Below are 54,748 nucleotides of genomic sequence, written 5' to 3' on the forward strand. Positions count from 1 at the left end.
CCGGCCTGATCCTGGGCGGTTCGATCAGCCAAACCAACTTCCTCGGTACGGGTAACAAGGTTTCCATCGGTTTGACCCGCTCGGAATACCAGACCCGCTACAACTTCGGTTTCGTTGACCCCTACTTCACGGCTGACGGTGTGAGCCTGGGTTACAACGCGTTCTATCGCAGCACCGACTACGACGACCTCGACGTTGACGTGGCCAGCTATGCGGTCGACAGCCTGGGTGCCGGTGTGAGCCTGGGCTACCCGATCAGCGAAACCTCGCGCCTGACCTACGGCCTCAGCGTGCAGCAGGACAAGATCAAGACCGGTCGCTATACCGTTGACGAGATCTTCGACTTCCTCGAAGAAGAAGGCGACAGCTTCCTGAACTTCAAGGCGTCTATCGGCTGGTCCGAGTCGACCCTGAACAAAGGCGTGCTGGCGACCCGTGGTCACTCCCAGAGCCTGACCCTGGAATCGACCATTCCAGGCAGCGACCTGTCGTTCTACAAGCTTGATTACCGCGGCCAGCTGTTCAAGCCGATCAACAACGACTACACCCTGCGCCTGCACACCGAATTGGGCTATGGTGATGGTTTCGGTGGCACTTCGGGCCTGCCGTTCTACGAGAACTACTATGCGGGTGGCTTCAACTCCGTTCGCGGCTTCAAGGACAGCAGCCTGGGCCCACGCAGTACGCCGAGTAACGGTTCGAACCCCGGCACCATCGCAGACCCGGATCAAGACCCGCTGCCGTTCGGTGGCAACGTCCTGGTGCAGGGTGGCGTAGAGCTGCTGTTCCCGCTGCCGTTCGTGAAGGACCAGCGTTCGCTGCGCACCTCCGTGTTCTGGGATGTGGGTAACGTGTTCGACACCAATTGCGGTTCCAAGCCTGACTGCGCCAAGGTCGGTTTCTCGGACATGGCCAGCTCCGTTGGTTTGGGTGTGACCTGGATCACCGCACTGGGCCCGTTGAGCTTCAGCCTGGCGATGCCGGTCAAGAAGCCGGACGATGCCGATACCCAGGTGTTCCAATTCTCTCTGGGCCAGACCTTCTAAGGTCGGCCCTTGCTTAACGACAACGGTTTATCCAGGAGTGCATCGTGCGTAAGTTGACTCAACTGGCCATACTGGCCGCGGCGCTGGTCGCCACCCCGGCTTTCGCCGAAATGAAGGTTGCCGTGCTGAACTATCAGATGGCGTTGCTTGAATCCGATGCCGCCAAGAAGTACGCGGTGGATGCCGAGAAGAAGTTCGGCCCGCAGTTGACCAAGCTCAAGACCCTGGAAAGCAGTGCCAAAGGCATTCAGGACCGCTTGATCAAAGGCGGCGACAAGTTGGCCCAGCCAGAGCGCGAGCGCCTGGAGCTTGAGTTCAAGCAAAAGGCACGTGACTTCCAGTTCCAGTCCAAGGAGCTGAATGAAGCCAAAGCGGTCGCTGACCGCGACATGCTCAAGCAGCTCAAGCCCAAGCTCGACGGCGCTGTCGAAGAAGTGATCAAGAAAGGCGGTTACGACCTGGTCCTCGAGCGTGGCGCGGTCATTGATGTCAAGCCTCAGTACGACATCACCCGCCAAGTCATCGAGCGCATGAACCAAGCCCGTTGATATGACCGTGACCATGACGCTCGGCCAGTTGGCCGAGGCCCTCGGGGCCACTCTCAAAGGCTCCGAGGCGCTACAGATCACCGGGCTGGCCACCTTGCAGGAGGCCGGCCCCGGTCAGTTGAGCTTTCTCGCCAACAAGCAGTACCGCAAGTACCTGGATAACTGTCAGGCAGCAGCGGTATTGCTGCAGGCTGCAGATGCCGAAGGCTTCGCCGGCAATGCGCTGATCGTGGCGGACCCGTACCTGGCCTACGCGCGCATTTCCCACCTGTTCGATCCCAAACCCAAGGCTGTAGCGGGAATTCATCCCAGCGCCGTGGTCGCCGAGGATGCACAGGTGGATGCCAGTGCCAGCATCGGGCCGTTCGTGGTCATCGAGAGCGGCGCACGCATTGGCGCGAACGTCAGTATCGGTGCGCATTGCGTGATCGGTGCCCGTTGTGTGGTCGGTGAGGGTGGCTGGTTGGCACCTCGCGTCACGCTGTATCACGACGTGACCATTGGCAAGCGCGTGGTCATCCAGTCTGGTGCGGTGATTGGTGGTGAGGGCTTCGGCTTTGCCAACGAGAAGGGCGTATGGCGCAAGATCGCCCAGATCGGCGGTGTCACCCTGGGTGATGACGTCGAAATCGGCGTGAACACCGCGGTTGACAGGGGCGCATTGTCCGACACCCGGATCGCTGACGGCGTCAAGCTCGACAACCAGATCCAGATCGCCCACAACGTGCAGATCGGCGAGCACACGGCCATGGCTGCCTGCGTCGGGATTTCCGGCAGCACGCGCATTGGCAAGCACTGCACCATCGCTGGCGGCGTCGGCATGGTGGGGCACATCGATGTGTGCGACAACGTATTCGTTTCCGGGATGACCATGGTCACTCGTTCGATCACCGAACCGGGTGCCTATTCTTCCGGTACTGCCATGCAGCCACTGGCTGACTGGCGCAAGAGCGCTGCGCGTATCCGCCAACTGGATGACATGTCCAAACGTCTCCAGCAGCTGGAAAAACGTGTCGATACCGTGACCTCAGGTGGCCAGCCGACATCAGAAGGCTGATACCATTTCCTGAGCAAGAGTGAACAGTCGCTAGCTGGCTCCTCTTTGGATTGCAAAAGGAGCGTGTGGTCAGCACCTGCGCTCCCTATTCTTATTACAGGCTTCCCCCCGAAATGATGGACATCAACGAGATTCGCGAATACCTGCCTCACCGTTACCCGTTCCTGTTGGTGGATCGCGTAACGGATCTGGACTTCGAGGCCCAGAGCATTCGTGCCTACAAGAATGTCAGCATCAATGAGCCGTTCTTCAACGGGCATTTCCCGGAGCACCCGGTAATGCCAGGCGTGCTGATCATCGAAGCCATGGCACAGGCTGCAGGCATTCTCGGTTTCAAGATGCTCGATGCCAAGCCGGCCGACGGCACGCTCTATTACTTCGTTGGTTCCGACAAGCTGCGTTTCCGTCAGCCCGTCCTGCCGGGCGACCAGTTGGTGCTGGAGGCCAAGTTCATCGGCCGTAAGAAGACCATCTGGAAGTTCGAGTGCCGGGCACTGGTCGATGGCAAGCCAGTGTGCTCGGCTGAGATCACCTGTGCGGAACGTGAGCTATGAATTCGATTGATCCACGGGCGATCATCGATCCGTCGGCCAAACTGGCCGATGGCGTCGAGGTCGGCCCGTGGTCGATCGTTGGCCCTGATGTTGAAATCGGGGAGGGTACCGTCATTGGTCCTCACGTGGTGCTCAAAGGTCCGACCCGGATCGGCAAGCACAATCGCATCTACCAGTTTTCCTCGATCGGCGAAGACACCCCGGACCTGAAGTACAAAGGTGAACCGACGCGCCTGGTGATCGGTGATCACAACGTGATTCGCGAGGGTGTGACCATTCACCGTGGCACGGTTCAGGATCGCGCTGAAACCACGCTGGGTGACCACAACCTGATCATGGCCTACGCCCACATCGGCCATGACAGTGTGATCGGAAACCATTGCATCCTGGTCAACAACACTGCGTTGGCCGGGCATGTGCATGTGGGTGACTGGGCGATCCTCTCCGGGTTCACCCTGGTGCACCAGTACTGCCACATCGGCGCGCATGCCTTCTCCGGCATGGGCACGGCGATCGGCAAAGACGTTCCGGCATACGTCACGGTATTCGGCAGCCCCGCCGAAGCCCGCAGCATGAACTTCGAAGGCATGCGCCGCCGCGGTTTCAGCGACGAGGTCATCCATGCCCTGCGTCGTTCCTACAAGATCGTCTACCGCCAGGGCCTGACTGTTGAAGAAGCGGTCAAGGAGCTGGATGAGCTGGCAGGCAAACACCCAGAGGTCGACTTGTTCCGTCAGTCGATCGTGAACTCTGCTCGCGGCATTACCCGCTGACATGGCGCAACTTTGCGTAGCCCTGGTCGCGGGTGAGGCCAGCGGCGATATTCTGGGTTCCGGTCTGATGCGCGCCCTGAAGGCGCGTCATCCCCAGGTGCGTTTCATCGGCGTTGGCGGTCCGCTGATGGAAGCCGAGGGCATGCAGTCGTATTTCCCGATGGAGCGTCTGGCGGTCATGGGCCTGGTCGAGGTGCTGGGGCGCCTGCGCGAGCTGCTCAAGCGGCGCAAGGCACTGATCCAGACCCTCATCGCCGAAAAGCCCGATGTGTTCATTGGCATCGATGCACCTGATTTCACCCTCAATATCGAACTGAAGCTGCGCCAGGCGGGTATCAAGACCGTGCATTACGTCAGCCCTTCGGTCTGGGCATGGCGGCAGAAGCGCGTGCTGAAGATTCGTGAAGGTTGCGATCTGATGCTGACGCTGCTGCCCTTCGAAGCACGCTTCTATGAAGAGCAGGGCGTGCCGGTAAGGTTCGTCGGCCATCCCTTGGCCGATACCATACCGTTGGCTGCGGATCGGCAGGCTGCGCGCGGGGCGCTGGGGCTCGATGCAGGGCCGGTGGTTGCCCTGATGCCTGGTAGCCGTGGCGGGGAAGTCGGGCGCCTGGGGGCGTTGTTCCTGGATGCGGCGCAGCGCCTGCGCGAGCTGATACCCGGCGTGCAGTTTGTATTGCCGTGCGCCAATGGCGCGCGGCGCGCACAGCTCGAACAGATGCTGGAAGGTCGCGATTTGCCTTTGACGCTGCTCGATGGCCAGTCGCATCAGGCGCTCGCTGCCTGTGATGCGGTGCTGATCGCCTCGGGTACCGCCACCCTGGAGGCCATGCTGTACAAACGCCCCATGGTCGTTGCTTATCGCCTCGCGCCATTGACCTACTGGATTCTCAAGCGTCTGGTGAAAAGCCCCTACGTGTCTTTGCCCAACTTGCTCGCCCAGCGCGAGTTGGTGCCAGAGTTGCTGCAGGATGCCGCCACCAGCGAGGCCCTGGCGCAAACCCTGGCCCCCCTGGTGGCTGATGGCAGGCAGCAGACCGAGCGCTTCGACGAGATTCACCGCACCCTGCGCCGCGACGCCTCCAACCAGGCGGCCGACGCGGTGCTGGCTTTGCTCAAGGACCGCTGACATGCAGATAGGACTGGATTTCAACCTGGTCGAGGACCTGGTTGCCGGCGTCGACGAAGTCGGGCGCGGCCCGCTGTGCGGCGCCGTTGTCACAGCGGCGGTGATTCTTGACCCGGCGCGGCCGATCCTCGGCCTCAACGATTCGAAGAAACTCACCGAAGCCAAGCGCGAAGCGCTGTTCGACGAGATCTGTGCGAAAGCCCTGAGTTTTTGCATTGCCCGCGCCGAAGTGGAGGAAATCGACCGCCTCAATATTCTGCAAGCGACCATGCTGGCCATGCAGCGTGCGGTCGAAGGCCTGAGCGTTACTCCCAGGCTCGCTCTGATCGACGGTAACCGCTGCCCCAAACTGTCGGTGCCGGCTGCTCCGGTCATCAAGGGCGATAGCCAAGTGCCGGCCATCGCTGCAGCGTCGATCCTGGCCAAAGTGACCCGCGATCGCGAGATGAGCGCATTCGAGCTGATTTATCCGGGGTATGGTATTGGCGGGCACAAAGGCTACCCGACGCCGGTACATCTGCAAGCCCTGGCCCGCCTCGGGCCCACGCCCATTCATCGGCGTTCCTTTGCGCCGGTACGGGCCGCTTGGGAAGCCCGTGAAGGCATTACCGATTCTCTGATCTAGCCTGTTGGGGGCGCCTTGCGTCCTCAACCCCCCCTCGCTTTTACGCTACAATCCCGCCTTTGTCGTTCAGCACTGCTACAGGATCTTCCATGTCGGTTCCCTTCGTTCACCTGCGCGTCCACTCCGAATTCTCGCTGGTCGACGGCCTGGTGCGGATCAAACCGCTGGCCAAGGCGCTGGCCGGGATGAACATGCCCGCGGTGGCGATCACCGACCAGAGCAACATGTGTGCGCTGGTGAAGTTCTACAAGACCGCCATGGGGGCGGGCATCAAGCCGATCTGCGGTGCTGACCTGTGGCTGGCCGGTGCAGACCCTGAAGCGCCGCTGTCGCGTATCTGCTTCCTGGCGATGAACCCCAAGGGTTACCGCAACCTTACCGAGCTGATCTCCCGTGGCTGGACCGACGGCCAACGCAATGGCCTGGTGATTCTTCAGCGTGAATGGGTCGCCTCGGCCAGCGAAGGCCTGATTGCCCTGTCTGCTGGCAAAGAGGGCGATATCGGTATGGCCCTGATGGCCGGCCGTGCCACTGAGGCCGAGGCGCTGCTTCACGACTGGATGGGCATGTTCCCCGAGCGGTTTTACGTCGAGGTGCAGCGCACCAATCGTGCCGGTGACGAAGAGTACGTGCACGCTGCCGTGGCGCTGGCCGACAAGGTCGGCGCGCCGCTGGTGGCCACCAATGATGTGCGCTTTATCAAGCAATCGGACTTCGACGCCCACGAAAGCCGTGTGTGCATCGGTGAAGGCTGGACCCTGGACGACCCGCGTCGCCCGCGCATGTACAGTGACCAGCAATACCTGAAAAGCGCGTATGAAATGGCCGAGCTGTTCAGCGACCTGCCCGACGCCATCGCCAACACCGTCGAGATCGCCAAGCGCTGCAACATACAGGTACAGCTGGGCAAGTACTTCCTGCCGGATTTCCCCACGCCCAATGGCATGGGGATCGACGACTACTTGCGCCATGTCTCGCACGAAGGCCTGGAGGAGCGCCTGGCAGTGCTCTGGCCCAAGGAGACCACGCCCAATTACGAAGAGAAGCGCCAGGTCTATCTGGACCGCCTGAAATTCGAACTGGACATCATCATCCAGATGGGTTTCCCCGGTTACTTCCTGATCGTTATGGACTTCATCAAGTGGGCCAAGAACAACGGCGTGCCGGTAGGCCCTGGCCGTGGTTCGGGTGCCGGCTCGCTGGTGGCCTACGTACTTAAGATCACCGACCTCGATCCTCTGGCCTATGACCTGCTGTTCGAACGTTTCCTGAACCCTGAACGTGTTTCCATGCCCGACTTCGACGTCGACTTCTGCATGGATGGCCGGGACCGGGTGATCGACTACGTGGCCGACGCCTATGGGCGCAACGCGGTCAGCCAGATCATCACCTTCGGGACCATGGCCGCCAAGGCGGTGGTACGCGACGTGGCGCGGGTGCAGGGCAAGTCCTATGGCCTGGCTGACCGTCTGTCGAAGATGATCCCGTTCGAAGTGGGCATGACCCTGGAGAAGGCCTACGAGCAGGAAGAGATCCTGCGCGACTTCCTCAAGGGCGACGAAGACGCCCGCGAAATCTGGGAAATGGCGCTCAAGCTCGAAGGTGTCACCCGTGGTACCGGCAAGCACGCCGGTGGTGTGGTCATCGCCCCGACCAAGCTCACCGATTTTTCGCCGATCGCCTGTGACGAAGAGGGCGGCGGCCTGGTGACCCAGTTCGACAAGGACGATGTCGAGGCCGCCGGCCTGGTCAAGTTCGACTTCCTTGGCCTGCGTACCCTGACCATCATCAAGTGGGCCATGGAGACGATCAACCGCGAGCAGGCCAAGAACAACCTGCCCGACGTCAACATCGACTTCATCCCGCTGGACGATCGCAAGACCTACGAGTTGCTGCAGAAGGCCGAAACCACGGCGGTGTTCCAGCTCGAGTCGCGGGGCATGAAAGAGCTGATCAAAAAGCTCAAGCCTGACTGCCTGGAAGACCTTATTGCACTGGTGGCGTTGTTCCGCCCAGGCCCCCTGCAATCGGGCATGGTGGACGACTTCATCAACCGCAAGCACGGCCGCGCCGAACTCGCCTACCCACACTCGGACTACCAGTACGAAGGCCTCAAGCCTGTTCTTGCGCCGACCTACGGCATCATCCTGTATCAGGAGCAGGTGATGCAGATTGCGCAGGTCATGGCGGGGTACACCCTGGGCGGCGCCGACATGTTGCGCCGCGCCATGGGTAAGAAAAAGCCTGAAGAAATGGCCAAGCAGCGCGGCGGTTTCATCGAGGGTTGTGTGGCCAACAACATCGATGCAGACCTTGCCGGCAACATCTTCGACCTGGTGGAAAAGTTTGCCGGTTACGGCTTCAACAAGTCCCACTCGGCGGCCTACGGCCTGGTGTCTTACCAGACCGCCTGGCTCAAGACTCATTACCCGGCGCCGTTCATGGCCGCGGTGTTGTCAGCGGATATGCACAACACCGACAAAGTGGTGGTGCTGATCGAAGAAGTGCGCAGCATGAAGCTGCGCCTCGACGCCCCGGACGTGAATGCCTCGGAGTTCAAGTTCACGGTCAATGACGACGGCCGCATCATCTATGGCCTTGGCGCTATCAAAGGCGTGGGTGAAGGCCCGGTGGAGGCGATTGTCGAGGCACGCGCCCAGGGTGGCCCGTTCAAGGATCTGTTCGACTTCTGTGAGCGGGTCGACCTCAAGCGGGTGAACAAACGTACACTCGATGCGCTGATCCGCAGTGGCGCGCTGGATCGGCTGGGCCCGCACTTCCATGATGAGATCAAGGCGTACCACGCCAGTATCGACATCAATCGCGCGACCTTGCTGTCGGCCCTCGAGGAGGCGATCAAGGCTGCAGAGCAGACCGCACGCACCGCTGATAGCGGCCACGTGGACCTGTTCGGTGGGCTGTTCGTCGAGGCGGACTCCGATGTCTACGCCAACCACCGCAAGGTGCGTGAACTGACGCTCAAGGAGCGCCTGAAGGGCGAGAAGGATACCCTTGGCGTGTACCTCACCGGCCACCCGATCGATGAATATGAAGGGGAAATCCGCCGGTTCGCCCGCCAGCGCATCATCGACCTGAAACCCTCTCGCGAAACGCAGACTATCGCCGGGATGATAATTGCGATGCGGGTGATGAAGAACAAGAAGGGCGACAAGATGGGGTTTGTCACCCTCGATGACCGCTCCGGGCGCATCGAAGCCTCATTGTTCGCCGATGCCTTCATGGGGGCTCAGGCGTTGTTGCAGAACGATGCCATGGTCGTGGTCGAGGGTGAGGTCAGCAACGACGACTTCTCCGGTGGCCTGCGCCTGCGCGTCAAGCAGGTGATGACCATGGAAGATGCCCGTACCAAGCTTGCTGAGAGCCTGCGGCTGAAGATCACCCACGAAGCCCTCAAGGGCGATCGCCTGAACTGGCTGGGCGAGCTGATCACCCGCCATCGCGGTGGTTGCCCGATCACCCTCGAGTACACCGGCAGCGACGCCAAGGCGATGCTGCAGTTCGGCGACCAGTGGTCGATCGACCCGGCCGATGGCTTGATTCAGGCGCTGCGTGACCAGTTCGGGCGTGAGAACGTCTTCCTGCAATATCGTTGAACCGACGAAATTTAATCTCGACCTGAATGCGCCTGATCCCTTAAGGTAGGGCGCCAAACGGATCAACCGGCCGGCCGCCTGGCCGTAGACCCAAGACGGATGACTATGAACCCGAATTTTCTCGATTTCGAACAGCCGATTGCCGACCTGCAAGCCAAGATCGAAGGGCTGCGTTTGGTGGGTAACGACAACTCGCTGAACATCAGCGATGAAATTGCCCGTCTGCAAGACAAGAGCAACACTCTGACCGAAAGCATCTTCGGCAACCTGACCAGCTGGCAGATCGCCCGCCTGGCCCGTCACCCGCGTCGTCCGTACACACTGGACTACCTGGAGCACATCTTCACCGAGTTCGAAGAGCTGCACGGTGACCGTCACTTCTCCGACGATGCCGCCATCGTTGGTGGTACCGCGCGCCTGGATGGCCGGCCGGTCATGGTCATCGGCCACCAGAAGGGCCGTGAAGTGCGCGAAAAGGTTCGCCGCAACTTCGGCATGCCGCGCCCTGAAGGCTACCGCAAGGCTTGCCGCCTGATGGAAATGGCCGAGCGCTTCAAGATGCCGATCCTGACCTTCATCGACACCCCGGGTGCATACCCAGGCATCGACGCAGAAGAACGCAACCAGAGCGAAGCGATCGCCTGGAACCTGCGTGTCATGGCACGGCTGAAGACGCCGATCATCGCCACCGTCATCGGTGAAGGTGGTTCCGGCGGTGCACTGGCCATCGGTGTGTGCGACCAGCTGAACATGCTGCAGTACTCCACCTACTCGGTGATCTCGCCGGAGGGTTGCGCCTCGATCCTGTGGAAAACCGCCGACAAGGCCGCCGACGCTGCCGAGGCCATGGGCATCACCGCCGAGCGCCTGAAAAGCCTGAACATCGTCGACAAGGTCATCGAGGAACCGCTGGGCGGTGCCCACCGTGACCCGGCGCAGATGTCCGAAAGCATTCGCGCTGACCTGGTTCAGCAGCTGGACATGCTCGGCAAGCTCGATAATGACACGCTGCTGGCCCGTCGTTATGAGCGCCTGATGAGCTACGGCCTCTGATGCACCACTGGGGGCGCCAAGCGCCCCCACGCTTTCAAGCCGCGTGAGGCGCCAATGATCAACCTCACCCCTTGGCTCAATGCCCCTGCCTGGTACATCGCTTTCTCCGGTGGCCTCGACTCCACGGTCCTTCTGCACTGGCTGGCCGACTACGCCAGCATCCACGCAACGCCTCCGCTCCATGCCATCCACATCCACCACGGCCTGCAACCCGCCGCCGATGCCTGGCCAAGCCATTGCACCGCAGTGTGCGAAAGGCTCGGGATCGAACTCACCGTCATCCACGTTCAGGTCGCTGCCGAGGCGAGCCTGGAGCAGGCTGCGCGCGATGCTCGGTATGCGGCATTCGAGACCGTTCTCGGCGCGGGCGACGTTCTTTTCACGGGGCAGCACTGTGATGACCAGGCCGAAACCTTGCTGTTCCGGCTTCTGCGGGGGGCCGGCCTGCGTGGCCTGGCGGCGATGCCGCAACAGCGTCCGTTGGGGCGCGGCCACCTGGTCAGGCCGCTGCTCAACGTTTCTCGCGCGCAGTTGCACGCGTATGCACAAAGCCATGGGCTGATCTGGGCCGAAGACCCATCCAACGCAGACAGGGCCTTTGCCCGCAATTTCTTGCGCGCTGAAGTGTTCCCGCTACTGCAGCAGCGTTGGCCGCAGGCCAGCCAGGCCCTGGCTCGCACCGCCGGGCACCTGGGGGAGGCGCTCGGGCTGCTCGATGAACTGGCCCAGGCTGACCTGGCCCTGGCCCAGGAGGGCGCGCCGGCCATGTGGTCTGCGGTGGACTCCCTTGACCTAGCGAGCCTGGCGGCGCTGTCGCCGGCCCGTCAGCGCAACGCCCTGCAGTATTGGTTGAGCTTGCGCACCCGTTTGCCCGACACCCGGCATTGGGTCGGTTGGGCCGCTCTGCGTGATGCGGCAATCGATGCCCAACCTGCCTGGCAGCTGACCGATGGCAAACTCGAGCGCAGCCACGGACGTATCTGGTGGTTGTCTGGCGACTGGCTGCAGCCTGTGGGCGGAACGCTGCGTTGGGACAAGCCCGGTAGCCCGTTGCCATTGCCCGGGAACGGCAGCGTCAGCCTGCAGGGCGCCCCGGAAGGCGATTTGCGCATCGCCTATCGCCAGGGCGGGGAAGTGCTGGACATACCAGGCCGTGGCAAGCGCGACCTCAAGCGCCTGCTCAACGAATCGCACGTCCCGCACTTCGTGCGACCGCGCCTGCCATTGCTGTATCGTGGCGAGCGCTTGCTGGCAGTGGCCAATCTGCCGCGACTGGCGCAGGCCGATTGCCAGCTTCACTGGCAGCCTCCGACGAACGCGCAAGGTTTGAGCTGAAGGGTACATTCCGGTAGACTACCCTCCCTTCTTGATACAACTTCTGTGCGTTCCTCGGAAACACGGCGGTTGCCGATTACCACGCAGTTTTTTGCTGGGCTGATTCTGGAAATGACGAGCGAACTCCATGCCGGGGATGACCCTGGTCTGTACAGGCGCGGCAGTTTTTCGAGATGCACTGTGATTGACGCAGGTGATCGGGGGCTTCGGCCTTCCTTCGCTTTCTCCGGCGGCGCTGGCCGCCTTAACGCAGACTTCTAGGGTTTTTCATGACGCGCTACATATTCGTCACGGGCGGTGTTGTTTCTTCATTGGGGAAAGGCATTGCCTCGGCTTCCCTGGCGGCCATCCTGGAAGCGCGGGGGCTAAAGGTCACCATGCTCAAGCTGGATCCGTACATCAACGTCGATCCTGGCACCATGAGTCCGTTCCAGCACGGTGAAGTATTCGTCACCCACGACGGCGCCGAGACCGACCTCGACCTGGGCCACTACGAGCGGTTCATCCGCACGACCATGACCCAGAACAACAACTTCACCACCGGCCGCATCTACGAGCACGTGCTGCGCAAAGAGCGTCGTGGTGATTACCTTGGCGCGACCATCCAGGTCATCCCGCATATCACCGACGAGATCAAGCGCCGCATCATCAAGGGCGCCGGCGATGCCGATGTGGCCCTGGTGGAAATCGGTGGCACCGTGGGCGACATCGAGTCGCAACCGTTCCTCGAGGCGATCCGCCAGTTGCGTTTCGAAGTCGGCGCCAAGCGCGCGATGCTGATGCACCTGACGCTGGTGCCGTACATCGCCACCGCTGGTGAAACCAAGACCAAGCCGACTCAGCACTCGGTCAAGGAGCTGCGCTCCATCGGCCTGCAGCCTGATGTACTGGTCTGCCGCTCCGACCACCCGATCGACAGCTCGTCGCGCCGCAAGATCGCCCAGTTCACCAACGTTGAAGAGCGTGCGGTGATTGCCCTTGAAGACGCCGACACCATCTACAAGATCCCAGGCATTCTGCATGCCCAGGGCCTGGATGATTTCGTCGTCGAGCGCTTCGGCCTGCAGTGCAGCAGCGCCGACCTGTCCGAATGGGACAAGGTAGTCGACGCCAAGCTCAACCCTGAGCACGAAGTGACCATCGCCATGGTCGGCAAATACATGGAGCTGCTGGATGCGTACAAGTCGCTGATCGAAGCGATGAGCCACGCCGGCATCACCAACCGTACCAAGGTCAACCTGCGCTACATCGATTCCGAAGATATCGAGAACCAGGGCACCAGCCTGCTCGAAGGCGCAGACGCCATCCTGGTACCGGGCGGTTTCGGCCTGCGTGGCGTGGAAGGCAAGATCACCGCGGTGCAGTATGCCCGTGAGAACAAGGTGCCGTACCTGGGTATCTGCCTGGGCATGCAGGTTGCCGTGATCGAGTTCGCCCGTAACGTGATGGGCTGGCAAGACGCCAACTCCACCGAGTTCGATCGCAACAGCGGCCACCCGGTCGTTGGCTTGATCACCGAGTGGGCCGATGCCACCGGCGCCGTCGAGACCCGTACCGAAGCCTCCGACCTGGGTGGCACCATGCGCCTGGGCGCGCAGGATTGCCAACTGGCAGCCGGCTCCAAGGTACATGACTGCTATGGCAAGGACGTGATCACCGAGCGCCATCGCCACCGCTACGAAGTGAACAACAACCTGCTGCCGCAACTGGTCGATGCCGGCCTGGTGGTCTCGGGTCGTTCCGAAGACGGTGCGCTGGTTGAAGTGGTCGAGTCCAAGGACCACCCGTGGTTCGTCGCCTGCCAGTTCCACCCGGAGTTCACCTCGACTCCGCGTGATGGCCACCCGCTGTTCAGTGGCTTCGTCAAGGCTGCCCTGGCACAGAAGAACAAGGCCTGAGCCCAGGCTTGGTGAGTTTTCCGACGGTATAAACCGCGCAACGCTCATTTCTCGGGTAAAGTACCGTCCGTTCTGCCCCTGACCCACAGGTCAGGGGCTGCTTCTGCCAGGCCTGCCTGCTGCATTTACGCCTGGTGCAAGGCAAGAATTTCCTAAAGCTGCGTTGTTTTCGTCAATTCTGGAGTGCTTACAACAATGGCAAAAATCGTCGACATCAAAGGTCGTGAAGTTCTCGATTCGCGTGGCAACCCCACCGTGGAAGCCGATGTACTGCTCGACAACGGCATCATCGGCAGCGCTTGCGCGCCGTCCGGTGCTTCCACCGGCTCGCGCGAAGCGCTGGAGCTGCGTGATGGCGACAAGAGCCGTTACATGGGCAAGGGCGTGCTGAAAGCCGTTGGCAACATCAACGGCCCGATCCGTGACCTGCTGCTGGGCAAGGACCCTTCGGACCAGAAGGCCCTGGACCGCGCCATGATCGAACTGGACGGTACCGAGAACAAGGCCAAGCTGGGCGCCAACGCCATCCTGGCGGTTTCCCTGGCTGCCGCGAAAGCTGCTGCCCAGGACCAGGACCTGCCGCTGTACGCGCACATCGCCAACCTGAACGGCACCCCAGGTCAGTACTCGATGCCGGTTCCGATGATGAACATCATCAACGGTGGCGAGCACGCCGACAACAACGTCGACATCCAGGAGTTCATGGTGCAGCCGGTTGGCGCCAAGACCTTCTCCGATGGCCTGCGCATGGGCACCGAGATCTTCCATCACCTCAAGGCTGTGCTCAAGGCCCGTGGCCTGAACACTGCAGTGGGTGACGAAGGTGGCTTCGCGCCGAACCTGGCTTCCAACGAAGACGCCCTGGGCGCTATCGCTGAAGCCGTGGAAAAAGCCGGTTACAAGCTGGGTACCGACGTGACCCTGGCCCTCGACTGCGCGGCCTCCGAATTCTACGAAGACGGCAAGTACAACCTGTCTGGCGAAGGCAAGTCGTTCGACGCCGAAGGCTTTGCCGACTACCTGAAGGGCCTCACCGAGCGCTTCCCGATCATCTCGATCGAAGACGGCCTGGATGAGTCCGATTGGGCGGGCTGGAAGATTCTCACCGACAAGATCGGCGAGAAGGTACAACTTGTCGGTGACGACCTGTTCGTGACCAACACCAAGATCCTCAAGGAAGGCATCGAGAAGGGCATCGGTAACTCGATCCTGATCAAGTTCAACCAGATCGGTTCGCTGACCGAAACCCTGGAAGCCATCCAGATGGCCAAGGCCGCTGGCTACACCGCCGTGATCTCGCACCGCTCCGGTGAAACCGAAGACTCGACCATTGCCGACCTGGCTGTGGGTACCGCCGCTGGCCAGATCAAGACTGGCTCGCTGTGCCGTTCCGACCGCGTCTCCAAGTACAACCAGTTGCTGCGCATCGAAGAACAACTGGGCGCCAAAGCGGTTTACCGCGGTCGCGCCGAGTTTCGCGGCTAAGCAAGAGATGGTAAAAAGACAGCAACCGAAGCTGTCGGAACTTTCATACTGAAATTTCTGACACATGATGCGGGTTTCTGTCGACGAAGCCTGGCCTCGGCCAGGCTTCGTGCTATTTGAGGTCTGCCTTTTCGCGGCGGTCTTTTTAACCTGGATACCTTGATGCGCAGTCCCTATTGGTTGTTCCTTGTCCTGCTCCTGCTGCTTGGTGGCCTGCAGTACCGCCTGTGGGTGGGTAACGGCAGCCTGGCGCAAGTGGCTGAGCTCAAGCAGCAGATCGACGAGCAGCATGCCGAAAACGAGCGGCTGCTGGAGCGTAATCGCGTGCTCTATGCCGAGGTCCTGGAATTGAAAAAAGGTATGGAGACCGTTGAAGAACGGGCTCGTCACGAATTGGGGATGGTCAAAGAGGGTGAAACCCTCTTCCAGCTGCCGCAAAAATGATCGAAACCCTACCGGCCTTCTGGGCCGTGATTCCTGCTGCGGGTGTAGGTGCCCGCATGGCTGCCGACCGCCCGAAGCAGTATTTGCAATTGGGCGGGCAGACCGTTCTCGAGCATAGCCTCGACTGTTTTCTTGGCCATCCGACGCTCAAGGGCGTGGTGGTCAGCATTGCTGCAGATGATCCTTACTGGCCTGGCTTGCGCTGCGCCAGCGATCCTCGCATCCAGCGTGCGCCGGGTGGGCGTGAGCGTGCCGACTCGGTGCTCAACGCGTTGTTGCTGTTGCATGCCCAAGGTGCGCCGGACACTGACTGGGTGCTGGTGCACGATGCGGCGCGGCCAAACCTGGCACGTACCGATCTTGACCGTCTGTTGTCGCAGTTGGCGGATGACCCTGTAGGCGGGCTGCTGGCGGTGCCAGCGCGTGACACGCTCAAGCGCGCCGATGTCGATGGTCGGGTCAGTGCGACCGTGGATCGCAGTACCATCTGGCAGGCCTTCACGCCTCAGATGTTCCGCCTTGGTGCTTTGCACCGGGCGTTGGCCGAGTGCCTGGTGTCCGATGTGGTGGTCACCGATGAAGCTTCGGCCATCGAGTGGTCCGGCCAGGCGCCGCGGCTGGTCGAGGGGCGCAGCGACAACATCAAGGTGACCCGCCCGGAAGACCTGGAGTGGCTCCGCCAGCGGTGGGCAGGGCGGCGTTGAGGTTACCGGGGCCGAAAAGCGGCCCCGGCAAACTGTCAGACCGTTCGGTACTCCGGCATCCCCGCTAACCCTTCCTTGAGATAGTCCACCAGCCGCCGGACCTTGGGCGACAGGTGGCGCTGCTGCGGGTACAGCGCCCACACCGCCGTATTGGGCGGCTGATGCGCCTCCAGTAACGACACCAGCGCGCCGCTGTTGAGGTGTTCCAGTACGTAGTAATCCGGCAACTGGCACAGCCCCATCCCCAGCAAAGCGGCATCCAGCACCGCCTGGCCACTGTTGCACCGCCAGTTGCCCTGCACCCGCTGGCTGATCTCGCGCCCGTCCTGTTGCAGCGCCCACAAGTCCGAGCTGCCCACCAGGCAGTTGTGCCGGGCCAATTCCGAAAGGCTGTGCGGACGGCCGTAGCGTTCAAGGTAGGCGGGTGAAGCGCACAGATACATGCGCCGAGGCGCCAGGCGCGTCGCCACCAACCTTGAATCGGCAAGCCGCCCCAGACGAATCGCCAGGTCCATGCCTTCGTGCAGCAGGTCCAGCGTGCGGTTGCTCAACTCCACCTCGACCCGCAACTGTGGATACAGCGTCATGAAGCGGGTCACCAGCGGCACGATGAAGCGCTCGCCATAAGCCACCGCGCAGGTCATGCGCAGTAGCCCCTTGGGTTCGCTGGCCAGATCGCCTACGGCACGCAGCGCTTCTTCACGGCCATCCTGCAGGCGTTGGCAATGTTGCAGGAATGTCTGCCCGGCTTCACTCAGGGTCACGCGGCGCGTACTGCGATACAGCAGGCGCGTTTGCAGGCGCTCCTCCAGGCGGGCGATTTGCCGGCTTATATGCGACGACGATACGCCCATGCGTTCGGCTGCAGCCGTGAATTGGCCCAATTCGGCCACCGCTACGAATTCATCGATGCCCTCCCAGCGGCTGGTCATGGATTGTCCCTATACAGCAATAATGTTTTGTCTTGGCCACGATTATTCATCAAAACAAGCTGAATTACACTGCCTGCCTGAACTGACCCTTTGTCTGGAGAACGTTGATGATCAAGTCCCGTGCCGCTGTAGCCTTCGAGGCTAAAAAACCGCTGGAAATCGTCGAGGTGGACGTGGCCATGCCCAAGGCTGGCGAAGTGCTCCTGCGCGTGGTGGCCAGCGGCGTTTGCCACACCGATGCCTATACCCTGTCGGGTGCCGACCCGGAAGGTATCTTCCCGTCGATTCTGGGCCATGAAGGTGGCGCGATCGTCGAGGCGGTAGGTGAGGGCGTCACCTCCGTGGCGGTCGGCGATCACGTGATCCCGCTGTATACCCCTGAGTGTGGTCAGTGCAAATTCTGCCGCTCGGGCAAGACCAACCTGTGCCAGGCCATACGGGCCACCCAGGGCAAAGGACTGATGCCGGACGGCACCACCCGTTTCTCGTACAAGGGCCAGCAGCTGTTCCACTACATGGGCACCTCGACCTTCTCCGAGTACACCGTGCTGCCGGAAATTTCCGTCGCCAAGATCCAGAAGGAAGCGCCGCTGGAAAAGGTCTGCCTGCTAGGTTGCGGCGTCACCACCGGCATCGGTGCAGTGCTGAACACTGCCAAGGTCAAACCCGGTGACACCGTCGCCGTCTTCGGCCTGGGCGGCATCGGCCTGTCAGCGATCATCGGTGCGGTCAAGGCCAAGGCCTCGCGCATCATCGCCATCGACATCAACCCAGCCAAGTTCGAGATCGCTCGCCAGCTGGGTGCCACCGACTGCATCAACCCGAAAGAATACGATCGCCCGATCCAGGAAGTGATCGTCGACCTTACCGATGGTGGCGTGGACTTTTCGTTCGAATGTATCGGCAACGTGCAACTGATGCGCGCGGCCCTGGAATGCTGCCACAAGGGTTGGGGTGAGTCGGTGATCATCGGCGTTGCCGGCGCTGGCCAGGAAATCGCCACTCGCCCGTTCCAGTTGGTGACCGGTCGCGTCTGGCGCGGGTCTGCTTTCGGTGGCGTACGCGGCCGTACCGAACTGCCAAGCTACGTGGAAATGGCCGAGAAGGGCGAGATTCCGCTGGATACCTTCATCACCCATACCATGGGCCTGGAGGATATCAACAAGGCGTTCGACCTGATGCATGAAGGCAAGAGCATCCGCAGCGTGATCCACTTCTGAGGTGAGCCATGAGCCTGGATAACATCTCCTGCCAGAAAAGCTTCGGCGGCTGGCACAAGCGTTACCGGCATCACTCCAAGGTGCTGGGTTGCGACATGGTGTTTGCCGTTTACCTGCCGCCGCAGGCCGAACAGGGCGAAAAGCTGCCCGTGCTGTACTGGCTCAGCGGCCTGACGTGCACCGACGAGAACTTCATGCAGAAGGCCGGCGCCCAGCGCCTGGCCGCCGAGCTTGGCCTGATCATCGTCGCGCCCGATACCAGCCCGCGTGGCGAGCAGGTGCCAGGCGACCCTGACGGTGCCTGGGACTTCGGCCTGGGCGCCGGCTTTTACCTCAACGCCACCCAGCAGCCTTGGGCGCAGCACTACCGCATGCACGATTATGTGGTCAAGGAGCTGCCAGAGCTGATCGAAGCGCACTTCCCGGCCTCGGATCAGCGCAGCATCAGTGGCCACTCCATGGGTGGGCACGGCGCGCTGGTCTGCGCCCTGCGCAACCCGGGGCGCTATCGCTCGGTATCGGCGTTTTCTCCGATCAGCAATCCGATGGATTGCCCTTGGGGTGAAAAGGCGTTCAGCCGTTACCTGGGGGAAGACCGGGCGCGCTGGCGTGAGTGGGATGCCAGTGTGCTGCTTGCCGAGACGCCAGCGGGCCAATGCCCGCCATTGCTGGTCGATCAAGGCGATCGTGACGATTTCCTGGCCAAGCAGCTCAAGCCTGAAGCGTTGGAGCAGGCGGCCCGCAAAGGGGGGCATGCCCTGGACCTGCGGCTGCAACCTGGCTATGACCATAGCTATTACTTCATCGCCAGCTTCATCGATGAGCATCTGCGCCATCACGCCGTGGCACTTGGGCGGGGGTAGGGGGGCAAGCTTCAAGCTTCAAGCTGCAAGCTGCAAGCTGCAAGCTGCAAGGCAGTGCGGCCGGCGCAGCGCCTGCTTTTTGCTTGCGGCTCGTAGCTTGCAGCTTGCAGCTGCAAATGCAGGTAGAATCACGCCCTGACTCAATCAGGGCGTTTTTCTATGCGTATTGGCCACGGCTACGATGTGCACCGTTTTTGCGACGGTGATTTCATTACCCTGGGTGGGGTGCGTATCCCCCACAAATACGGCCTCCTGGCCCATTCCGACGGTGACGTGCTGCTGCATGCACTGAGCGATGCCTTGCTTGGCGCGGCGGGGCTGGGTGACATCGGCAAGCACTTCCCCGATACCGATCCCCAATTCAAGGGTGCCGACAGCCGTGCGCTGCTGCGCCATGTGGTCGGCATCGTCCAGGCCAAAGGCTGGAAGGTCGGTAATGTCGACGCCACCATCGTTGCCCAGGCGCCGAAAATGGCCCCGCATATCGAAACCATGCGGCAACGGATCGCCGAAGACCTGCAGGTCGAGCTCGACCAGGTCAACGTCAAGGCCACCACCACCGAAAAACTGGGCTTCACCGGCCGCGAGGAGGGTATTGCCGTGCACGCGGTCGCCCTGCTGCTGCCAGCATGACCGAAATGGAACTGCTGGGCCCGCGCGCATCGGGCCAACCCCTGGGCACTGCGATACTCAAGGCTGTAGCCGAAGATTTCCAGGTCGACGAGGTGCTGGACATCCCGCTCTCGGGCCAAGGTGAGCACCTATGGCTGTGGGTGGAGAAGCGTGACCTCAACACCGAAGAAGCTGCCCGCCGCCTGGCGCGAGCCGCAGGCGTGCCGGTGCGTTCGATCAGCTATGCCGGCCTCAAGGACCGCCAGGCCCTGACGCGCCAGTGGTTCAGCCTGCACCTGCCGGGCAAGGCAGACCCTGACCTGTCGCGTGCCGAAGATGCCACCCTGCGCGTGCTCAAACAGGTGCGCCACCAGCGCAAGCTGCAGCGCGGCGCCCATTCGGCCAATGGCTTCACCCTGCGCCTCAGGGCGCTGGCGGCTGATCATGCGGCCCTCGATGCCCGCCTGCAGACGCTTAAGCAGCAGGGTGTGCCGAATTACTTCGGCGGCCAGCGTTTCGGGCATGGCGGCGGCAACGTCCAGGATGCCCAGCACCGGGCGGCCCGCAAAGCCCTGCCCGAGCAGCGCAACGTGCGTTCGCGGTTGCTCTCGGCTGCCCGCAGCTACCTGTTCAACCAGGTCCTGGCCGCCCGTGTTGCTGACGGTAGCTGGCAGCAGGCCCAGGTCGGTGATCTGCTGGCATTCACCGATAGCCGTAGTTTTTTTTCGGCGGGTGAACTGGAATGTTCAGATCCCCGCTTGGCCATTCTGGACCTGCATCCTACCGGGCCAATGTGGGGCGAAGGCCCGTCTCCTGCGGCCGGCGCGGCCTTGGCACTGGAGACGGCGATAGGCGAGCAGCATGCAGCGCTGTGCCAATGGCTGGCCAATGCAGGCATGAGTCACGAACGGCGCATCCTGCGGCTCCCTATTGGCGGCCTTACGTGGCATTATCCGGAGCCTGATAACCTGCAACTGGAATTCGTCCTTCCGGCCGGATGCTTCGCCACCGTGGTGGTGCGCGAACTCGTCGATCTGGTGCCGGCAGGGCAGACGGACAGCCCATGCGTATTCTGATTTCGAATGACGACGGTGTTACGGCACCTGGCCTCGCCGCGCTACACGGTGCGCTGGTGGATTATGCCGAGTGCGTGGTGATCGCCCCGGACCAAGACAAGAGCGGCGCCGGCAGTTCGCTGACGCTGGACAGGCCGTTGCACCCGCAAACCCTGGCCAACGGCTTCATCAGCCTCAATGGCACGCCTACCGATTGCGTGCACCTGGGGCTCAATGGCCTGTTGCCGGAAACACCGGACATGGTGGTATCGGGGATCAACCTCGGTGCCAATCTGGGTGACGACGTGATCTATTCCGGCACGGTTGCGGCCGCGCTGGAGGGGCGCTTCCTCGGCGGTACCTCGTTGGCATTTTCATTACTGTCGCGTCTGCCCGACAATCTGCCGAGCGCCGCGTTCATCGCCCGCCGCCTGGTCGAGGCGCAGTCACGCCTGGAACTGCCGCCGCGTACGGTCCTCAATGTCAATATTCCCAACCTGCCGCTGGAACACATCCGTGGCATACAGGTTACCCGTCTCGGTCACCGGGCGCGGGCGGCGGCACCGACCAAGGTGGTCAACCCGCGTGGCAAGGAAGGTTACTGGATTGCCGTGGCCGGTGATGCCGAAGACGGTGGGCCGGGTACCGACTTCCACGCGGTGATGCAAGGTTATGTGTCGATCACCCCGCTGCAACTGGACCGCACCTTCAACGATGCTTTCGAGCAGCTTCATGGTTGGCTGGAGGGCGTGCTCTGATGCGCGAACAGGACGATCTGCAGCGCCGGGGTATCGGTATGACTTCCCAGCGTACCCGCGAGCGGCTGATCCAGCGCCTGTGCGAAGAGGGCGTATCGAACCCCAAGGTGCTCGATGCCATCCGCCGTACGCCGCGCCATCTGTTCGTCGATGAGGCCCTGGCCCATCGTGCCTACGAAGATACTGCGCTGCCGATCGGGCACAATCAGACCATCTCCCAGCCTTTCATGGTTGCACACATGAGCGAGCTGCTACTGGAGGCCGGGCCGCTGGACAAGGTGCTGGAGATCGGAACCGGGTCCGGTTACCAGACGGCCATCCTTGCCCAATTGGTGGAGCGGGTATTTTCGGTAGAGCGCATCAAGGTCCTGCAGGACCGGGCCAAAGAACGCCTGGTCGAACTGAACCTGCGCAACGTGGTGTTCCGTTGGGGGGATGGGTGCGACGGCTGGCAGGCGCTGGCCCCCTACAACGGCATCATCGTTACCGCCGTGGCGCCTGAAGTGCCACAGGCACTGCTCGACCAGCTGGCTCCCGGGGGGCGAATGGTCATCCCGGTAGGCCCTGCTGGCGACGTCCAGCAGCTGATGCTGATCGTGCGTGAGGAGCAAGGCTTCTCCCGCCGCGTACTGGGCGCCGTGCGCTTCGTACCGTTGCTCAATGGCCCGGTGGCCTGAGCTGCAGGGAATATTTGTGCTGGCGACGAATTCTTGCCGCATTGCCCTGTCTATCTGGCGGGGCATCCCGGCTCTTCACCGAGCCTGTGGCCGAGCCTGCCAATACAGTCGCGCTCGGTTATAATTGCAACATTATTGCATTTCTTTGCGTATTTTCGATTTTCGGCACCATGAGGGGAGCGCGGGTGGGGCACACAGTCATTCGGCAGCGCAGGGATTGGTTGAGTTTCAAGCTTCTGGTGATTGCACTGGCCATGGGCGCCCTGCTGACTGGTTGCTCAAGCACTGGCTCGGGCGGCGCACGCGTGGTCGATCGCAGCAATGCGGCGCCCAAGCGGCCGACGGTGACCTCGGGGCAGTATGTGGTCAAGCCTGGCGATACGTTGTTCTCCATTGCCTTTCGCTACGGCTGGGACTACAAGGAGCTCGCAGCCCGCAATGGCATCTCTGCGCCTTACACCATCCGGCCAGGTCAGGCGATCCGCTTCAGCAGCGGCGCTACCGGCAGCACCACAGTGGTGTCCAGCCCCTCTTCTTCGAGCAAGACGACGGTCATTCGTCGGCCTGTTGGAAAACCTATTACGACCCCCGCCAGCGGCGGGAAAACGACGCCAACAACGCGAACCACGCCTACTCCGGTGGTTACCACGGTGCCCGCCGCAGAGCGCGCGGTGGGCGGTTGGACCTGGCCTGCAAATGGCGTGCTGATTGGAAAATTCGCTTCAAACGGTAGTTTGAATAAAGGCATTGATATCGCCGGTGATTTGGGACAGCCTGTTTTTGCTGCGTCTGATGGTGCGGTGGTCTACGCCGGGAGTGGCTTGCGGGGCTACGGCGAACTGATCATCATCAAGCACAGCGATACCTACGTCAGTGCCTACGGTCACAACCGCAGGCTGTTGGTTCGGGAGGGGCAGCAGGTCAAGGCAGGGCAGTCGATTGCTGAAATGGGGTCCACGGGCACTGATCGGGTGAAGCTGCATTTCGAGATTCGCCGCCAGGGCAAACCCGTCGATCCACTCCAGTTCCTGCCACGTCGTTGATTGTTGTTCCCGGCCTGTTCCTCTGAGGTAGAGGGGAGAGGCTCCAGCGATGCCAGGGATGCAGGCGCCGCTCGAGTCTGAGTTCGAACTCAGCAAAGGACTATAACAATGGCTCTCAATAAAGAAGCGCCGGAGTTTGACATCGACGATGACGTGCTCCTGATGGAGACGGGCATCGTTTTGGAAACGGATGTGGTGTCAGACGAACCTGCTGTACCGTCGGTTCGGACCAAGGCTAAATCAGGCTCTACGCTCAAGCAGCATAAATATATCGATTACAGCCGGGCGCTCGATGCCACCCAGTTGTATCTCAACGAGATTGGTTTCTCGCCTCTGCTTTCGCCGGAAGAGGAAGTGCACTTCGCGCGCTTGTCGCAGAAGGGCGATCCAGCCGGGCGCAAGCGCATGATCGAAAGCAACCTGCGCCTGGTCGTGAAAATTGCCCGCCGTTACGTGAATCGCGGCCTGTCCTTGCTTGACCTGATCGAGGAGGGCAACCTGGGGTTGATTCGAGCAGTCGAGAAGTTCGACCCAGAGCGCGGTTTCCGTTTCTCGACCTACGCGACGTGGTGGATCCGCCAGACCATCGAGCGGGCGATCATGAACCAGACCCGCACCATTCGCCTGCCGATCCATGTCGTCAAGGAGCTCAACGTCTACCTGCGTGCGGCGCGGGAGTTGACCCAAAAGCTCGACCACGAGCCTTCCCCCGAAGAGATTGCCACCCTGCTGGAAAAGCCCGTTGCCGAGGTCAAGCGCATGCTTGGTCTGAACGAGCGGGTGTCGTCGGTGGATGTTTCGCTCGGGCCGGATTCGGACAAGACCCTGCTCGATACACTCACCGACGATCGGCCGACCGACCCGTGCGAACTGCTGCAGGATGACGACCTGTCTCAGAGCATTGATCAGTGGCTGGGCGAGCTCACCGACAAGCAGCGCGAGGTGGTGGTACGCCGTTTTGGTCTGCGGGGGCATGAGAGCAGCACCCTGGAAGATGTAGGCCTTGAAATCGGCCTTACCCGTGAGCGGGTGCGGCAGATCCAGGTAGAGGGCCTCAAGCGCCTGCGTGAGATCCTGGAGAAGAATGGCTTGTCCAGTGAGTCGCTGTTCCAGTAAGCATTCAATGCCAGTATGCAAAACGCCCCGATGACCTCGGGGCGTTTTCGTTTGGTGCGCAGGCCATGGCGGCCGGCCGTTATCTGGGTACGAGGAATATGTAACTTGCTACCCCTGATGCACTGCGTGTAAGCCTTTGCTTACTTGTTGTGTAAGCCATACACGTAACAACCAGTAAATCATTGTCGTTTCCAGATCCGCTTTTTTCTCAAACCGCTGAAATAATTGAACTTTTTGGATATGTGGAAATGTGTCCACGGCAATGTCTTGTGAGGGTTCGCGGTTGCCTGGCCTACAGAAGTCGTTAGTATTCGAACTGTGCACACGGACATGCACAGGCGTTCAGGAAGAGCGCCAAGGACATCGCAAGACGCGATTCATCAGGACGATGTTCAGGACAAGCAGGGACTACGGAAAAAAATGTGGGCGGGTCAAACCGCCCCTTTTTTTCGCCCGCAGAAAATGAAAAAAGGCCCGTTGCGGGCCTTTTTCGTATCCGGGCGATTAACGCTCCAAATCGGCGATCTTGCCGGGCTTGCCATCCCACTCTTCGGCGTCAGGCAGGGCATCCTTACGCTCAGTGATGTTCGGCCAGATCTCCGCCAGCTCGGCATTGAGCTCAAGGAAGTTCTCCATGCCCGCAGGCACTTCGTCTTCCGAGAAGATGGCCTGGGCCGGGCATTCAGGCTCGCACAGTGCACAGTCGATGCACTCGTCCGGGTGAATGACCAGGAAGTTCGGGCCTTCGTAGAAGCAGTCCACCGGACAGACTTCCACGCAGTCGGTGTATTTGCATTTGATGCAGTTGTCGGTGACGACGAAGGTCATTTCTAGTTCTCTCCTCAGGCAACGGCGGCGGCCCTTCCTCTCAGGGCCGCGCGGTTTACGGGCATGTGGCTGCAGGCCAGGCTAATAACCTGCAGCACCAGCAAACCGCGGCGGATTCTACCAGCTTGTAGTGGACGCCGTTATAACAGGTTCTTTAGTTGATATAGCATTTCGATAGCTTGACGCGGGGTCATGTCGTCCAGGTCCAGCTTGCCCAGCTTCTCGATGGCCGGGTGTGGCAGGCTGGCGAACAGGTCGCTCTGGTGCGGTGCTTGTGGCTCGCCCTTGGCTTTTTTCGACACGGGTTGTTCGTGGGGCAGGCTGCTGGTCTCCAGCCGGCCAAGGTGTTCGCGCGCACGCTGGATGACCGGCGACGGCACGCCCGCCAGTTGCGCCACGGCCAGGCCGTAGCTCTGGCTGGCGGGTCCAGGCAGCACGTGGTGCAGGAACACGATGCGCTCGTTGTGTTCGGTAGCGTTCAGGTGGACGTTGGCCACCAGCGGTTCGCTTTCCGGCAGGACGGTCAACTCGAAGTAGTGCGTGGCGAACAGCGTGTACGCACGCAGCTGCGCCAGGCGCTCGGCAGCCGCCCAAGCCAGCGACAAGCCGTCGAAGGTGCTGGTGCCACGGCCGACCTCATCCATCAGTACCAGGCTGCGGTCAGTGGCGTTGTGCAGAATGTTGGCGGTTTCGCTCATCTCGACCATGAACGTCGAGCGGCCTCCTGCCAGGTCGTCGCTGGAGCCGATACGGGTGAAGATGCGATCGACCAGCGACAGTTCGCAGCTGGCCGCCGGAACGAAACTACCGATGTGCGCCATCAGCACGATCAGTGCGGTCTGGCGCATGTAGGTAGATTTACCACCCATGTTCGGGCCGGTGATGATCAGCATCCGGGTGCTGTTGTCCAGGCCCAGGTCGTTGGCTACGAACGGCGTGGTCAGTACCTGTTCGACCACTGGGTGGCGCCCCTGCTCGATGCGCAGGCAAGGTTCTTCGACGAAATGCGGGCAGTTCAGGTCCAGGTTCAGCGCCCGCTCGGCCAGGTTGCTCAGCACGTCCAGCTCGGCCAGCGCTGCCGCGCTGTCCTGCAGCGGTGCAAGGTGGCTGATGAGTGTCTCGAGCAACGCGTCATACAGCATCTTCTCGCGGGCCAGGGCACGGCTCTTGGCTGACAGCGCCTTGTCCTCGAACGCTTTGAGCTCCGGCGTGATGAAGCGCTCGGCCCCTTTGAGGGTCTGGCGACGAATGTAGTCGCCCGGGGCCTGTTCGGCTTGCTTGGTCGGCAATTCGATGAAGTAGCCGTGCACCCGGTTGTAGCCGACTTTCAGGTTGGCAAGCCCGGTGCGGGCTTTCTCGCGGGCTTCGAGGTCTATCAGGAACTGGCCGGCGTTTTCGCTGATCGCCAGCAGATCGTCCAGCTCGTTGTCGTAGCCGGCCTTGAGTACGCCGCCGTCGCGGATAACCGCTGGCGGGTTGTCGATGATTGCCCGCTCCAGCAGGCTGGCCAGTTCCGGGTAAGTGCCGGTGATGGCCGCCAGGCGCGCCAGGTGTGGGGCTTCCAGCTCGGCCATGGCGTTCTGCAGTTCGGGCAGGGCGCCGAGGGCATCACGCAAGCGTGCCAGATCCCGCGGGCGGGCATTGCGCAGGCCGATACGGGCGAGGATCCGCTCGATATCGCCAATTTCCTTGAGCTGGGGCTGCAGTTTTTCGAAGCGATAGCCATCGAGCAGGCAGCGAATCGAATCCTGGCGCGCCTGCAAGACCTTGAGGTCGCGAAGCGGCCGGTTCAGCCAACGGGTCAGCAGGCGGCTGGCCATTGCGGTCTGGCAGCGGTCGATCACCGACTGCAAGGTATTGTCGCGGCCGCCTGCCAGGTTGATGTCCAGTTCCAGGTTGCGACGGCTGGCCCCGTCGAGGATCACGGTGTCGTCCAGGCGCTCATGGCGCAAGCTGCGCAGGTGGGGCAGGGCGGTGCGCTGGGTTTCCTTGGCGTAGGTCAGCAGGCAGCCGGCGGCGCCGATGGCCAGGGTCAGCTTGTCGCAACCAAAGCCCTTGAGGTCTTTGGTTGCGAACTGCTGGCACAGCGCCTTGCGTGCCGAGTCGCGGTCGAAGTCCCAAGGGGCACGTCGGCGTGCGCCTGGACGTTTCTCGGCCGGCAGGTCGCGGGGCCAGTCGTCGGGGATCAGCAGCTCGACAGGGTTGATGCGTTCAAGCTCGGCCAGCAGGTTTTCCCAGCCTTTGATCTCTTGCACGCTGAAGTTGCCGCTGGTGATATCCAGCACCGCCAGGCCAAACAGGCGCTCGTCCCCCAGCAGTGCGGCAATCAGGTTGTCGCGGCGCTCGTCGAGCAACGCTTCGTCGCTGACCGTGCCTGGGGTGATGATGCGCACCACCTGACGCTCCACCGGGCCCTTGCTGGTGGCGGGGTCACCGATCTGCTCGCAGATCACCACCGACTCGCCGAGCTTGACCAGCTTGGCCAGGTAACCTTCCAGCGAGTGGAACGGAATTCCGCACATGGGGATCGACTGGCCGGCAGACTGACCGCGCGCGGTCAGGGTGATATCCAGCAGTTTTGCGGCTTTTTTCGCATCTTCATAGAAGATTTCGTAAAAGTCGCCCATGCGGTAGAACATCAGCTGGTCCGGGTGCTGGTTTTTCAGCTTCCAGTACTGCTGCATCATCGGGGTGTGTGCGGTGAAGTCCGAAATTGCTTTATTCATCAATGGCTTGGCGAGTTTTTCGGTCAATGGTGGGGCAAAAATGGGGCATTGTACCATTGGTTCCTGCCCCGAGAGTGCCAGCATTTTGGCTATCATTGGACTCGTCATAGCCCAAGGGTGCGGCTATGATGCCCGAATTTTCACTCCTCCGCTTGCAGCAGCCAGTGGGATGGCGTTCGCGATGTGCTCAAAGGGACCCGCATGACCGATTCAGAAAAAAAACTCATTAGCCGGACGCTACAGCTGAAGCCTGTGAAGTTTTCAGAGCTTAAGGACGGTAACGATAATACACTCCCTGTGCTCATGAAGTTGCTGGCTGATACATTTACTACGGTAGGTGAACGGATGGATGAGACGGGTACCCGAATAGACGACGAATTCATTCCCGATCTCTGTACATTTTTCAATAACTATCAAGAGTTGGACGATAAAACTTGCATTTTTGAAGTTTGGTCCTACGAGCCAGGTGTGATTCCCCAGACCTTGACGCCTGATCCGAACAAGGAAAATGCGGTTGTAGATATGGCTGGGCACGTTGATCATGATGGCGAGAAGCGGGAATTTATTCATATCGCTCATGTGCTTGCCTATGGACATTCAGCCATTGTTGAAAGTACACGGAGTACTGGCGGGGTTTATAATATCCAGCGCTATCTAAATAAAATGGCGCGCAAGGCTGGGTTGGGACGAAAGGGCACTTTCTTTATGACAGATGCGGTTACAAAGCAACTATCGAAAGAGATTGACCGCGCGGGTGGCGCTGTGGGCTTCACTGTGGGCGTGACTCAGGTGGATCCAAATAGCCAAAGCGCATTGATAGGCCTACTTTCTAATGTTCGTGGCTATATGCCATCGTCTGGATTGATGACAGTAGACTGGCGGTCAAAGGACAAACTGCCTACGAAGAAGGTAATCGAAGCTTACGACGAGGCGCAGAAGCAGGATGAGGTTGAGAGTGTTATCATCCACCTCAGCGATGGGTCCTCAATCAGAGGACTGTCCAAATTTAAAATCAAGCAAACGGTTCATGTCGAAGACGTAGGGGGGCGTAACCCCAGTCAAGCTGAACTAAAGCGTAAAATGGTGCTCTACTTGGAAGAGCTTTGCACGCCCGGAGCAGATGGGAAAAGGATTTTGGACGAATCTGGAGCGCTGGCAGACAATGAAATATTTATACCTAATTCCCGAAGAAGTAAGAAACGCGAAGCTGGTGAGGGATGAACTCGCAGATGTGGCTAAGTCCGGGGCGGGTAATGGCATCTATCTTGCTTGGAACTTTGCGGTTCTAGTCATTGGTGGAGTGCTGGGCTATTTTGGTTCAGGCTTTGTTGATGACAATCTCCTGAATGCTGTTATTGCATTTGACGGCGTGATCATGGGGTTTGTCATTACGGCGATGTTGTTCTCTGGTCGGAGTCAGTTCATTAGTAAAATGTCTTATGAGCAAACTGCACTGTATGCCCATAAGACGCGATATATGCTTATGTCGCAAATGAATACCTTGTTTGCGTTCTTGATGTGCCTGCTTTTTTGCGTTTTAACAATGGTTGCTAGTAAGGCAAAGGCTCAAGGCATTCCGGAAGTAGTCGTAACAGTGTTGGTGGTTATGTCTTCTGCTTTTTTCGCCCTGGGATGCTACAGAGTGCTGCTTCTGCCTTTCCAGATATATGATGTGCACTCGTTCGCCCTGAGCAATCTCGTTGCCGATGCGAAAGAAGAAATATCTAAAGATATTAAATCACGGACTGAAGATCGTCTGCGGCTACTCAAGTAGCCGCTATGTTTCTCCCCTTAATTCCTTCCCAGATCCGGCTAAGTTCTTCGTCGGATTCAGAGTCCATCCATTTCGCATAAACTTCCACAAGCATAGTGAAGTCTTTGTGCCCCATCTGTTTAGCAATGAATGCCAGATTGCCTCGCGCTGTTAGGCACCAGCATGCGTAGGTGTGGCGGGTCTGATAGGGACGACGTGGTCTGATGCCCGCTCTGCGCTGGATTGACGCCCACTTCGTATTCCAGGCTGTGGACACGAACCACTCATTGATCCCCCGCTTCCTCGCCTGTGTCACTGGCGACAGTAGAGGGGTAACTGACTCCTCTCGCCATTCGTGACGGTTCTGATACACGCGTATATTTCGCTTTGGATGGCCAGCAACAATTCCCATCAGAACCCGACATGCTTCGATGGCTGGCTCCATCAGCAGCACGGTACGCGGTTTGCCTGTCTTGGGAATTTTAAAGGTGCCGTTCGCGGTGATCGCCCTTGTCACTTCGATCTCTCTCGCCTGTAAATTGATGTCTTCTACGGCTAGTGCGCAGAGCTCACCGGGTCGGAGGCCGGTGTACACCGCTAGGGTGATCGCTGCGGCGTCTTGGGAGTGCAGACAGCCTTTCGAGATCAGAAGGTCAAACTCATCATGGGTGAGCGGGTCTGGTTCCTTATCGCTCATCGCAAAGCGTGTGCAAGCAGCAGAGAGGCCCGCGATGCAGTATTTGTTGCTCTCGCACCAAGTGAGAAATCCTGCGAACGTCGCGAGGTAGTGGTTTGCGGTAGATGGCGCCCGTGTCTCAATCAGTCGGGCTCGAAGGACATGAATGTCTTCAGGTAGCAGGATACCGGCGAGTCGATCCCCGCCCACCAGATCAACGCAAATGTCGATGGCGTAAGCGTACTTTTCCTCCGTCATGGGCGTGAGATCGATAGCTTTCAGCGGCTTGTAACGCTCTGCCAAAGCTTGCAGACGTTCGTCCTTCGCATTGCAGTAGTTTGCTGCGTGCTTCGAATTCGGGAAGTGCCGGCCGTATTCAAAAGTGCCGGTTTTGATTTCGTGAAGAATTGCCGCCCTGAGTAGGGCAGCGTGTTTGATGTTGGCTTTGGTTACCGGTAAACCGAGAGACTCGCGGCAGCGAATCCGGCGCCACATGAAGACAATCCGCAAATTGCCACCGTGAATCTCAATACCGGTGTGCTTAGCCAGTTCGGCCTCTAGGCCACTTGGGATGCGCTCTCGGCCCACTTGTCATACTCTGCGATGTTTATGGTGATACGGCCGTCTGGAGCCTTCCGCCAGATGCGGCCTTGTGCCCAGGTACCATTCTTCACTTTGTGGCGAATGGCATCCTCGGAGTAGCCGGTCAGCTCGGCAGCGCGATTGATCAGTACCCAGCGTGGTGTGCTCATGCTCTGTTCCTCCGGCTGATGATGAAGCCGGCCGCTTGGCGGGTCTTGGAGCATTGGTCGTGATTGCCCTTCACGCGAGCCTTACCGCATATGTCGCAGATGAACGACATAGCGGGTCGAAGCATTGGCTGCATGCCCTTGGGCGTGCGAGTGTTAGGGATGTAGATCGATGTGTCGATCACAGCGAATACCTCTTATGGACTGTGTGAGCGTGAGGGCTCAGCGCCAGGTGCTCAAGGTTCGTGGCTCTGTTTACAGTCGATAACGTGCCTGTATCGGTGGGGTGGACGGCGCTGCTGCGATACAGCTTGACCAAGGTGGCGAGCAGCGCCACCGCGAGCGCAAGGCTGATCAACTGCCAGGTGCGTGTTGGATTAGGCATGTGGGCGGCCCTCACGGAGCTGCCTGAGAAGCTGTTTGCTGGCCAGCTCGAACAGTTCGTTGATTGATACCGCCGTGATGGACTGCTCGCAGTTGCGCACTGCGTCAAATCGACTGCGGTACAGCCCGGCCTGGCCGAGCCAAGCGGGGGGACTGGCTGCGCGGCAGTTCCACAAGTCCGGGAGGTCCGCTTTCTCCCCGAAAACGACGCGAGAAGAGGCGTAGCAGCGGCTACACCTAATCACGTCGCCGCCATGGTTGGGATCGCGGTCATCCTCAATAGTGAATCGAGTGGGTGGGCTGCCGCAGAACGGGCATGGGAGAAAATGCTGGCCACAATCTATCTTGGTCATCACAGGGCGCTCCCTGATTTGTCCGATAGCTGCTGGGTCGCTCGTCCGCCGGACGCCAATGCAATGCTAATCTCGGTACGGGCTCCGGAGAGCATTCCAGCGATTTGCGCGTCAAGATCTAGTTCCCTGTCTGGCTGTTTGCGAGCCTTGCCAATCTGTTGATTGGCCAGAAACTGTTGAATGAGCATCTGGTCATGGGCGTTTGTGGTGACAAGATCCTGCCCGTCACTCTTATTCTGCAGTGGGGGCTCATCCTCGCCTTGGGGAACCAGTGCGCGGAGTCTGCTTTGCACGCCCCAGACCCAGGCAACAGCGAAATGATCGGCTGCAGTTTCCGCTGTGTATGGGCTGCGAAACCTGCCGGAGCGGACGCCGGATGCGTACTCTTTACGGGCTGCAGTTACCTTGGCGAGCAGAACCTCGTACGCGTACACGGCAATGTGCTGAGCCGGAGTGATGCCTACGAAAGTTGCTCGCTCTACTAGTCGGCCTCTAGTCCAATCGTAATGCCGATAGCGGAGTGATTGGCAGCCGAAAACGTCGGCAACGTAGCTCGCGAGATCTCTGTCCCATACAGGGCGCCGGACATAGCGGGATACTGTGGACTCGACTTCGCCGACGTCGCTGAGTCGAACATCCATCTCTGTAAGTCGATGCTTGCGCATGAGGGCTTGGGCTTGCCGGAGCGCGGTAGCAGCTTCGTTCTCATTGGCGCTACGTGAGAGTGCCAGGCACCGCTTGATTTTACGCAGTACCTGCTCGAGCTTCTCGCTTGTCTGGCTCATGCTGCAGCTCCTGTGCTAGCAGCGCAGGTCGGGGTGCTGCGCAGTTGGGCGTGGATCCGCTTGGCCAGCTCGTCAATAAAGTCTGCCTGGGCGCCTGCTCGGGCTGCCTCCGCATCGGTTTTCAGGGCTTTGAACGTGCGTTGAGCCAGGCGCATCGTCGACGAGGCGCTGACCAGCCACTCGTAGTCTGCCTTGGTCACTGGCAAGCCGGTGTACGACATGATGCGGGCTTCCAGCTCGGCGATACTGGATTTGAGATTGGCGACAGCCAGGTGGTGCTTACGCTGGCCAGCCTCGGACTGGATCCGGGCCTCGTCCAGATCATCCTGCAGGCCTTTGATCTGCAGCTTGAGGTCCGCTCGTTGTTGCTGCCTGCCTGTGTCCAGGCCACGGGTGAAGGCGCGGTGGCGCATTCTTGGGATGATGATGGTCAGGGCGATGAGGCTGATAAGCCACACGATGGCCATGGCAAGTACTTGTTGATGCGGTTGCATGTGCTGTGCTCCGAGATGGCCCGCCACCGGGCAAGGTGAGAGTCGGTGGCGGGCTGGGTGCCCCTGCTGGCCGGGGCCGCCTGGTTCAAGCGGATCGGGGAGAGCGTTCTGCCTGCCGGTCGAGGTATTCAGCCAAGTTGTGCAGGTACACCACGTATGAGGCTTTCTTAGAGCAGTCGAGCTTGCTCACGCGAAGATCAATCCGTCCCTTACTAATCAGTTCTTTGAACCGCCGATCCGAGCCAATGTGGGAGAAGTAGCGCTCCCTCACAGCGGACAACGTCGGGCAGGGCGTGGAAAACTCGCTGCGCAGTTGTTCCAGGGTGCTCATGCACATTTCCCAAGATCGTCGGGGCCGGGCTGGAGCCTCGCGCGCACCGCGGCAGCGAGGTGCTCTTTGCTGGCACCGGTTACAGCGACACACACATCGCCCTGGTCGTTGGTCACAACGGCGCCGAGTGGGAGTTGGCGGTTGACGGTGGAGATGACGTAGGCGGTTTGACCGGTCTGTAGCACCTCTTCGACGCAGACCTGCGCTTCCATGAGTGCCAGCGCCTCTTCCGATTGGGCGCCGGTGTCAGCTCGGCCGTTGGCCAAATCCTGTACGAAGTCTCGCAAGGATTGGCACTTGGTGGAGAGCGCGCGTGGAAGGCTGAGGCTGCTGCAGAGCGGCCCCACGGTCACCTTTATGCAGTGGTGCGTGGTGTCGTTTTCGATTTCGATCTGTGCGTCGACGGTGGCTTCGGGGCGCTGCAGCTTGCAGGTCGCTGTGCCGCCGTTATCCAGGGTGCGCTGGAGCAGCATGATCTGGCGGAGGGAGATCTGGAACTCGCTCATGCTACACCCCCGTTGAAAGGTACGGCGTGAGCTTTGCCATCCAGCGTGACGACCAATTGCAAACCAGTGCTGCGTTGGAAGGCTTGGATTTTCGCCAGGCTGTTGCAGGTGGCTGGGTGGATAAGGATCGCTACCGATCCGTTGTGCTGTGCTGATTTCATTCTTCCGTGTCCTTGATGTGAGAGTGGGCACGGGGATGAAATTAGCAAAGGCTAATTAATTGAGCAATAGCAAATGCTAAATTAGCAGGGCGTCGTTGCTCCCAGAAGATCACCGGTAGGAGACAACGCGGGGGCCGTCAGAGCTTCTTGGCGTTCCAGGCCAGCAGGACGCGGGCTTGGATATGCATGCGCTCGATCATCGATTCGTCGATGGTAATCGGAGGGTAGATGGGATTGTCGGAGATCATTCGCAGCTGTCCTCCCATCAAGCGCTGCAGGCGTTTGATGTAGAGGTCTCCGTCGAGGGTGAAGACGTAAATGGCGTCGGTTTTCACCTCGGTGATCCCACGATCAACGAGCAGGGCGTCGCCGTCAGCGAATGTGCCAGACATGCTGTCGCCGTCGCCTGTGATGATGGCTAGGTTATCGACTTTCGAGAAGGTAAGGCCTTGCATTCTCAGCCAGTCGAGGTGAACCGTCATGTCGCGGATGACTTCAATGTGCATTTCCGGGGCTGCCTTGCCATGCCCCATCGACGCCGCGATATCGAGATGCGGGATCAGCACGAAGTTCTTGTCTTTTGCCGCCCTGGTGGGCAGACGAACCACGTTGGTTGGGGCTGCGGTTGAGGGTTCCTCCGTTGGAGGAGATGTCAGCATCCCTGCTACAAGCCCAATCTTGAGCTCGAGATTACGCGCAGCCTTTTCCCCCAACTTGCGGTGGCCGTTAAGCAGTTGTGACAGATACGACGCATCCAGGTCGTGAGCCTCGGCGAATTCCTTCTGGCTCAGGGTACCCATGATCGTGCGGAGGGAGGCGATACGCCTTTCGTTGATATCCATGCCGCGATGATTGCTTTCCGTTAGCAAACAGTAAATTACCAGTTGCTATTGCCTTCATAATTAGCAATTGCTAATCTGGTCGCCAATGGAGGTGTCTATGACGCTTAGCGAGTACTTAAAGACGATGGACAAGGAGGGGCTCGATGCCCTCGCACGCCGCTGCGGAACATCGGTTGGCCAGCTGAAACAGGTGGCCTACGGGAACCGTCGCGCCAGTGCGGGTTTGGCAGTCTGTTTGGATCGTGAAACAGGAGGGGAGATCGTCTGTGAATCGCTTCGACCGGACATTGACTGGGGATACTTACGGCAAGGAAAAAAGTAAGAACGCTGAGCCAGGACTCTCACCTCCCGGCCCAGCTATGAAGGCGTAAACGCCAACACTCTCGTCACCCGGTGCTCTCTCTCACAAGTTCAGCCGGATGACTGTTACCGCATGCAATGCCCGTACAGCACGTGAGGCACCGCACACAGGTCGTAGTTGTAGGATAGGTCCTACCTAACCCTATGGCTACACCGTAAACCGAGGATTTACGGTTATGAGTCGCATTGATCTACTGCCGGACGCTGGTCCGGTTCTCGCCTTGCGGCAGGCGCTCTACCGCGCCGGTCGCGACTACCACGGCGGTATCACCAAGCTGGCCTTCGATATGGTCATGGACGTTGATACCCTGCAGAAGAAACTCCACCCAACGGAAGAGCGGCGCTGGCCCAGCCCGGACGAGATCGAGGAGATCGTCCGCTGGACAAAAGATACGCGGCTGCTTGATGCCCTCGTCCGTCCGGCCGGTGTCGTCTGGTATCGGCCGGAACCCGTGCCGGCGACCAATGAAGCACTGCAGGCGGTTGCCAAGCTGCTGGAAGAGTCCAGTGAATTCGTCGGTAGTCTGCACGATGGTGCCGCCGACAACGTCTGGACAGAGACTGAGGTGCTGGATCTCGAGTATCGCGGGATGGATGTAATCCGCCAGGTCCTGGCGATCATGGCGGGTGCCCGCCAGGCCATGGAGGACGAAGCTCATGGCTGATGCCGTCGATTTCGCGAATGACCACGCGGAGTACTTCCTGCAGCTCTCGTTGCAGCGCCTTGCGCGACTCCCTGAAAAGCCAAGCGCCCAGTTCTGTGAGGACTGCGACGAGGCGATTCCACTGGCCCGTCAGCAGTCGGTCGCGGGTTGTGAGACCTGTATCGATTGCCAAAGCCTACGGGAGCGCCGGCGATGAGCGAGCGCCCAACTCGCGCTACAGCTGATTGGGCGCGGCGTTACATTGAAACCTTCGATCTCGCCCTGGTTCCTATTGAGCCAGGCGAGAAGGGGCCGAAGGGAGCCGGTTGGAACAAGCCCGGCGGCTATTTCACTGAGGCCTCGAAAGCTGAAGCATTCTGGTCTGCGAACCCGAGCCACAACCTCGGTGTTGTGCTCGGGCCGAGTGGTGTCTGCTCGCTTGACGTTGACGATGTTGAGCTGACAAGGCTGGTCCTGCGGCAAACGCTGGGGCTCGATGTAGACGCTTTGGCAGACGCGTTCCCGACCTCTGTAGGCAATCCTGAGCGATTTCGTGTGATGTTCCGCGTCCCCAAGGGCGTGGAGTTGAGCCGTCACGCGTTGGTGTGGCCGAATAAGAATGACCCCGACGGTACCATCTACAAAGGCCTCATGGCGCAAGTGAAAGCTGCCATGGAAGAGGGCGACTCCACCCGCGAGGCGGCTTTCCGGATGGCGGCTGACCCCTTCAAGAAAGTGACTGTCTTTGAGCTGCGCGGCGGCCTGGTGCAGGACGTCTTGCCGCCATCTATTCATCCTGGCACTCGAAAACCCTACACATGGCGAACCCCTCCGGCTGCAGAAGGCTTGCCTGAGTTGCCGGCCGATTTGTTGGCCATCTGGCAGGACTGGGATGCGTTCAAGCCCAAGGGCGAGGCCGTTTGCCCGTGGAGGCCGAAGGCGGCAACACCAGCTCCGGCAGCTCGTCCGGCCGCCAGGCCTTCTCCAGTTTCAGCGCGAACCGGTGACCGGCTACCCGACGTCATCCCTGAGTTCAACCGCATCCATGACATCGCCACGATGATTGAGGCGCAGGGTTACAAGCGGATCGACGGTAAGTGGTTAAGCCCGCACAGCAGCTCAGGTCTGCCCGGCGTGACGATCAAGGATGGCAAGCTCTACTCGCATCACACCTCGGACCCGCTGGCGAACGGACATAAGAACGACGCCTTCGATGTGTTCTGCATCCTGATGCACGACGGCGACCAGAAGGCTGCGATCAAGGCAGCGGCGCAGATCCTCGGCATCGATGCGAAGTCCCGTCCTCCCGCGCCGCCACCATTGGGCGAACTCCCCCTTGCCCCCTCGGTGGTCGAGCAGGCCGAGCTGCCTCCGCTCGAGGCCAGCGATGCCGAGCACCTTCCCCACGCCCCATCGGATGATGAAGCGCCCAGCCCGGCCGGCTCCTCGGCCGAAGGGGGGGCAGGGGGTGACGCCCTGGATATCGATGTCGCAATGCGCCGATTCGCCTTGGTCGAAGGCACTACCAGCGTGTGGGATTTGGACAAGGGGCGGGCGATGAAGCGGTCAGGCTTCGAAGCTCTGGTTGGCAAGCCGCTGGCCAAGGAGTGGATAGAGCGTACCGGCAAGAAGCTCATTGCTTCCGAGCAGGTGACTGAGCTTGAACAGGCCCGAAAGATGTCCAGTAAGAAGGGTGGGGCGCTGAAACTGGAACCGCTCGACCGGTACATCTACATCGATGGTACGAAAGAGGCCTGGGATCGCGAGAAGAAGCGGCGCCTGCCTGAGGGCAGCGTGAAGATGGCCCTGGGTGACGCTTATCAACTCTGGCTGAACAGCCCGGATCGGCGAGTTGTAGACGTTGACCATATCGTGTTCGACCCGACGATGACCAAGGATCCGGCGATCTACATCAACACCTTCGAGGGCCTTCCGCTTACACCGGTTCGCAACGATACCGCTTGCGAGAACCTGCGTTGGCTGATCGCGTTCCTTTGCAACAATGACGCTGAGGCGCTGGACTGGCTGGTCAAGTGGCTGGCCTACCCGCTGCAGCACATGGGGGCGAAAATGGACACTGCGATCCTGTTCCACTCAACTATGGAAGGTTCGGGCAAAAGCCTGCTGTTCGCCGACATCATGGGCGAGTTGTACGGTCGGTACAGCGCAACGGTTGGCCAGGCGCAGTTGGAAGGTAACTTCAACGCGTGGCAAAGCGGCAAGCTGTGGGCTGTGTTCGAAGAGGTTGTGAGCCGCGACCAGCGCTACAACCAGGTCGGCAAGATCAAGCACATGATCACTGGCAAGACGGTGCGCATGGAGTCGAAGTTCATCAACGGCTGGGAAGAGTCCAACCATATGAACTCGGCATTTCTCAGCAACGAGATCATGCCGTGGCCGATCAGCGAAGACGACCGCCGGATGCTGGTTATGTGGCCGCTGCAGACGCTGCCTCCTGAGCGACAGAAGGCGATTGCCGAAGAGCTGGCGAACGGTGGGGTTGCTGCCTTGTACGGGTGGCTCTTGGATGTCGACCTCGAGGATTTCAACCAGCGCACGCGTCCGCCGAAGACTGAGGCCCGTCAACGCTTGGTTGAGTTGAGTCGCACAGCCTGGCAGACGTTCTTCCACCTCTGGCGTAACGGCGAGCTTGGGTACGGCCTTTGGGGCTGCTGCCTGACCTCGGATGTGTACGCCATGTTCATTGAGTGGTGCGCCCACAACAAAGAGCACGCCATGAGCCAGACCAAGTTCTCGTTGATGCTCAGCGCGAAGGTGGAGAAGACGAGGGCAATTCCCTGGTCGGACTGCTCCACGGGGAAGGACGTCCGGCGTTTTGCGGCGTTTTTCATGCCCAGCGATGGTGATCCTTCCCTGCCCCCATCCATGAATGCGGCCGTGCTGGGCAAGAACGTTCGCGAGTGGCGCGAGCGAGCAAAGCTCGCGGGCTGGATGGTGGAAGCCTGGGACCATATCAAGAGGGTTGCAGCATGACTACGCCGGTAGGTGTGTTGGGTGTGTTGGGTTGGTGTTGGGTTGGTTTATGCAAGCCAACACAGATTAAAACCCCGGAATTCGAGGCTTGGCGACAGTCTGTGTTGGGTGTGTTGGGTTCGCGCACGCGCACGCGCATGCGATCAACTCCAACTGATGGAATCGAAAAGCGGGTAAATCTCTATGCGAGCTCCGAAAAACCCAACACACCCAACACACTAAACACAGACCCTTCCAATCCATTGAATTTATTGGGTTTTGTGTGTGTTGGGTTTGTGTTGGGTTGGCTAAATGTGAGTCGGGTGCTGATTTCGGAGGAATGGCGATGACGATGGAAATGGAAAGGCGCCTTCAACGCCAAATGCAGCTGGCCCAGCATCTGCAGGACATGGCGGATTTGATCGACCAAGCCGAGCGCCTGCATCTCGTAGGCGGACTTATGCAGCACTGGGGTGAGCAGCGTCGGCAGTTGGGATTGGAAGCCAGCCTAGGCAGCCAGATGGGGGCGATCATGGAATGGAAGGGGGCGGCACCGCGCACCGGCTCTTCCGGTGCCCGAATCTTGATTGCAGGCGCTGGCCTGGATCACGCCGCTGCAGAGATCGATGCGGCTGTTGCTGAGTTGAACCGCCGAAATGAACGCGGGGCAACGCTGGCCAAGTTGGCCGAGCTGCGCTACCTACACCAGGCCACGGTCAGGGAGCAGATGCGCGAGGTTGGGCTGGCCGAGGGAGCCGACCGTACCTACCGGAACTGGATTAAAGCGCTGCACCTACAGGTGTTGGGCATCCTATCCGCTCGCGCTGGGCGTGTTCGCCAACAGACCGTTCGTCGGGTCACTATGCGACTTGTGTGCAACATTGATGCTACTTAGCCCCCACATGACGACGAACCGAAAACTGCCCCTTTTCGGTTTTTCCGGTGGCATGTAAAAAGTCCCCACGATATCAAAAGTGCGCTCAGGCGCTTTCCTCACCAGCGCTGTGCAGTGCAACCCACGCCTATTCGTTGGTGCTTTGAGGACCCTGCCAACTGGCGGGGTTTTCATTGACGCGATCCTGCCTCACCCGGCGCTATCAGTTTTGCGCCAGTGAAGGAATAGGATTGGAAGCATTACGGCAAAAGAGATCAGGCCCAGCATCAGGCCATGCCCAATCACAATCGTTTTCAAGTTAACGGGCTGCCCTGGTTGAAGCATTTTGTACAGATCACGTGCGTAAGCCTGTGTCAGAAATGCCAATGACACCAACACCCAGCCTCGGAAAATGATCTGCCAAAGTCGTTTTGCCTCTTGAGCGTCGAGCTTGATGTAGTTCATCAAAGCACTGAGCACTCCCAAGACCACACCCAAGTACGCCACGATATTCATATCCATTTCGTTTCTCCTTTTGGGGAAAGACAGGATATGACTGACGTTCCAAGGCCACAACTCAAAACCCCTCTTCAAAATTACACTCAAGGGTGGAAACCGAATGAATAGTGAGCAGCAAGCACTTGCTGAGATACCGATATGGATGGTGATCGTGCTGTCGCTGATCGGTGGCGTGTCCGGGGAGATGTGGCGAGCAGATAAAGCTGGAGCTCGCGGCTGGGGACTTCTTCGGAGGCTTGCGCTACGTTCTGGCGCCTGCGTCGCATGCGGACTGTCCACCAACATGTTGCTCTACGCCCTTGGGGTATCGATTTGGGCATCTGCTGCAGTGGGCTGTCTGACAGCGATGGCTGGTGCAGATGTGGCTATCAGTCTCTACGAGCGCTGGGCCGCCAAGCGACTGGGCCTGGTGCAGGTGCCGCCGCAGGCTGGCGAACAGGGGCAGTGAGCCGCCTGCATTTTTGGGTGGAGCCGGGGACCCTGGCGATATGGCCGGGGTACGGGACTGGGAACCCGCGCTTCTTCGTTAGCAGGTGGTTCACCAGCTTAGTGAACTGCGGTGAACTGGTTAACCCCCTGAATTTATTGGGTGAACTGGACATTTCAGCATGCAATATCTGACGAAATCGGAGTTCGCTGCCCGACGCGGATGGTCGAAATCCTACGTTTCCAAGCTGGCCAGCCAAGACCGCCTGGTGCTCACCGGCGACGGCAAGGTCGATGTAGAAGCTACCGAGGCACTGTTGGCTGAATCCGCCGACCCCAGCAAGGCTGCCGTCGCGGCCCGCCATGAAGAAAACCGGGTCGAGCGGGATGTGCGCAGCCACCTCCAACCAATCGGCGACACACTTGCGGTCCAGCCACCGGTTCAGCCGCCCGGCAAGGGGCCAGACTTTCAGAAGGCGAGGGCGCATCGGGAGTACTTCCTTGCGCAGCTCGCCGAGGCTGAATTCAACAAGGTCCAGGGCAACCTGGTGGAGCGCAAGGCGGTGGAGGATGCCGCCTTCGCCGCAGGCCGCACGCTTCGAGACCTGGTGTTCGGTCTTGCCCCACAGCTCGCTGCCGAGCTGACGGGTATGAGCGATTCCTGGGAAGTCGAGAAACGCCTCACTGGCGCCTTTCGCCGAGTCTTCGACGACGCGGCGAAGATGAGCGGCGCCGATCTCAACCGAGCTATGACACAGAGCTGAGCCTATGCCCACCGGATACGCGGACGGTGCGAAGGTGTACCGCGAAGCGTATGGCCGTGGGCTGAAGCCTGACCCTGAGTTGTGGGTGGACGAATGGGCTGACGAGTACATGCGGATTCCGCGTGATACCGGTGCAGCCGAACCCGGCAAATACCGCACAGCACGGACGCCTTATGCCCGTGAACCCATGCGCTGCCTGTCGCCAGCGCACCCCTGCAAGCGCGTCATTACGATGGTCGCCTCGCAGCTCATGAAAACGCAGATCGCCCTCAACTGGATTGGGGCGCTGATCCACATGGCGCCGTCCAACATCCTGACGTTGTTGCCCAGTCTGGCCCTGGCCAAACGGGTGTCGGCGCGGATCGGTAAGACCATCGCCGCCACGCCTGAACTGAATTCGCGTGTGGCTGCCTCTCGGTCACGGGATGCTCGCAACACCATGGACACCAAAGAGTTCGAGGGCGGCACGCTGTACGCGACCACTGCTGGCTCGGCCTCCAACCTGGCCGAGCTGGCTGCGCGCTACATCTACGGCGACGAGATTGACCGCTGGGACGTGGACGTCGATGAAGAGGGCGATCCCGTCGATCTTGCCGAGACGCGGGGCAGTACCTTTGGTCGCAATGCCAAGTTCTACTTCTCCAGCTCGCCGACCATCAAGGGTGCCTCACGCATCGCCGATCTGTTCGAGACGAGTGACCAGCGGTATTACTACGTGCCTTGTCCAACCTGCGGTTATAAGCAGGTGCTGGAGTGGGAGCGCTTGCTGTACTCCGCTGATTTCCAGACCGTCCACTACAAGTGCTCCGCGCCCGATTGCGATGTGCTGATCGAGGAACATCACAAGGGTGAGATGCTCGCCCAAGGGGAGTGGCGGTCACACGCCCAGGGTGATGGTGAAACCGTGGGCTTCCACCTCAACGCACTTTATGCCCCGCTCGGTTGGACTTCATGGGCTGACCTTGCCAAGCAATTCGAGAAGGCCAAGCGTGCCCAGGACCGAGGCGACCTTGAGCCCATGCAGGTGTTTTACAACACCCGCCTGGCGAAGGTGTGGGACAGCGCGGTCGAGCAGACCAAGGCCGAGGTGCTACAGGCGCGAGCGCTGCAGGAGGATTATGTCCTCGGTACCGTGCCTGTCGGTGTCCTGGTGATCACCGGCGCGGTCGACGTTCAGGCCAATCGCCTGGAGTTGATGACCCAGGGCTACGGTGCTGGCATGGAGCGCTGGGTCATCGATCACCAGGTGATCCCCGGTGACCCGGCTGACCAGCGCACGTGGGATCTGCTGGACGAGCGATTGAAGGTCCGGTATCGCCATCCCTGCGGCGTGAGCCTGGGCATCGTGGCTGTCGGTATCGACTCCGGTGGTCACCATACCCATGAGGTTTACCAATTCACCCGTGTCCGCCGTTGGCGCAACATCTTTGCGCTGAAAGGGGCGAGCAAGCCGGGCAAGCCGGTAATCGCCCAGCGGCCCTCCCTGGTGGATGTCACCTGGAAGGGCCAGACCGAACGCAACGGCGCCGAGCTGTGGATGGTGGGTACCGATACCGCCAAGGACTGGATCTACAACCGTTACAGCTTCGAGTCCGGGCCGGGTGCGCTGCATTTCCCCAAGGATCTGCCGGATGAGTTCTTCCAGCAGTGCGTGGCCGAACGCAAGATCGCTCGCTATGTGAAAGGGTACAAGCGGATCGAGTGGGTCAAGGGTAAGGCCGACCGCAACGAGGCACTCGACCTCATGGTGTACAACCTGGCGATGGCCAACTACCTCGGCCTGCATCGATACGGCGAGCAAGACTGGGACAAGCTGCGGCAGGCGCTGGCTCAGGCGAGTCTGTTTGATGAGCCAACATCAACGAAGCAACCAGTCATCGAGCACGATGACGACGACGGTGATGCCGCCGACGAACCCGTACCAGCGACACCGCCCCCAGCTCGGCCCGCGCCACGCCCGGCTCCACCGCCGCACCGCCCGGCACCTCAACCAATGCAACGCCGCAGCTCCAGCAGCGGCTATCTGAAGAGACGCTGACATGGCATATACCCCGGCACAACTCGCTGCTGTCGAGCGTGCGATTGCGCGTGGCGAACGGATCGTTCGCTACAGCGACCGCACCGTCGAATATCGCTCAGTAGATGAGCTCATGAAGGTCCGCGCTCAGATCCGAACCGAGCTGGCTCAGGCTGCCGGCCCCCGCTCCCGCGTGGTCCGGCTTCACCATGGAGGTAAGGGGCTGTGAGCGGCCGCTATATCTCCACGCGTTCGGGGCTTTTGGTACCCGAGCGGATCAAGGCTAGCTACGAGGGCGCCGCAGAAGGACGGCGTTCCTCTGGCTGGGATGCCCCAGACACGGGGCCAAACAGCCTGATCATGCCGGCTTTACGCAATCTGCGCTCGCGGTCACGGGCAGCGGTCCGCAATGACCCATATGCGGCCAACATCATCGATAAGCGGGTCAGCAACCTGATCGGCACCGGCATCACGCCGCAGCCTCGATTGCTCGACAAAGCCCTGCGCAAAGCCATGCAGGAGTTGTGGGAAGACTGGGTGGACGAGTCGGACGCCGACGAGCGCACTGACTTCTACGGCCAGCAGGCCTTGGTGGCGCGCACGGTTGAGCAGTCCGGCGAATGTTTCGTGCGCCTGCGGCCGCGCCGACTGGAGGATGGCCTGGCGGTACCGCTGCAGGTGCAATGTCTCGCGCCCGAGTTCGTGCCACACGACAAGTTCGAGATGACACGCTCCGGCAACACCATCCGTGCCGGCATCGAGTTCAATGGCATTGGCCGTCGGGTGGCCTACTGGTGTTATCGCAACCACCCCAGCGACAAGGCCTCGCTCAACGCCGGCTACAACCCGCTTGTGCGGGTCCCGGCTGAGCAGATGCTGCACATCTTCGAGCCGCTGGAGCCCGGCCAGTTGAGAGGGGTGCCCCGCCTGGCACCGATCCTCAAGCGCCTGCGGAGCCTGGACAACTACGACGATGCGGTGCTGTTCCGGCAGGAGGTGGCCAACCTGTTCGCGGGCTTCGTTCGCAAGCCAGCGCCAGAAGCGGGAGGCGTTCCGCCCATGGACATGATCACAGGCGGAGCCATTGTGCATGACCGCGATGCCTTCACCCCCATGGTGGCTCTCGAGCCCGGCACGATGCAGGAGCTGGGGCCGGGCGAGCAGGTGGAGTTCTCCGACCCGCCTGACGGCGGCAACAACTACCCCGATTTCATGCGACAGCAGCTGATGGCTGCCGCCGCTGGTGCGGGTCTGCCTTATGAGCTGATGACCGGCGACATGCGCGGGGTCAACGACCGCGTCATCCGGGTGGTGCTGAACGAGTTTCGCCGCCGCCTGGAGCAGCTGCAGTTTTCGGTTTACGTCCACCAGTTGTGTCGCCCGGTGCGGGCGGCCTGGATGGACATGGCATTTCTGGCTGGGGCGCTGGATCTGGAGGATTACACCCTCAACCGCCGTATGTACCAGCGTACACGCTGGGTGCCGCAGGGCTGGGCGTACATCCAGCCGGTTCAGGACGTCCAGGCCCGCATGCTTGAAGTCGCTGCGGGCTTCACCTCCCGCAGCGAGATGTGCCTGCGGTCAGGCACCGACGCCGAGATCGTCGATGAAGAGAACGCCACCGACATCGCTCGGGCGCATGCCCTGGGCCTCAAATACAACGGCTTGTCGGCGATTGATGACGAGCCTGATGACTCCGATGAGAAGGGGAAACAATGAGACCGTTGATGCCATTCCGCGTCTTCAACAAGGCCAAGGCCCTCCTGCCAGTCGAGGATGGGCATTGGTATTCGATCACCGCTGCGGCGCCGGAAGGTGATGCCGACTCGAAGGTCATCGAAGTCTATGTCTACGGCGAGATTGGTGCCTGGGGCATCACTGCCTACCAGTTCATCCAGGATCTCAAGGCAGTGGACGACGGTGTGTCGCCGGTCGTGGTGGCTTTTAACACCAACGGCGGCGACCTGTTCGAGGGCCTTGCCATCCATAACGCGCTGAGGCGGTTGGGCGAGCGTTGTACCGGGCGGGTTGATGGCCTGGCCGCCAGTGCAGGCAGTGTGGCGGTCTGCGGCGCCCACCGCGTGATCATGCGCTCGAGCGACTTTCTGATGATCCACAACCCGTACACGTGGGTGGGCGGTGATGCCGAGGATCTTCGCCGGGTGGCGGATGTGCTCGATAAGGCCTTCGAGGCCATGATCGCGGCATACAAGGCCAAGGCGCCGAACATCGATGATGCGGAGTTGCGACGACTGATCAACGAGGAAAGCTGGCTTACGGCCTCGGAAGCTCTTGCGCTGGGGCTGGCCGATGAAGTCAGCACTGACGTGAAGGTCCAGGCATGCCTGGGGCAAGGTTCCACTATGGCGCGTTATCGGAACACCCCGCAGGCGTTGTTGGATGAGCTCAAGGCCAGCAAGGAGGAACCGGCTGCACCCGTTGAACCGGAACCCGAGGCCGAACCTGTCGCCTCGACGCCTACCGCAAGTGAGTCCGCGGCCTTGGCCTTGATGATCACCCAGGCCTGCAGCGCGGTCGGTATCAGCAACCTGGTCGAGCCGCTGATCGCCTCGACCAAGCTGGCGGACGAAGCCACGGTGCAGGCGGCGTTGACCCGCGCCAAGGCGGTGCGGGATCTCTGTGTTGCAGCCCGCCTGCCCGAGATGACCGGCGAGTACGTCCGGGCCGGCCTGGATGCAACCGCAGTTCGGGCGCGTCTGTTCGACAAGCTTGTAGGGGGTGGCAAGGGCTTCGAGATCGATAACAGCCTGCCTCCAGCTGATGACGCGCCGGAGAAGGTCCAGGCGAAAACCCCGAACCCCAGCAGCATCTGGTCTGCCCGCCGGCAGGCCACCCAATCCCGTCCTGGCCGAGGAGCCTGACCATGAGTAACACCTACGTAGAGCCGGTTCATGCCGGCGAATTCCTGCTGTCCGAGGGCGCAGGCAAGATCTCCCGCGAAGTGATCGAACTGGCGCCCGGCGAAGCCCTGGTGGCAGGCCAGGTGCTCGGCCAGCTCACCGCCAACGGGCAATTCGCCCCGTACAGCCCCGAGGCCGAGGACGGCAGCGAGACGGCCAAGTGCATCCTGTTCGCTTCGGTCGCGTCCTCCGAGGTGGTGCGCCGTGGTCGTGCAGTCGTGCGCCTGGCTGAAGTGAGCGAGGCGTTGCTGACTGGCCTCGATCCCGACGGCGAAAAAGCCCTGGCGGCCCAGTTCATTATCGTTCGCTGACAGCGACCCACCTTCACCCTGACCCCGCCAAGTGCGGGGTTTTGCATTTCTGGAGGGCCTCATGGCCGACATTGATATTTTCGAAGACAACGCATTCTCCGTTCCAGCGCTCACTGCTGCGATCAACGAGCAACCGTTCGTGCCAGGTCGCTTGGCCGAACTGGGGCTGTTCGAGGAGGAGGGCGTCACCACTGTGACCGTCCAGGTAGAAAAGGATGGTGACACCTTGGCTTTGGTCCCAGCCGGTGAGCGTGGTTCCTCCGGGCTGGTGGTCAACGGCAGTAAGCGGATCCTGCTGCCCTTCAACACAGTGCATCTCCCCGAGCGTTTCGCAATCAAGGCGGATGAGATCCAGGGCATTCGTGCTTTCGGTGAACAAACCGAGTTGCAGGCTGTGCAGGATGTCGTCAATAAGCGTTTGGCGAAGGCCCGTCGCCAGCTGGATGCAACCCACGAATTTCATCGAATGAGCGCTTTGAACGGCTACGTGCTCGACGCAGACGGTAGCACTGTGCTCCTCGACATTTTTGCCCGTTTCGGCCTTCAGCCGATTGTCATCCCGATGGAGCTGGGCAACCCGGACACCAAGGTGCGGGTAAAGTGTGTAGACGCGCTGGATGCGCAAGAGGAAGCGCTGGGCGCCTCAACTACTGCGGGGGCGCGAGCCTTCTGCGGCAAGAACTTCTGGCGCGATCTGATTGAGCACAAGAGCGTCGTGAAGACCTACGAGGGTACCCAGTATGCCTCGGCGCTGCGTGCCGACGGTCGAGAATCGTTCGAGTTTGGCGGCATCACCTGGGAGCGCTATCGCGGCAAGGTTGCGGGCATTTCGTTTGTGCACGACGACGAAGCGCGCTTAGTGCCGGAAGGTGTGCCGGGGCTATGCATCACTCGCTTCGCGCCGGCTGACTATATGGACACGGTGAACACCGAGGGTCTGCCGTACTACAGCCAACTTGAAGTGATGCCATTCAAGAAGGGCGTGGCCGGTGAGGCCCAGTCGAACCCGCTGCACTTGGTGACCCGCCCCCGTGCAATCATTCGTTTGACGCGCTGACCATGGCCTTCCGAGAGCTGCTGGCCGACGTTGACGACACCGTTTTCGAGGTTTTGGGCGATCCGGCGCAGATCGAGGGGCGCGATGTGCTCGGCATGTTCTCCGCGCCCTGGCTCCAGCCCAAGCTCGGCCAGATTCGCACGGCCCTGCGTGAGCCGCACTTGGTGATCCGGGTCGGTGACAACGCGGGGGTCGAGGCTAGGCAGAAGGTGTTCATTGATCTGCCGCCTGAGGATGGCGGCGGGAATTACACCATTGTGACGAGTGAGCCGGGTGGTGATGGCCTGGTCGCGCTTGTGCTGAGGAAAGCACCATGAGTGTTGGCAGCTACTACAAGCAGTCGGCCCTCGGCGGGATGATCTCGCTGCGGGTCGACCCGCAGGACTTGAAGGCCTTTCAGGACTTCGCGCAAATGTTCCCCAAGGCGGTTGCGGCGGCGCAGCGGCGGGCTATCAACAAGGTTCTCCGCTGGCTTCGGACGCACATCGCTCGCGATGTAGGGCGTCAGGAGCGCATTGCAATTGCCGCAGTGCGGCAGCGTCTTAAGGCGTTCCCGGTTTCCAGTAATGGGCTGGGCCGCTTGTGGTTCGGTATCAACCCAATCGAAGCCAGTCGAGCTGGCCGGCCGCGACAGAGCCGCTCGGGCGTGTCGGTGGCAGGGCGACGCTACGAAGGCGCGTTTTTCAAACGTGTCTACGGCGGCAGCCCAGACATCTGGATTCGGACGGCCAGCAAGCACTTCGACGCTAAGGACTATCCCGACAGCGAAGTGTCAGGTAGCGGAGGTCGCAGCTCCGGTTGGATCTCAGAGAACGACAGCCGCTTTCCCTTGGCCAAGGCGAAGATCTCGCTGGATCACACCAGAGCGCACTTCGAGACCTGGACCAGTAAAGCGCACGAGCGCCTGCAGGTAGTGATGGAGCAGGAAATGAACTTCGAGCTACAAAAGTATTTGCGGAGGTCGGGCAATGGATGACGATCCGATACCTCTCGGGCAGGTGTTCGCTGCCATGGAGGAACATATCAAGGAAGCGATTCCTGGCCTGGCCTATGTCGGGACTATGCCGGAGGGCATCAGGACGATCACGCCGCCGGCGGTGGTGATCGAGCTGGCGGGGTTCGAGGCGGCAGAAAAGGACCCTGGCACCGGCGAGGTCGCGGTGGAGGCGCGGTTCGAGGCTCGCGTGATCGTTGGCCAAGAGGAGGCGAATTGCCTGCACGTGGCGGCATTCGTTGCTGCGCAGCTGGCGGTGCTTCTGCGGATGCAGTCATGGGGCTTGCCAGTGGAGTTTGCCGAGTTTATCCGTGCGGAGCGGGACTGGACTCGCCCTGAGCTGGATGGCTATGCCGTTTGGGTCGTTGAGTGGGTGCAGGTTATCTATCTGGGTGTCGAGGAGTGGCCATGGCCTAACCAGCCGCCTGGTAGTTTGGTGTTTGGCTTCAGCCCTAACACTGGTCCCGGTAGCGAACATCAGTACCAGGCGCCGGAGGTTATGACATGAGTTACGTCTCGGCTCAGCATGACCGCATGTTGGCCAGCATGCTGATCCCCTGCACTGTGGTGGGTATCGACCTCGCGGCGGCACGTGTTCGCGTTTCGGATGGCGGGAACTGGACGAGCGCCTGGGTTCGCTGGCACGCCCAGGCGGCTGGCAAAGCCCGTCACTGGCGGGCGCCCAGCATGGGGGAGCAGGGCGTGCTGATCAGTCCGAGCGGCGAGCCAGCGCAGGGCACATTCGTGCCGGGCCTCTACGGCAACGCCGGTGCCCAGCCAGACAATCGCGAGAGCGTCGAGGTTTGGCGTTTCGATGACGGTGGTTCCCTGATCTACGACTGGCAGGCCAGCAGTTACACCATCAAAGTGCCGTCCGGCACGGTGACCATTGAGGTGGGAGACACCAAGGCGGTGCTCACTAACGACGCCATCACGGCTGAGTCGGCGAACATCACGCTGACCGGTAACGTCAGGATCGTAGGACCTCTGCAGGTCACCGGCGATATCAACGGTGGTGGCCGGATCATCGATACGGCCGGCAACACGGCCAACCACAAACACTGAATCGAGCCCGCAAATGCGGGCTTTTTCATATCTGGAGGAATCATGGCCAAAGTAGAAAAAGAGGCCCTCGATGAGGTGGTGGGGCAGGTGGTCACACCTGAGCCGATATCGACAACGCCGATCACCTTTCGAGACAAGGTGTACACCGAACGCATCCTGTTGATGCCGGACTGGCGTCAACTGCTGGTGAAAGGAGCGCGAGTGGTGGTGATGGGGGATGACGCGGCAGCAATCACCTATCTCCGCAAACGGCCCGACTTCGAGCAGCTGCAGGGATAGGCCCATGATCGGACTGGATCGCCGAACGGGGCAGCCGCTGTCCGGCACGGCCCATCTGAAACAATCCATTGAGGACATTCTGACCACGCCCGTCGGCAGCCGCCGCATGCGTCCGGAGTACGGCAGCAACCTGCGCCGATACGTCGACCTACCGGTTAACGAAGGCTGGAAAAGCGCGGTACAAGCCGAGGTGGCACGCGCGTTGGGGCGCTGGGAGCCTCGCCTGAAGTTGGAGCGCGTGCGCGTGGTGGCGGTGCTGGACGGGCAGGTCACCCTGTCGCTGTCCGGCACCTACGTCGGCGACAGCGTGGTATTGGAGGTAAGTGCATGAGCGCCATTGACTTGTCCCAGTTGCCGGTACCGCAGGTGCTGGAGGACTTGGATTTTGAGGTGCTGTATCAGGCCGACCTGACGGCTTTTCGCGAGCTGATGGGCGGCAACTGGAGCGCAAACCTTGAGAGCGATCCGGTCACCAAGCTGCTGGAAGTCGGCGCCTACCGCAAGTTGCTAATGCGTGCGCGGATCAACGACGCGGCCAGGGCACTGATGCTGGCCTATGCCGTTGGCGCCGACCTGGACCACCTGGCGGCCAACGTCAGCTTGTCGCGCCTGGTCGTCCAGGCTGAGGATCTGACGGCGGTTCCGCCGGTGGCCCAGGTGCTCGAGGAAGACGACGCCCTGCGCGAGCGGGTACAACTGGTCTACGAGGGATTGACCACGGCAGGCCCGCGAAACAGCTACATCCTGCATGCGCGTAACGCATCGGGGCAGGTAGCCGACGCCACGGCCGAAAGCCCGTCGCCGGCGGTGGTCGAGGTCACCGTGCTGGCCCGTGAGGGTAATGGCACGGCCTCGGCCGAGCTGTTGGCGTTGGTGGATGCCTACTTGAACGACGACGACGTGCGGCCGGTGGCGGATAGGGTGGTTGTGCAGAGCGCCGACATTCTGCCGTACCAGATCAACGCCAAGGTCTACATGGCCAGCACGGGGCCGGAAAGTGAGGGCGTGCTCGCCGAGTGTCGGGCGCGCCTGGCGGCCTGGATCAACCCCCGGCGCCGGTTGGGCTTCGAGGTATCGCGTTCGGCCATTGACGCGCAGCTGCACATCAGCGGTGTGACCCGCGTCGAGTTGCCCGACTGGGCGGATATCCGACCAACCAAGGCCCAGGCGGCCTGGTGCGAGAGCTTCGTCGTCGAGCGGGGTGAGTAATGCGCAGCCTGCTACCGCTCAACCGCACGTCGTTGGAGGCTGCCTTGGAGGGCGCCGCCGACGAAGACCTAGCGATCATGCTACGGCGCCTCTACAACCCCGATACCTGCCCGGCAGGCCTACTGTACCTGCTGGCCTGGGCGTGGTCGGTCGACCGCTGGGACGATCGCTGGTCAGAGGCGGTCAAGCGCTCGGTGATTCGCTCGTCGTTCTACATCCACGCGCACAAAGGAACCATCGGCGCGCTGCGCCGCGTGGTCGAGCCGTTCGGCTACCTGATCGAGGTGGTGGAGTGGTGGCAGACGGCGCCGCAGGGCGTGCCCGGCACCTTCGAGCTCAAGGTGGGCGTAGCCGAGGAGGGCATCAGTGAAGAAACCTATCAGGAGCTGTCGGCGCTGATCGATGACGCCCGGCCGGTGAGCCGACACATGATCGGACTGGCCATCAGCCTTGAAACCACCGGCAACCTTTATTTGGCCACTTCGCACTACGACGGCGACGAACTCGACGTGTACCCGCCCGAGGCGGTTGACCTGGAAGTCTCCGGCGAAATCGGGCGGGGCGGCCGCGACCACACCATTGACTATCTGGACGTTAACTATGGTTGACCAGACTTCACAGTTTTACGCGATCTTGACCAATATCGGTGCCGCGAAGCAGGCCAACGCCGACGCTCTCGGTGTCCCTTGGACCTTCTCGCAAATGGCCGTAGGCGACGGTAACCCGGGAGGCCTGGAAAACCCACCGCACCCCCTGCCGACGGCCACGCAAACGTCGCTGCTCAATGAATGGCGCCGTGCACCACTGAACCAGCTGAAGGCCGACCCGAATAACGTGGCAGTGATCATCGCCGAGCAGATCATTCCGGCCGACGTGGGCGGCAAGTGGATTCGGGAAATCGCTCTATACGATGCGGACGGCGACATGGTGGCGGTGGCCAACTGCCCGCCGACCTTCAAGCCGCTGCTTAGCCAGGGCTCGGGGCGTACCCAGGTGGTGCGCCTCAATCTGATCGTCAGCAGTTCCAGTAATGTGCAACTCAAGATCGATCCGGCCATTGTGTTGGCTACCCGCGAATGGGTTACCGAGGAACTGGCCAAGCAGGATTTCAAGCACTCGGTAGTCGCGGCCACCACGGCGCCGATCACGCTGAGCGGCTTGCAGACGGTCGACGGCGTGGCGCTGACCGCCGGCGCGCGGGTGCTCGTGAAGAACCAAGCCGCTGCCAAGGACAACGGCTTGTACCTGGTCGTCGCGGGCGGCGCCTGGACCCGCTGCACCGATGCGGACGCCAGTGCGAAGGTGACGCCGGGCATGTTGGTGCTGGTCGAGCGCGGCACCGTCAATGGCGACAGTGCATGGCAGTTGGTGACCGATGCGCCGATTACCTTGGGCGTCACCGCCCTGGCGTATGAAATGGCGTTTGGGCGAACCGGTGTGGCCGCTGGCACTTACCGTAGCGTCACGGTGGATGCCTACGGGCGGGTAACGGCGGCGAGTAACCCGACCACGGTGGCGGGCTATGGCCTGACTGACGTGTACACCAAGACGCAGATCGACCAGGCCCTGGCGCTTAAGGCGGCGCTCGACAGCCCGGCCCTGGTTGGTACACCCACGGCCCCGACCCAAGCGCCGGGCAACAACAGTACGCGGCTGGCCAATACGGCGTTTGTGCAAGCCGCTATCGCGGCGCTGGTGGCCTCCTCGCCGGCTGCGTTGGATACGCTGAACGAGCTGGCGGCGGCGCTGGGCGATGATCCGCACTTCGCCGCCACCATGACCAACGCCTTGGCGCTTAAGGCGGCTTTGGCCAGTCCTGTGTTTACAGGTGACCCAAGAGCGCCGACGCCGGTTGTTACGGATAACGACACGTCGCTGGCTACGACGGCCTTTGTCCGCGCGCTGATGGGGCGTTATGGGCTAGGCGCGGCCAGTGCCGATAACGTGATCACTAATATCGACTCGGTCAGCGAAACGGGCGTGTACATGGTCACTGGCACCACCGCCGGCGTTAAGCCTACCTATCCTGCAGGCTTGGGTGTCGGTGCCATTGCCAATGGCACGCTTTTCCACATGGAGCGGTGGAGTAGCAACATGGCTACTCAAATTTGGGATTCCCTGGTCAACACGAATACCCCGATAGCTTTCATCCGTACGCGTAATTCGAACGGCGTATGGTCGGAGTGGGGGCAGCTTTGGACCAGCCTGAATACGCCAAAGCAAACAAATGCTTCCGATATTGCGGCGGGAGCGATGCTGACCGTCGGGTCCTTTGGCGCCGGCTCCGCCATTGTCACCACTGAAGCGGATATGAACAGTTTTCAGGTTCCGGGTAACTACCTGACTGCCGCTTCGGGACTGGTGAACCTGCCATCGGGTTGGAATGCAGCCCAGCGTCACTGCATGGTGGTCGATGGGCTTGGCGCTTCTGGTCACTTGGTACAGACCTTGAGCGCAGGGCTTGCCGGCGGGGATGTTAAGCAAGCTATTCGCACTTTAACCTCGGGGAAAACTTGGACCGATTGGGAAGAAGTCACTACCAGCCGTCATGGACCATTTCGCGGGACGCAGACCTATAAGACCGCCGGGGTCTTCACCTGGACAGTTCCGGCGGGCGTTAAAAAGGCCTGGCTAACGGTCATTGGTGGTGGCGGCGGCGGTGGCTTTTCGCCCTCTGCTGGGATTGGTTCAGCGGGTGGTGGCGGTGGCGGTATGTCTCAGCGCCTTGTAGACCTGTCGGGTGTCACGTCGGTGGCAGTTACGGTGGGTGCTGGCGGGGCGGGCGCTACCGAGTCCGGCAGCCAGGGTGGAACAGGTGGCACTTCGTCCTTTGGTGCGTACCTGTCTGCAACTGGTGGTGTAGGGGGCGCAGGCAATAGCGGGACGGCGAATGCTGGGGGGACTGGGGGGCTTGGTTTTGGTGGCGATTTCAATACCACGCTTGGCCCTGGGTTCTCGAACTACGGCACCCAAGGTGGTACTGGCGGTGGTCCAGGCGTTCGCGCAAGCCAAGCTCCGGTCGTTGGTGGCGCGGCCGCTGGCCCTGGGGGTGGTGGTTCTGGTGCTTATACCGGTTACGCCGGTGGCGCTGGGGCTGCTGGACAAGTAATTATTCAGTGGTGATGACTATGTGGGCACTTGTGCAAGAAGGGGTCGTAGTTGAAACGACGGATGTTGACCCGGAGGGTCGCTATCACCCTGACCTT

58 protein-coding genes and 1 pseudogene are annotated in these 54,748 nt (G+C 60.8%); 48 read left to right on the forward strand and 11 right to left on the reverse strand.

Going from position 1 to position 54,748, the window contains the following annotated elements:
- The 14 genes from bamA to ispD all read left to right on the forward strand — a co-directional run.
- The coding region (gene bamA / locus ACIPZC_RS21035) for an outer membrane protein assembly factor BamA (protein WP_400629316.1) at positions 1–1,046 on the forward strand (1,046 nt) is incomplete at its 5' end.
- A 44-nt stretch (positions 1,047–1,090) separates the two neighbouring features.
- A complete protein-coding gene (locus ACIPZC_RS21040) occupies positions 1,091–1,594 on the forward strand; it encodes an OmpH family outer membrane protein (protein ID WP_241804417.1) in 504 nt (167 codons plus the stop codon).
- A gap of 1 nt (position 1,595) precedes the next feature.
- The gene (gene lpxD, locus ACIPZC_RS21045; protein WP_241804418.1) at positions 1,596–2,651 is read left to right on the forward strand and encodes a UDP-3-O-(3-hydroxymyristoyl)glucosamine N-acyltransferase; all 1,056 of its coding nucleotides are present in this window, start codon (positions 1,596–1,598) and stop codon (positions 2,649–2,651) included.
- Between the two features lie 113 nt (positions 2,652–2,764).
- Positions 2,765–3,205: a 3-hydroxyacyl-ACP dehydratase FabZ gene (fabZ, locus tag ACIPZC_RS21050; protein ID WP_012315891.1), complete on the forward strand. Its 441-nt coding sequence runs from the start codon at positions 2,765–2,767 to the stop codon at positions 3,203–3,205.
- Positions 3,202–3,978 carry an acyl-ACP--UDP-N-acetylglucosamine O-acyltransferase gene (lpxA, locus tag ACIPZC_RS21055; RefSeq protein ID WP_241804419.1) on the forward strand — a complete coding sequence of 259 codons (777 nt, stop codon included), beginning with the start codon at positions 3,202–3,204 and terminating at the stop codon, positions 3,976–3,978. Before fabZ ends, lpxA begins: the two co-directional genes overlap by 4 nt.
- Before the next feature lies 1 nt (position 3,979).
- Positions 3,980–5,107, forward strand: coding sequence for a lipid-A-disaccharide synthase (gene lpxB / locus ACIPZC_RS21060; RefSeq protein ID WP_241804420.1), 1,128 nt, complete (start codon positions 3,980–3,982; stop codon positions 5,105–5,107).
- A gap of 1 nt (position 5,108) precedes the next feature.
- Positions 5,109–5,732, forward strand: coding sequence for a ribonuclease HII (rnhB, locus tag ACIPZC_RS21065; protein ID WP_046788313.1), 624 nt, complete (start codon positions 5,109–5,111; stop codon positions 5,730–5,732).
- 89 nt (positions 5,733–5,821) lie between these two features.
- Complete coding sequence (gene dnaE / locus ACIPZC_RS21070) at positions 5,822–9,346, forward strand: DNA polymerase III subunit alpha (protein WP_400629320.1); 3,525 nt, start codon at positions 5,822–5,824, stop codon at positions 9,344–9,346.
- 105 nt (positions 9,347–9,451) lie between these two features.
- Positions 9,452–10,399 (forward strand): acetyl-CoA carboxylase carboxyl transferase subunit alpha, encoded by a 948-nt coding sequence (accA, locus tag ACIPZC_RS21075; protein WP_241804423.1) that lies wholly within the window; start codon positions 9,452–9,454, stop codon positions 10,397–10,399.
- 54 nt (positions 10,400–10,453) lie between these two features.
- On the forward strand, positions 10,454–11,734 hold the full coding sequence (gene tilS, locus ACIPZC_RS21080; RefSeq protein WP_400629323.1) for a tRNA lysidine(34) synthetase TilS: 1,281 nt from the start codon (positions 10,454–10,456) through the stop codon (positions 11,732–11,734).
- 269 nt (positions 11,735–12,003) lie between these two features.
- Entirely contained in the window at positions 12,004–13,632 is a 1,629-nt protein-coding gene (locus tag ACIPZC_RS21085) for a CTP synthase (protein WP_241804425.1), read from the forward strand.
- Between the two features lie 195 nt (positions 13,633–13,827).
- Positions 13,828–15,117, forward strand: coding sequence for a phosphopyruvate hydratase (gene eno / locus ACIPZC_RS21090; protein WP_012315883.1), 1,290 nt, complete (start codon positions 13,828–13,830; stop codon positions 15,115–15,117).
- 162 nt (positions 15,118–15,279) lie between these two features.
- Positions 15,280–15,561, forward strand: coding sequence for a cell division protein FtsB (ftsB, locus tag ACIPZC_RS21095; RefSeq protein WP_012315882.1), 282 nt, complete (start codon positions 15,280–15,282; stop codon positions 15,559–15,561).
- Positions 15,558–16,265, forward strand: coding sequence for a 2-C-methyl-D-erythritol 4-phosphate cytidylyltransferase (ispD, locus tag ACIPZC_RS21100; RefSeq protein WP_267818202.1), 708 nt, complete (start codon positions 15,558–15,560; stop codon positions 16,263–16,265). Before ftsB ends, ispD begins: the two co-directional genes overlap by 4 nt.
- A gap of 35 nt (positions 16,266–16,300) precedes the next feature.
- Here the strand turns inward: ispD and ACIPZC_RS21105 are convergent, their stop codons facing one another.
- Positions 16,301–17,197, reverse strand: coding sequence for a LysR substrate-binding domain-containing protein (locus ACIPZC_RS21105; protein ID WP_267818200.1), 897 nt, complete (start codon positions 17,195–17,197; stop codon positions 16,301–16,303).
- A 107-nt stretch (positions 17,198–17,304) separates the two neighbouring features.
- Between ACIPZC_RS21105 and ACIPZC_RS21110 the strand changes: the two genes are divergently transcribed.
- The 8 genes from ACIPZC_RS21110 (at position 17,305) to rpoS (ending at position 24,541) form a co-directional block, all read left to right on the forward strand.
- Positions 17,305–18,417, forward strand: a complete 1,113-nt coding sequence (locus ACIPZC_RS21110) for an S-(hydroxymethyl)glutathione dehydrogenase/class III alcohol dehydrogenase (RefSeq protein ID WP_241804428.1) — start codon at positions 17,305–17,307, stop codon at positions 18,415–18,417.
- Between the two features lie 8 nt (positions 18,418–18,425).
- Complete coding sequence (fghA, locus tag ACIPZC_RS21115; RefSeq protein WP_349974734.1) at positions 18,426–19,280, forward strand: S-formylglutathione hydrolase; 855 nt, start codon at positions 18,426–18,428, stop codon at positions 19,278–19,280.
- Positions 19,281–19,439: 159 nt separating this feature from the next.
- Positions 19,440–19,913: a 2-C-methyl-D-erythritol 2,4-cyclodiphosphate synthase gene (gene ispF / locus ACIPZC_RS21120; RefSeq protein WP_241804430.1), complete on the forward strand. Its 474-nt coding sequence runs from the start codon at positions 19,440–19,442 to the stop codon at positions 19,911–19,913.
- Entirely contained in the window at positions 19,910–20,968 is a 1,059-nt protein-coding gene (gene truD / locus ACIPZC_RS21125) for a tRNA pseudouridine(13) synthase TruD (protein ID WP_400629327.1), read from the forward strand. The genes ispF and truD overlap by 4 nt, the downstream gene beginning before the upstream one ends.
- A complete protein-coding gene (gene surE, locus ACIPZC_RS21130; RefSeq protein WP_012315875.1) occupies positions 20,956–21,705 on the forward strand; it encodes a 5'/3'-nucleotidase SurE in 750 nt (249 codons plus the stop codon). The genes truD and surE overlap by 13 nt, the downstream gene beginning before the upstream one ends.
- Positions 21,706–21,743: 38 nt before the next feature.
- On the forward strand, positions 21,744–22,382 hold the full coding sequence (locus ACIPZC_RS21135; RefSeq protein WP_400629451.1) for a protein-L-isoaspartate(D-aspartate) O-methyltransferase: 639 nt from the start codon (positions 21,744–21,746) through the stop codon (positions 22,380–22,382).
- 185 nt (positions 22,383–22,567) lie between these two features.
- Positions 22,568–23,425, forward strand: coding sequence for a peptidoglycan DD-metalloendopeptidase family protein (locus ACIPZC_RS21140; RefSeq protein ID WP_241804441.1), 858 nt, complete (start codon positions 22,568–22,570; stop codon positions 23,423–23,425).
- A 108-nt stretch (positions 23,426–23,533) separates the two neighbouring features.
- Positions 23,534–24,541 carry an RNA polymerase sigma factor RpoS gene (rpoS, locus tag ACIPZC_RS21145; RefSeq protein ID WP_241804432.1) on the forward strand — a complete coding sequence of 336 codons (1,008 nt, stop codon included), beginning with the start codon at positions 23,534–23,536 and terminating at the stop codon, positions 24,539–24,541.
- 504 nt (positions 24,542–25,045) lie between these two features.
- Here the strand turns inward: rpoS and fdxA are convergent.
- Both fdxA and mutS read right to left on the reverse strand, forming a co-directional pair.
- Positions 25,046–25,369 carry a ferredoxin FdxA gene (fdxA, locus tag ACIPZC_RS21150; protein ID WP_012315871.1) on the reverse strand — a complete coding sequence of 108 codons (324 nt, stop codon included), beginning with the start codon at positions 25,367–25,369 and terminating at the stop codon, positions 25,046–25,048.
- A gap of 140 nt (positions 25,370–25,509) precedes the next feature.
- Positions 25,510–28,095: a DNA mismatch repair protein MutS gene (gene mutS, locus ACIPZC_RS21155; RefSeq protein ID WP_400629330.1), complete on the reverse strand. Its 2,586-nt coding sequence runs from the start codon at positions 28,093–28,095 to the stop codon at positions 25,510–25,512.
- A 201-nt stretch (positions 28,096–28,296) separates the two neighbouring features.
- Here mutS and ACIPZC_RS21160 point away from each other — a divergent pair, with 201 nt between their 5' ends.
- Both ACIPZC_RS21160 and ACIPZC_RS21165 read left to right on the forward strand, forming a co-directional pair.
- On the forward strand, positions 28,297–29,316 hold the full coding sequence (locus ACIPZC_RS21160; protein ID WP_400629332.1) for a hypothetical protein: 1,020 nt from the start codon (positions 28,297–28,299) through the stop codon (positions 29,314–29,316).
- Entirely contained in the window at positions 29,306–29,869 is a 564-nt protein-coding gene (locus ACIPZC_RS21165) for a hypothetical protein (RefSeq protein ID WP_400629334.1), read from the forward strand. Before ACIPZC_RS21160 ends, ACIPZC_RS21165 begins: the two co-directional genes overlap by 11 nt.
- Here the strand turns inward: ACIPZC_RS21165 and ACIPZC_RS21170 are convergent.
- From ACIPZC_RS21170 to ACIPZC_RS21195, 6 genes are all read right to left on the reverse strand, one after another.
- Positions 29,862–31,112, reverse strand: coding sequence for an Arm DNA-binding domain-containing protein (locus ACIPZC_RS21170; protein ID WP_400629336.1), 1,251 nt, complete (start codon positions 31,110–31,112; stop codon positions 29,862–29,864). The two genes, ACIPZC_RS21165 and ACIPZC_RS21170, sit on opposite strands and share 8 nt — an antisense overlap.
- Positions 31,082–31,276 carry a hypothetical protein gene (locus ACIPZC_RS21175; RefSeq protein WP_060495023.1) on the reverse strand — a complete coding sequence of 65 codons (195 nt, stop codon included), beginning with the start codon at positions 31,274–31,276 and terminating at the stop codon, positions 31,082–31,084. Before ACIPZC_RS21175 ends, ACIPZC_RS21170 begins: the two co-directional genes overlap by 31 nt.
- A 733-nt stretch (positions 31,277–32,009) precedes the next feature.
- On the reverse strand, positions 32,010–32,795 hold the full coding sequence (locus ACIPZC_RS21180; RefSeq protein WP_400629338.1) for a DUF2786 domain-containing protein: 786 nt from the start codon (positions 32,793–32,795) through the stop codon (positions 32,010–32,012).
- Positions 32,792–33,289, reverse strand: coding sequence for a hypothetical protein (locus tag ACIPZC_RS21185; protein WP_400629340.1), 498 nt, complete (start codon positions 33,287–33,289; stop codon positions 32,792–32,794). The genes ACIPZC_RS21180 and ACIPZC_RS21185 overlap by 4 nt, the downstream gene beginning before the upstream one ends.
- Positions 33,290–33,374: 85 nt before the next feature.
- Positions 33,375–33,620: a pyocin activator PrtN family protein gene (locus ACIPZC_RS21190; protein WP_152958964.1), complete on the reverse strand. Its 246-nt coding sequence runs from the start codon at positions 33,618–33,620 to the stop codon at positions 33,375–33,377.
- Positions 33,617–34,126, reverse strand: coding sequence for a hypothetical protein (locus ACIPZC_RS21195; protein WP_400629342.1), 510 nt, complete (start codon positions 34,124–34,126; stop codon positions 33,617–33,619). Before ACIPZC_RS21195 ends, ACIPZC_RS21190 begins: the two co-directional genes overlap by 4 nt.
- A 26-nt stretch (positions 34,127–34,152) precedes the next feature.
- Here ACIPZC_RS21195 and ACIPZC_RS21200 point away from each other — a divergent pair, with 26 nt between their 5' ends.
- On the forward strand, positions 34,153–34,281 hold the full coding sequence (locus ACIPZC_RS21200) for a hypothetical protein (protein ID WP_400629344.1): 129 nt from the start codon (positions 34,153–34,155) through the stop codon (positions 34,279–34,281).
- Between the two features lie 143 nt (positions 34,282–34,424).
- Here ACIPZC_RS21200 and ACIPZC_RS21205 read toward each other — a convergent pair whose 3' ends face one another.
- On the reverse strand, positions 34,425–35,129 hold the full coding sequence (locus ACIPZC_RS21205; RefSeq protein WP_400629346.1) for a S24 family peptidase: 705 nt from the start codon (positions 35,127–35,129) through the stop codon (positions 34,425–34,427).
- Positions 35,130–35,226: 97 nt separating this feature from the next.
- Here ACIPZC_RS21205 and ACIPZC_RS21210 point away from each other — a divergent pair, with 97 nt between their 5' ends.
- The 5 genes from ACIPZC_RS21210 (at position 35,227) to ACIPZC_RS21230 (ending at position 40,001) form a co-directional block, all read left to right on the forward strand.
- On the forward strand, positions 35,227–35,451 hold the full coding sequence (locus ACIPZC_RS21210) for a transcriptional regulator (protein WP_400629348.1): 225 nt from the start codon (positions 35,227–35,229) through the stop codon (positions 35,449–35,451).
- A 214-nt stretch (positions 35,452–35,665) separates the two neighbouring features.
- The gene (locus ACIPZC_RS21215; protein WP_112898798.1) at positions 35,666–36,154 is read left to right on the forward strand and encodes a phage regulatory CII family protein; all 489 of its coding nucleotides are present in this window, start codon (positions 35,666–35,668) and stop codon (positions 36,152–36,154) included.
- A complete protein-coding gene (locus tag ACIPZC_RS21220) occupies positions 36,147–36,350 on the forward strand; it encodes a TraR/DksA C4-type zinc finger protein (RefSeq protein ID WP_112898797.1) in 204 nt (67 codons plus the stop codon). The genes ACIPZC_RS21215 and ACIPZC_RS21220 overlap by 8 nt, the downstream gene beginning before the upstream one ends.
- Positions 36,347–39,127, forward strand: coding sequence for a bifunctional DNA primase/polymerase (locus ACIPZC_RS21225; protein ID WP_400629351.1), 2,781 nt, complete (start codon positions 36,347–36,349; stop codon positions 39,125–39,127). Before ACIPZC_RS21220 ends, ACIPZC_RS21225 begins: the two co-directional genes overlap by 4 nt.
- 388 nt (positions 39,128–39,515) lie before the next feature.
- A complete protein-coding gene (locus tag ACIPZC_RS21230) occupies positions 39,516–40,001 on the forward strand; it encodes a hypothetical protein (protein ID WP_400629453.1) in 486 nt (161 codons plus the stop codon).
- A gap of 189 nt (positions 40,002–40,190) precedes the next feature.
- On the opposite strand, the gene ACIPZC_RS21235 is transcribed toward ACIPZC_RS21230, so the two are convergent.
- Positions 40,191–40,502 (reverse strand): hypothetical protein, encoded by a 312-nt coding sequence (locus tag ACIPZC_RS21235; protein ID WP_400629353.1) that lies wholly within the window; start codon positions 40,500–40,502, stop codon positions 40,191–40,193.
- A 97-nt stretch (positions 40,503–40,599) separates the two neighbouring features.
- On the opposite strand from ACIPZC_RS21235, the gene ACIPZC_RS21240 reads away from it, so the two are divergent.
- The 18 genes and pseudogenes from ACIPZC_RS21240 to ACIPZC_RS21325 all read left to right on the forward strand — a co-directional run bounded on the left by ACIPZC_RS21240 (position 40,600) and on the right by ACIPZC_RS21325 (position 54,665).
- A complete protein-coding gene (locus tag ACIPZC_RS21240; RefSeq protein ID WP_400629355.1) occupies positions 40,600–40,947 on the forward strand; it encodes a phage holin family protein in 348 nt (115 codons plus the stop codon).
- A 160-nt stretch (positions 40,948–41,107) separates the two neighbouring features.
- Positions 41,108–41,689 carry a terminase small subunit gene (locus ACIPZC_RS21245; RefSeq protein ID WP_400629357.1) on the forward strand — a complete coding sequence of 194 codons (582 nt, stop codon included), beginning with the start codon at positions 41,108–41,110 and terminating at the stop codon, positions 41,687–41,689.
- A 4-nt stretch (positions 41,690–41,693) separates the two neighbouring features.
- Complete coding sequence (locus tag ACIPZC_RS21250; protein ID WP_400629359.1) at positions 41,694–43,727, forward strand: phage terminase large subunit family protein; 2,034 nt, start codon at positions 41,694–41,696, stop codon at positions 43,725–43,727.
- A 1-nt stretch (position 43,728) separates the two neighbouring features.
- The gene (locus ACIPZC_RS21255) at positions 43,729–43,935 is read left to right on the forward strand and encodes a phage head-tail joining protein (RefSeq protein WP_400629361.1); all 207 of its coding nucleotides are present in this window, start codon (positions 43,729–43,731) and stop codon (positions 43,933–43,935) included.
- On the forward strand, positions 43,932–45,425 hold the full coding sequence (locus ACIPZC_RS21260; protein WP_372240545.1) for a phage portal protein: 1,494 nt from the start codon (positions 43,932–43,934) through the stop codon (positions 45,423–45,425). Before ACIPZC_RS21255 ends, ACIPZC_RS21260 begins: the two co-directional genes overlap by 4 nt.
- Positions 45,422–46,588 (forward strand): head maturation protease, ClpP-related, encoded by a 1,167-nt coding sequence (locus ACIPZC_RS21265; protein ID WP_400629363.1) that lies wholly within the window; start codon positions 45,422–45,424, stop codon positions 46,586–46,588. The genes ACIPZC_RS21260 and ACIPZC_RS21265 overlap by 4 nt, the downstream gene beginning before the upstream one ends.
- 2 nt (positions 46,589–46,590) lie before the next feature.
- A complete protein-coding gene (locus ACIPZC_RS21270) occupies positions 46,591–46,938 on the forward strand; it encodes a head decoration protein (protein ID WP_152958976.1) in 348 nt (115 codons plus the stop codon).
- Positions 46,939–46,999: 61 nt separating this feature from the next.
- On the forward strand, positions 47,000–47,995 hold the full coding sequence (locus ACIPZC_RS21275) for a major capsid protein (protein WP_400629366.1): 996 nt from the start codon (positions 47,000–47,002) through the stop codon (positions 47,993–47,995).
- Between the two features lie 2 nt (positions 47,996–47,997).
- Positions 47,998–48,312, forward strand: coding sequence for a hypothetical protein (locus ACIPZC_RS21280; protein WP_400629368.1), 315 nt, complete (start codon positions 47,998–48,000; stop codon positions 48,310–48,312).
- Entirely contained in the window at positions 48,309–48,971 is a 663-nt protein-coding gene (locus ACIPZC_RS21285; RefSeq protein ID WP_400629370.1) for a hypothetical protein, read from the forward strand. Before ACIPZC_RS21280 ends, ACIPZC_RS21285 begins: the two co-directional genes overlap by 4 nt.
- Positions 48,964–49,497: a hypothetical protein gene (locus tag ACIPZC_RS21290; RefSeq protein WP_400629372.1), complete on the forward strand. Its 534-nt coding sequence runs from the start codon at positions 48,964–48,966 to the stop codon at positions 49,495–49,497. Before ACIPZC_RS21285 ends, ACIPZC_RS21290 begins: the two co-directional genes overlap by 8 nt.
- Positions 49,494–50,054 (forward strand): phage baseplate assembly protein V, encoded by a 561-nt coding sequence (locus ACIPZC_RS21295; RefSeq protein WP_400629374.1) that lies wholly within the window; start codon positions 49,494–49,496, stop codon positions 50,052–50,054. The genes ACIPZC_RS21290 and ACIPZC_RS21295 overlap by 4 nt, the downstream gene beginning before the upstream one ends.
- A 42-nt stretch (positions 50,055–50,096) precedes the next feature.
- Positions 50,097–50,333: a hypothetical protein gene (locus ACIPZC_RS21300; protein ID WP_400629376.1), complete on the forward strand. Its 237-nt coding sequence runs from the start codon at positions 50,097–50,099 to the stop codon at positions 50,331–50,333.
- A 4-nt stretch (positions 50,334–50,337) separates the two neighbouring features.
- A complete protein-coding gene (locus ACIPZC_RS21305) occupies positions 50,338–50,664 on the forward strand; it encodes a GPW/gp25 family protein (RefSeq protein ID WP_400629378.1) in 327 nt (108 codons plus the stop codon).
- Positions 50,661–51,542 (forward strand): baseplate J/gp47 family protein, encoded by an 882-nt coding sequence (locus ACIPZC_RS21310; protein ID WP_400629380.1) that lies wholly within the window; start codon positions 50,661–50,663, stop codon positions 51,540–51,542. The genes ACIPZC_RS21305 and ACIPZC_RS21310 overlap by 4 nt, the downstream gene beginning before the upstream one ends.
- Positions 51,542–52,150 carry a phage tail protein I gene (locus tag ACIPZC_RS21315; RefSeq protein ID WP_400629382.1) on the forward strand — a complete coding sequence of 203 codons (609 nt, stop codon included), beginning with the start codon at positions 51,542–51,544 and terminating at the stop codon, positions 52,148–52,150. The genes ACIPZC_RS21310 and ACIPZC_RS21315 overlap by 1 nt, the downstream gene beginning before the upstream one ends.
- Positions 52,143–53,369, forward strand: a pseudogene (locus tag ACIPZC_RS21320) (phage tail protein); the annotation flags it as partial. The gene ACIPZC_RS21315 and the pseudogene ACIPZC_RS21320, both read left to right, overlap by 8 nt.
- A gap of 576 nt (positions 53,370–53,945) precedes the next feature.
- Positions 53,946–54,665, forward strand: a complete 720-nt coding sequence (locus ACIPZC_RS21325) for a glycine-rich domain-containing protein (protein ID WP_400629455.1) — start codon at positions 53,946–53,948, stop codon at positions 54,663–54,665.
- Positions 54,666–54,748 lie beyond the last annotated feature (83 nt).

Source organism: Pseudomonas sp. NPDC089743, assembly GCF_044748785.1.
GTDB classification, from domain to species: domain Bacteria; phylum Pseudomonadota; class Gammaproteobacteria; order Pseudomonadales; family Pseudomonadaceae; genus Aquipseudomonas; species Aquipseudomonas putida_X.

What these genes read in the sequence shown, in the direction of transcription:
- ispD (WP_267818202.1), top strand. Translation starts at nt 15,558, where the DNA reads ATGATCGAAACCCTACCGGCCTTCTGGGCCGTGATTCCTGCTGCGGGT.
- ACIPZC_RS21175 (WP_060495023.1), bottom strand. Translation starts at nt 31,276, where the DNA reads ATGAGCACACCACGCTGGGTACTGATCAATCGCGCTGCCGAGCTGACC.
- ACIPZC_RS21210 (WP_400629348.1), top strand. Translation starts at nt 35,227, where the DNA reads ATGACGCTTAGCGAGTACTTAAAGACGATGGACAAGGAGGGGCTCGAT.
- ACIPZC_RS21250 (WP_400629359.1), top strand. Translation starts at nt 41,694, where the DNA reads ATGCCCACCGGATACGCGGACGGTGCGAAGGTGTACCGCGAAGCGTAT.
- ACIPZC_RS21255 (WP_400629361.1), top strand. Translation starts at nt 43,729, where the DNA reads ATGGCATATACCCCGGCACAACTCGCTGCTGTCGAGCGTGCGATTGCG.
- ACIPZC_RS21230 (WP_400629453.1), top strand. Translation starts at nt 39,516, where the DNA reads ATGGCGGATTTGATCGACCAAGCCGAGCGCCTGCATCTCGTAGGCGGA.
- fabZ (WP_012315891.1), top strand. Translation starts at nt 2,765, where the DNA reads ATGATGGACATCAACGAGATTCGCGAATACCTGCCTCACCGTTACCCG.
- ACIPZC_RS21105 (WP_267818200.1), bottom strand. Translation starts at nt 17,197, where the DNA reads ATGACCAGCCGCTGGGAGGGCATCGATGAATTCGTAGCGGTGGCCGAA.
- ACIPZC_RS21315 (WP_400629382.1), top strand. Translation starts at nt 51,542, where the DNA reads ATGCGCAGCCTGCTACCGCTCAACCGCACGTCGTTGGAGGCTGCCTTG.
- ACIPZC_RS21225 (WP_400629351.1), top strand. Translation starts at nt 36,347, where the DNA reads ATGAGCGAGCGCCCAACTCGCGCTACAGCTGATTGGGCGCGGCGTTAC.
- ACIPZC_RS21180 (WP_400629338.1), bottom strand. Translation starts at nt 32,795, where the DNA reads ATGAGCCAGACAAGCGAGAAGCTCGAGCAGGTACTGCGTAAAATCAAG.
- ACIPZC_RS21110 (WP_241804428.1), top strand. Translation starts at nt 17,305, where the DNA reads ATGATCAAGTCCCGTGCCGCTGTAGCCTTCGAGGCTAAAAAACCGCTG.
- ACIPZC_RS21290 (WP_400629372.1), top strand. Translation starts at nt 48,964, where the DNA reads ATGGATGACGATCCGATACCTCTCGGGCAGGTGTTCGCTGCCATGGAG.
- ispF (WP_241804430.1), top strand. Translation starts at nt 19,440, where the DNA reads ATGCGTATTGGCCACGGCTACGATGTGCACCGTTTTTGCGACGGTGAT.
- ACIPZC_RS21305 (WP_400629378.1), top strand. Translation starts at nt 50,338, where the DNA reads ATGATCGGACTGGATCGCCGAACGGGGCAGCCGCTGTCCGGCACGGCC.
- accA (WP_241804423.1), top strand. Translation starts at nt 9,452, where the DNA reads ATGAACCCGAATTTTCTCGATTTCGAACAGCCGATTGCCGACCTGCAA.
- lpxD (WP_241804418.1), top strand. Translation starts at nt 1,596, where the DNA reads ATGACCGTGACCATGACGCTCGGCCAGTTGGCCGAGGCCCTCGGGGCC.
- ACIPZC_RS21235 (WP_400629353.1), bottom strand. Translation starts at nt 40,502, where the DNA reads ATGGATATGAATATCGTGGCGTACTTGGGTGTGGTCTTGGGAGTGCTC.
- truD (WP_400629327.1), top strand. Translation starts at nt 19,910, where the DNA reads ATGACCGAAATGGAACTGCTGGGCCCGCGCGCATCGGGCCAACCCCTG.
- ACIPZC_RS21270 (WP_152958976.1), top strand. Translation starts at nt 46,591, where the DNA reads ATGAGTAACACCTACGTAGAGCCGGTTCATGCCGGCGAATTCCTGCTG.
- rnhB (WP_046788313.1), top strand. Translation starts at nt 5,109, where the DNA reads ATGCAGATAGGACTGGATTTCAACCTGGTCGAGGACCTGGTTGCCGGC.
- ACIPZC_RS21205 (WP_400629346.1), bottom strand. Translation starts at nt 35,129, where the DNA reads ATGGATATCAACGAAAGGCGTATCGCCTCCCTCCGCACGATCATGGGT.
- ACIPZC_RS21190 (WP_152958964.1), bottom strand. Translation starts at nt 33,620, where the DNA reads ATGAGCACCCTGGAACAACTGCGCAGCGAGTTTTCCACGCCCTGCCCG.
- lpxB (WP_241804420.1), top strand. Translation starts at nt 3,980, where the DNA reads ATGGCGCAACTTTGCGTAGCCCTGGTCGCGGGTGAGGCCAGCGGCGAT.
- ACIPZC_RS21240 (WP_400629355.1), top strand. Translation starts at nt 40,600, where the DNA reads ATGAATAGTGAGCAGCAAGCACTTGCTGAGATACCGATATGGATGGTG.
- ACIPZC_RS21185 (WP_400629340.1), bottom strand. Translation starts at nt 33,289, where the DNA reads ATGCAACCGCATCAACAAGTACTTGCCATGGCCATCGTGTGGCTTATC.
- ACIPZC_RS21245 (WP_400629357.1), top strand. Translation starts at nt 41,108, where the DNA reads ATGCAATATCTGACGAAATCGGAGTTCGCTGCCCGACGCGGATGGTCG.
- ACIPZC_RS21300 (WP_400629376.1), top strand. Translation starts at nt 50,097, where the DNA reads ATGGCCAAAGTAGAAAAAGAGGCCCTCGATGAGGTGGTGGGGCAGGTG.
- ACIPZC_RS21295 (WP_400629374.1), top strand. Translation starts at nt 49,494, where the DNA reads ATGAGTTACGTCTCGGCTCAGCATGACCGCATGTTGGCCAGCATGCTG.
- ACIPZC_RS21220 (WP_112898797.1), top strand. Translation starts at nt 36,147, where the DNA reads ATGGCTGATGCCGTCGATTTCGCGAATGACCACGCGGAGTACTTCCTG.
- surE (WP_012315875.1), top strand. Translation starts at nt 20,956, where the DNA reads ATGCGTATTCTGATTTCGAATGACGACGGTGTTACGGCACCTGGCCTC.
- ACIPZC_RS21280 (WP_400629368.1), top strand. Translation starts at nt 47,998, where the DNA reads ATGGCCTTCCGAGAGCTGCTGGCCGACGTTGACGACACCGTTTTCGAG.
- dnaE (WP_400629320.1), top strand. Translation starts at nt 5,822, where the DNA reads ATGTCGGTTCCCTTCGTTCACCTGCGCGTCCACTCCGAATTCTCGCTG.
- rpoS (WP_241804432.1), top strand. Translation starts at nt 23,534, where the DNA reads ATGGCTCTCAATAAAGAAGCGCCGGAGTTTGACATCGACGATGACGTG.
- ACIPZC_RS21135 (WP_400629451.1), top strand. Translation starts at nt 21,744, where the DNA reads ATGACTTCCCAGCGTACCCGCGAGCGGCTGATCCAGCGCCTGTGCGAA.
- ACIPZC_RS21085 (WP_241804425.1), top strand. Translation starts at nt 12,004, where the DNA reads ATGACGCGCTACATATTCGTCACGGGCGGTGTTGTTTCTTCATTGGGG.
- eno (WP_012315883.1), top strand. Translation starts at nt 13,828, where the DNA reads ATGGCAAAAATCGTCGACATCAAAGGTCGTGAAGTTCTCGATTCGCGT.
- ftsB (WP_012315882.1), top strand. Translation starts at nt 15,280, where the DNA reads ATGCGCAGTCCCTATTGGTTGTTCCTTGTCCTGCTCCTGCTGCTTGGT.
- ACIPZC_RS21310 (WP_400629380.1), top strand. Translation starts at nt 50,661, where the DNA reads ATGAGCGCCATTGACTTGTCCCAGTTGCCGGTACCGCAGGTGCTGGAG.
- lpxA (WP_241804419.1), top strand. Translation starts at nt 3,202, where the DNA reads ATGAATTCGATTGATCCACGGGCGATCATCGATCCGTCGGCCAAACTG.
- ACIPZC_RS21195 (WP_400629342.1), bottom strand. Translation starts at nt 34,126, where the DNA reads ATGAGCGAGTTCCAGATCTCCCTCCGCCAGATCATGCTGCTCCAGCGC.
- ACIPZC_RS21215 (WP_112898798.1), top strand. Translation starts at nt 35,666, where the DNA reads ATGAGTCGCATTGATCTACTGCCGGACGCTGGTCCGGTTCTCGCCTTG.
- ACIPZC_RS21265 (WP_400629363.1), top strand. Translation starts at nt 45,422, where the DNA reads ATGAGACCGTTGATGCCATTCCGCGTCTTCAACAAGGCCAAGGCCCTC.
- ACIPZC_RS21275 (WP_400629366.1), top strand. Translation starts at nt 47,000, where the DNA reads ATGGCCGACATTGATATTTTCGAAGACAACGCATTCTCCGTTCCAGCG.
- tilS (WP_400629323.1), top strand. Translation starts at nt 10,454, where the DNA reads ATGATCAACCTCACCCCTTGGCTCAATGCCCCTGCCTGGTACATCGCT.
- fdxA (WP_012315871.1), bottom strand. Translation starts at nt 25,369, where the DNA reads ATGACCTTCGTCGTCACCGACAACTGCATCAAATGCAAATACACCGAC.
- ACIPZC_RS21160 (WP_400629332.1), top strand. Translation starts at nt 28,297, where the DNA reads ATGACCGATTCAGAAAAAAAACTCATTAGCCGGACGCTACAGCTGAAG.
- ACIPZC_RS21325 (WP_400629455.1), top strand. Translation starts at nt 53,946, where the DNA reads ATGGTGGTCGATGGGCTTGGCGCTTCTGGTCACTTGGTACAGACCTTG.
- fghA (WP_349974734.1), top strand. Translation starts at nt 18,426, where the DNA reads ATGAGCCTGGATAACATCTCCTGCCAGAAAAGCTTCGGCGGCTGGCAC.
- ACIPZC_RS21285 (WP_400629370.1), top strand. Translation starts at nt 48,309, where the DNA reads ATGAGTGTTGGCAGCTACTACAAGCAGTCGGCCCTCGGCGGGATGATC.
- mutS (WP_400629330.1), bottom strand. Translation starts at nt 28,095, where the DNA reads ATGAATAAAGCAATTTCGGACTTCACCGCACACACCCCGATGATGCAG.